Origin of the sequence: Microbacterium paludicola, from assembly GCF_039529675.1 — a bacterium.
GTDB lineage: Bacteria > Actinomycetota > Actinomycetes > Actinomycetales > Microbacteriaceae > Microbacterium > Microbacterium paludicola.
Genome location: NZ_BAAANG010000004.1, coordinates 56,059 through 108,183 on the forward strand (window position 1 = coordinate 56,059; position 52,125 = coordinate 108,183).

52 protein-coding genes and 1 pseudogene (1 of these 53 only partly in view) are annotated in these 52,125 nt (G+C 72.2%); 27 read left to right on the top strand and 26 right to left on the bottom strand.

Features of this window, described 5'->3' with window-relative positions; all coding sequences use genetic code 11:
- Window positions 1–180, bottom strand: partial view of a lipoyl(octanoyl) transferase LipB gene (lipB, locus tag ABD161_RS04860; protein WP_344000208.1) — the 5' portion only. Its footprint begins 570 nt before the window's first position; 180 of the gene's 750 nt are visible here — the first part of the coding sequence; it begins with the start codon at window positions 178–180; its stop codon lies beyond the left edge, outside the window.
- On the opposite strand from lipB, the gene ffh reads away from it, so the two are divergent.
- Complete coding sequence (gene ffh / locus ABD161_RS04865; RefSeq protein ID WP_344000210.1) at window positions 179–1,729, top strand: signal recognition particle protein; 1,551 nt, start codon at window positions 179–181, stop codon at window positions 1,727–1,729. The two genes, lipB and ffh, sit on opposite strands and share 2 nt — an antisense overlap.
- Before the next feature lie 21 nt (window positions 1,730–1,750).
- On the opposite strand, the gene ABD161_RS04870 is transcribed toward ffh, so the two are convergent.
- From ABD161_RS04870 to ABD161_RS04880, 3 genes and pseudogenes are all read right to left on the bottom strand, one after another.
- Window positions 1,751–2,803, bottom strand: a complete 1,053-nt coding sequence (locus ABD161_RS04870) for a hypothetical protein (RefSeq protein ID WP_344000212.1) — start codon at window positions 2,801–2,803, stop codon at window positions 1,751–1,753.
- Window positions 2,804–2,826: 23 nt separating this feature from the next.
- On the bottom strand, window positions 2,827–3,273 hold the full coding sequence (locus ABD161_RS04875; protein WP_344000214.1) for a hypothetical protein: 447 nt from the start codon (window positions 3,271–3,273) through the stop codon (window positions 2,827–2,829).
- A gap of 46 nt (window positions 3,274–3,319) precedes the next feature.
- A pseudogene (locus ABD161_RS04880) lies at window positions 3,320–3,619 on the bottom strand (response regulator transcription factor); the annotation flags it as partial.
- A gap of 53 nt (window positions 3,620–3,672) precedes the next feature.
- Here ABD161_RS04880 and ABD161_RS04885 point away from each other — a divergent pair.
- Together ABD161_RS04885 and ABD161_RS04890 are read left to right on the top strand one after the other, a co-directional pair.
- Window positions 3,673–3,837, top strand: coding sequence for a hypothetical protein (locus ABD161_RS04885; RefSeq protein WP_344000216.1), 165 nt, complete (start codon window positions 3,673–3,675; stop codon window positions 3,835–3,837).
- Window position 3,838: 1 nt separating this feature from the next.
- Window positions 3,839–4,114, top strand: a complete 276-nt coding sequence (locus ABD161_RS04890; RefSeq protein WP_344000218.1) for a hypothetical protein — start codon at window positions 3,839–3,841, stop codon at window positions 4,112–4,114.
- Window positions 4,115–4,158: 44 nt separating this feature from the next.
- Here ABD161_RS04890 and fabG read toward each other — a convergent pair whose 3' ends face one another.
- Together fabG and kduI (ABD161_RS04900) are read right to left on the bottom strand one after the other, a co-directional pair.
- A complete protein-coding gene (fabG, locus tag ABD161_RS04895; RefSeq protein ID WP_344000220.1) occupies window positions 4,159–4,920 on the bottom strand; it encodes a 3-oxoacyl-ACP reductase FabG in 762 nt (253 codons plus the stop codon).
- Window positions 4,917–5,735 carry a 5-dehydro-4-deoxy-D-glucuronate isomerase gene (gene kduI, locus ABD161_RS04900; RefSeq protein WP_344000222.1) on the bottom strand — a complete coding sequence of 273 codons (819 nt, stop codon included), beginning with the start codon at window positions 5,733–5,735 and terminating at the stop codon, window positions 4,917–4,919. Before kduI (ABD161_RS04900) ends, fabG begins: the two co-directional genes overlap by 4 nt.
- 131 nt (window positions 5,736–5,866) lie before the next feature.
- Between kduI (ABD161_RS04900) and ABD161_RS04905 the strand changes: the two genes are divergently transcribed.
- The 9 genes from ABD161_RS04905 to ABD161_RS04945 all read left to right on the top strand — a co-directional run bounded on the left by ABD161_RS04905 (window position 5,867) and on the right by ABD161_RS04945 (window position 16,052).
- Entirely contained in the window at window positions 5,867–7,180 is a 1,314-nt protein-coding gene (locus ABD161_RS04905) for an ABC transporter substrate-binding protein (RefSeq protein WP_344000224.1), read from the top strand.
- Window positions 7,177–8,097: a carbohydrate ABC transporter permease gene (locus ABD161_RS04910; protein WP_344000226.1), complete on the top strand. Its 921-nt coding sequence runs from the start codon at window positions 7,177–7,179 to the stop codon at window positions 8,095–8,097. The genes ABD161_RS04905 and ABD161_RS04910 overlap by 4 nt, the downstream gene beginning before the upstream one ends.
- Window positions 8,094–8,978 (top strand): carbohydrate ABC transporter permease, encoded by an 885-nt coding sequence (locus tag ABD161_RS04915; RefSeq protein WP_344000228.1) that lies wholly within the window; start codon window positions 8,094–8,096, stop codon window positions 8,976–8,978. The genes ABD161_RS04910 and ABD161_RS04915 overlap by 4 nt, the downstream gene beginning before the upstream one ends.
- A 31-nt stretch (window positions 8,979–9,009) precedes the next feature.
- Window positions 9,010–11,778, top strand: coding sequence for a hypothetical protein (locus tag ABD161_RS04920; protein ID WP_344000229.1), 2,769 nt, complete (start codon window positions 9,010–9,012; stop codon window positions 11,776–11,778).
- Window positions 11,768–12,853, top strand: a complete 1,086-nt coding sequence (locus ABD161_RS04925) for a glycoside hydrolase family 88 protein (protein ID WP_344000231.1) — start codon at window positions 11,768–11,770, stop codon at window positions 12,851–12,853. Before ABD161_RS04920 ends, ABD161_RS04925 begins: the two co-directional genes overlap by 11 nt.
- Complete coding sequence (gene kduI, locus ABD161_RS04930; RefSeq protein WP_344000233.1) at window positions 12,853–13,689, top strand: 5-dehydro-4-deoxy-D-glucuronate isomerase; 837 nt, start codon at window positions 12,853–12,855, stop codon at window positions 13,687–13,689. Before ABD161_RS04925 ends, kduI (ABD161_RS04930) begins: the two co-directional genes overlap by 1 nt.
- Window positions 13,690–13,757: 68 nt before the next feature.
- A complete protein-coding gene (locus ABD161_RS04935) occupies window positions 13,758–14,537 on the top strand; it encodes an IclR family transcriptional regulator (RefSeq protein WP_344000235.1) in 780 nt (259 codons plus the stop codon).
- Complete coding sequence (locus ABD161_RS04940; RefSeq protein ID WP_344000237.1) at window positions 14,527–15,402, top strand: sugar kinase; 876 nt, start codon at window positions 14,527–14,529, stop codon at window positions 15,400–15,402. Before ABD161_RS04935 ends, ABD161_RS04940 begins: the two co-directional genes overlap by 11 nt.
- A gap of 8 nt (window positions 15,403–15,410) precedes the next feature.
- Entirely contained in the window at window positions 15,411–16,052 is a 642-nt protein-coding gene (locus tag ABD161_RS04945; protein ID WP_344000239.1) for a bifunctional 4-hydroxy-2-oxoglutarate aldolase/2-dehydro-3-deoxy-phosphogluconate aldolase, read from the top strand.
- Window positions 16,053–16,107: 55 nt separating this feature from the next.
- Here the strand turns inward: ABD161_RS04945 and ABD161_RS04950 are convergent, their stop codons facing one another.
- Both ABD161_RS04950 and ABD161_RS04955 read right to left on the bottom strand, forming a co-directional pair.
- The gene (locus ABD161_RS04950; RefSeq protein ID WP_344000241.1) at window positions 16,108–17,952 is read right to left on the bottom strand and encodes an alpha/beta hydrolase family protein; all 1,845 of its coding nucleotides are present in this window, start codon (window positions 17,950–17,952) and stop codon (window positions 16,108–16,110) included.
- A 94-nt stretch (window positions 17,953–18,046) separates the two neighbouring features.
- Window positions 18,047–19,750 carry a glycerol-3-phosphate dehydrogenase/oxidase gene (locus ABD161_RS04955; protein WP_344000243.1) on the bottom strand — a complete coding sequence of 568 codons (1,704 nt, stop codon included), beginning with the start codon at window positions 19,748–19,750 and terminating at the stop codon, window positions 18,047–18,049.
- A gap of 116 nt (window positions 19,751–19,866) precedes the next feature.
- Between ABD161_RS04955 and ABD161_RS04960 the strand changes: the two genes are divergently transcribed.
- The gene (locus tag ABD161_RS04960; RefSeq protein ID WP_344000245.1) at window positions 19,867–20,529 is read left to right on the top strand and encodes an ABC transporter permease subunit; all 663 of its coding nucleotides are present in this window, start codon (window positions 19,867–19,869) and stop codon (window positions 20,527–20,529) included.
- Between the two features lie 70 nt (window positions 20,530–20,599).
- Here ABD161_RS04960 and glpK read toward each other — a convergent pair whose 3' ends face one another.
- The 3 genes from glpK to ABD161_RS04975 all read right to left on the bottom strand — a co-directional run bounded on the left by glpK (window position 20,600) and on the right by ABD161_RS04975 (window position 24,698).
- Window positions 20,600–22,114 (bottom strand): glycerol kinase GlpK, encoded by a 1,515-nt coding sequence (gene glpK / locus ABD161_RS04965; protein ID WP_344000246.1) that lies wholly within the window; start codon window positions 22,112–22,114, stop codon window positions 20,600–20,602.
- A gap of 25 nt (window positions 22,115–22,139) precedes the next feature.
- Window positions 22,140–22,895, bottom strand: coding sequence for an MIP/aquaporin family protein (locus ABD161_RS04970; protein WP_344000248.1), 756 nt, complete (start codon window positions 22,893–22,895; stop codon window positions 22,140–22,142).
- Window positions 22,896–22,973: 78 nt separating this feature from the next.
- Entirely contained in the window at window positions 22,974–24,698 is a 1,725-nt protein-coding gene (locus ABD161_RS04975) for a glycerol-3-phosphate dehydrogenase/oxidase (RefSeq protein WP_344000250.1), read from the bottom strand.
- 86 nt (window positions 24,699–24,784) lie between these two features.
- On the opposite strand from ABD161_RS04975, the gene ABD161_RS04980 reads away from it, so the two are divergent.
- Entirely contained in the window at window positions 24,785–25,771 is a 987-nt protein-coding gene (locus tag ABD161_RS04980; protein ID WP_344000252.1) for a sugar-binding transcriptional regulator, read from the top strand.
- Between the two features lie 6 nt (window positions 25,772–25,777).
- Here ABD161_RS04980 and ABD161_RS04985 read toward each other — a convergent pair whose 3' ends face one another.
- Complete coding sequence (locus ABD161_RS04985; RefSeq protein ID WP_344000254.1) at window positions 25,778–26,959, bottom strand: glutamate--cysteine ligase; 1,182 nt, start codon at window positions 26,957–26,959, stop codon at window positions 25,778–25,780.
- Window positions 26,960–27,154: 195 nt separating this feature from the next.
- On the opposite strand from ABD161_RS04985, the gene rpsP reads away from it, so the two are divergent.
- The 4 genes from rpsP to trmD are packed head-to-tail and all read left to right on the top strand — an operon-like array spanning window position 27,155 to window position 29,091.
- On the top strand, window positions 27,155–27,580 hold the full coding sequence (rpsP, locus tag ABD161_RS04990; protein ID WP_135112012.1) for a 30S ribosomal protein S16: 426 nt from the start codon (window positions 27,155–27,157) through the stop codon (window positions 27,578–27,580).
- 2 nt (window positions 27,581–27,582) lie between these two features.
- Window positions 27,583–27,813 carry an RNA-binding protein gene (locus ABD161_RS04995; RefSeq protein ID WP_135112014.1) on the top strand — a complete coding sequence of 77 codons (231 nt, stop codon included), beginning with the start codon at window positions 27,583–27,585 and terminating at the stop codon, window positions 27,811–27,813.
- Window position 27,814: 1 nt separating this feature from the next.
- The gene (rimM, locus tag ABD161_RS05000; protein WP_344000257.1) at window positions 27,815–28,405 is read left to right on the top strand and encodes a ribosome maturation factor RimM; all 591 of its coding nucleotides are present in this window, start codon (window positions 27,815–27,817) and stop codon (window positions 28,403–28,405) included.
- Between the two features lie 5 nt (window positions 28,406–28,410).
- Window positions 28,411–29,091 (top strand): tRNA (guanosine(37)-N1)-methyltransferase TrmD, encoded by a 681-nt coding sequence (gene trmD, locus ABD161_RS05005; protein ID WP_344000259.1) that lies wholly within the window; start codon window positions 28,411–28,413, stop codon window positions 29,089–29,091.
- Between the two features lie 103 nt (window positions 29,092–29,194).
- On the opposite strand, the gene ABD161_RS05010 is transcribed toward trmD, so the two are convergent.
- Genes ABD161_RS05010 through ABD161_RS05020 form a run of 3 tightly spaced genes read right to left on the bottom strand, consistent with a single transcriptional unit; the run spans window position 29,195 to window position 34,261 of the window.
- Window positions 29,195–31,222, bottom strand: coding sequence for a molybdopterin oxidoreductase family protein (locus ABD161_RS05010; RefSeq protein ID WP_425560791.1), 2,028 nt, complete (start codon window positions 31,220–31,222; stop codon window positions 29,195–29,197).
- 50 nt (window positions 31,223–31,272) lie between these two features.
- Entirely contained in the window at window positions 31,273–32,832 is a 1,560-nt protein-coding gene (locus ABD161_RS05015; protein ID WP_344000263.1) for an FAD-dependent oxidoreductase, read from the bottom strand.
- Between the two features lie 10 nt (window positions 32,833–32,842).
- Window positions 32,843–34,261: an MFS transporter gene (locus ABD161_RS05020; protein WP_344000265.1), complete on the bottom strand. Its 1,419-nt coding sequence runs from the start codon at window positions 34,259–34,261 to the stop codon at window positions 32,843–32,845.
- A gap of 197 nt (window positions 34,262–34,458) precedes the next feature.
- Between ABD161_RS05020 and ABD161_RS05025 the strand changes: the two genes are divergently transcribed.
- From ABD161_RS05025 to ABD161_RS05035, 3 genes are all read left to right on the top strand, one after another.
- Entirely contained in the window at window positions 34,459–34,953 is a 495-nt protein-coding gene (locus ABD161_RS05025; RefSeq protein WP_344000267.1) for a MogA/MoaB family molybdenum cofactor biosynthesis protein, read from the top strand.
- Window positions 34,950–35,384, top strand: coding sequence for a molybdenum cofactor biosynthesis protein MoaE (locus tag ABD161_RS05030; RefSeq protein ID WP_344000269.1), 435 nt, complete (start codon window positions 34,950–34,952; stop codon window positions 35,382–35,384). The genes ABD161_RS05025 and ABD161_RS05030 overlap by 4 nt, the downstream gene beginning before the upstream one ends.
- A 149-nt stretch (window positions 35,385–35,533) precedes the next feature.
- Window positions 35,534–36,394, top strand: a complete 861-nt coding sequence (locus ABD161_RS05035) for an NmrA family NAD(P)-binding protein (protein WP_344000271.1) — start codon at window positions 35,534–35,536, stop codon at window positions 36,392–36,394.
- 6 nt (window positions 36,395–36,400) lie between these two features.
- Here the strand turns inward: ABD161_RS05035 and ABD161_RS05040 are convergent, their stop codons facing one another.
- The 5 genes from ABD161_RS05040 to ABD161_RS05060 form a co-directional block, all read right to left on the bottom strand.
- A complete protein-coding gene (locus ABD161_RS05040; protein ID WP_135112030.1) occupies window positions 36,401–36,634 on the bottom strand; it encodes a MoaD/ThiS family protein in 234 nt (77 codons plus the stop codon).
- On the bottom strand, window positions 36,631–36,930 hold the full coding sequence (locus ABD161_RS05045) for a DUF6457 domain-containing protein (RefSeq protein WP_344000274.1): 300 nt from the start codon (window positions 36,928–36,930) through the stop codon (window positions 36,631–36,633). Before ABD161_RS05045 ends, ABD161_RS05040 begins: the two co-directional genes overlap by 4 nt.
- 1 nt (window position 36,931) lies before the next feature.
- On the bottom strand, window positions 36,932–37,402 hold the full coding sequence (gene moaC, locus ABD161_RS05050) for a cyclic pyranopterin monophosphate synthase MoaC (RefSeq protein WP_344000276.1): 471 nt from the start codon (window positions 37,400–37,402) through the stop codon (window positions 36,932–36,934).
- Between the two features lie 67 nt (window positions 37,403–37,469).
- Complete coding sequence (locus ABD161_RS05055) at window positions 37,470–38,717, bottom strand: molybdopterin molybdotransferase MoeA (protein ID WP_344000278.1); 1,248 nt, start codon at window positions 38,715–38,717, stop codon at window positions 37,470–37,472.
- Window positions 38,714–39,832 (bottom strand): ThiF family adenylyltransferase, encoded by a 1,119-nt coding sequence (locus ABD161_RS05060; RefSeq protein WP_344000280.1) that lies wholly within the window; start codon window positions 39,830–39,832, stop codon window positions 38,714–38,716. Before ABD161_RS05060 ends, ABD161_RS05055 begins: the two co-directional genes overlap by 4 nt.
- 71 nt (window positions 39,833–39,903) lie before the next feature.
- Here ABD161_RS05060 and modA point away from each other — a divergent pair, with 71 nt between their 5' ends.
- From modA to moaA, 4 genes are all read left to right on the top strand, one after another.
- Window positions 39,904–40,665 (top strand): molybdate ABC transporter substrate-binding protein, encoded by a 762-nt coding sequence (modA, locus tag ABD161_RS05065; protein WP_344000282.1) that lies wholly within the window; start codon window positions 39,904–39,906, stop codon window positions 40,663–40,665.
- Window positions 40,666–40,770: 105 nt separating this feature from the next.
- Entirely contained in the window at window positions 40,771–41,589 is an 819-nt protein-coding gene (locus ABD161_RS05070) for an ABC transporter permease (protein WP_344000284.1), read from the top strand.
- The gene (locus ABD161_RS05075; protein WP_344000286.1) at window positions 41,586–42,770 is read left to right on the top strand and encodes a sulfate/molybdate ABC transporter ATP-binding protein; all 1,185 of its coding nucleotides are present in this window, start codon (window positions 41,586–41,588) and stop codon (window positions 42,768–42,770) included. The genes ABD161_RS05070 and ABD161_RS05075 overlap by 4 nt, the downstream gene beginning before the upstream one ends.
- Window positions 42,771–42,838: 68 nt before the next feature.
- Window positions 42,839–43,903 (top strand): GTP 3',8-cyclase MoaA, encoded by a 1,065-nt coding sequence (gene moaA / locus ABD161_RS05080; protein ID WP_135112044.1) that lies wholly within the window; start codon window positions 42,839–42,841, stop codon window positions 43,901–43,903.
- 35 nt (window positions 43,904–43,938) lie between these two features.
- Here the strand turns inward: moaA and ABD161_RS05085 are convergent, their stop codons facing one another.
- The 6 genes from ABD161_RS05085 to map form a co-directional block, all read right to left on the bottom strand.
- On the bottom strand, window positions 43,939–44,610 hold the full coding sequence (locus ABD161_RS05085) for a sirohydrochlorin chelatase (RefSeq protein WP_344000288.1): 672 nt from the start codon (window positions 44,608–44,610) through the stop codon (window positions 43,939–43,941).
- A complete protein-coding gene (locus ABD161_RS05090; protein ID WP_344000352.1) occupies window positions 44,607–45,758 on the bottom strand; it encodes a uroporphyrinogen-III synthase in 1,152 nt (383 codons plus the stop codon). The genes ABD161_RS05085 and ABD161_RS05090 overlap by 4 nt, the downstream gene beginning before the upstream one ends.
- 70 nt (window positions 45,759–45,828) lie before the next feature.
- Window positions 45,829–47,061, bottom strand: coding sequence for a uroporphyrinogen-III C-methyltransferase (gene cobA / locus ABD161_RS05095; protein ID WP_344000290.1), 1,233 nt, complete (start codon window positions 47,059–47,061; stop codon window positions 45,829–45,831).
- A complete protein-coding gene (locus tag ABD161_RS05100) occupies window positions 47,058–47,522 on the bottom strand; it encodes a nitrite reductase (NAD(P)H) small subunit (RefSeq protein WP_135112051.1) in 465 nt (154 codons plus the stop codon). Before ABD161_RS05100 ends, cobA begins: the two co-directional genes overlap by 4 nt.
- Window positions 47,519–50,095, bottom strand: a complete 2,577-nt coding sequence (nirB, locus tag ABD161_RS05105) for a nitrite reductase large subunit NirB (protein WP_344000292.1) — start codon at window positions 50,093–50,095, stop codon at window positions 47,519–47,521. Before nirB ends, ABD161_RS05100 begins: the two co-directional genes overlap by 4 nt.
- 140 nt (window positions 50,096–50,235) lie before the next feature.
- The gene (gene map / locus ABD161_RS05110) at window positions 50,236–51,009 is read right to left on the bottom strand and encodes a type I methionyl aminopeptidase (RefSeq protein ID WP_135112053.1); all 774 of its coding nucleotides are present in this window, start codon (window positions 51,007–51,009) and stop codon (window positions 50,236–50,238) included.
- 108 nt (window positions 51,010–51,117) lie between these two features.
- On the opposite strand from map, the gene ABD161_RS05115 reads away from it, so the two are divergent.
- Window positions 51,118–51,546, top strand: coding sequence for an MFS transporter permease (locus ABD161_RS05115; RefSeq protein ID WP_135112055.1), 429 nt, complete (start codon window positions 51,118–51,120; stop codon window positions 51,544–51,546).
- A 207-nt stretch (window positions 51,547–51,753) separates the two neighbouring features.
- Complete coding sequence (gene rplS / locus ABD161_RS05120; RefSeq protein ID WP_135112056.1) at window positions 51,754–52,098, top strand: 50S ribosomal protein L19; 345 nt, start codon at window positions 51,754–51,756, stop codon at window positions 52,096–52,098.
- Window positions 52,099–52,125 lie beyond the last annotated feature (27 nt).

Sequence of the window (52,125 nt, forward strand, 5' to 3'; positions counted from 1 at the left end):
CCGGCGCTGCAGCTCCCACGCCTCGAGATAGGGGACGTAGGCCGGCGCGAGGCCGACCCGGACGATGTCGAGCATGTGGATCCCTTCGCGGATTTCTGGATCGCGTCCAACAATACGCCGGAACCGATCCGGCGGGCGCAGGGGATCCGCTGAGTCGCGCCGGTAGAATCGGAGGATCATGGCTACCTTCGGCACGCTCTCCGACCGGCTCACAGAGACCTTCCGCAATCTCCGCACCAAGGGAAAGCTCTCCCCGGCCGACGTCGACGGCACCGTCCGCGAGATCCGCCGCGCCCTGCTCGACGCGGATGTCGCCCTCACCGTCGTCAAGGACTTCACCGCCAAGGTGCGCGAGCGCGCGCTCGGCGACGAGGTCAACCGCGCCCTGAACCCCGCGCAGCAGGTCGTGCAGATCGTCAACGAGGAGCTCGTGGGCATCCTCGGCGGCCAGCAGCGCCGTCTGCAGTTCGCGAAGAACCCGCCGACCGTGATCATGCTCGCGGGCCTGCAGGGATCCGGTAAGACGACCTTCGCCGGCAAGCTCGCGCGTCAGCTCGAGAAGGACGGCCACACGCCGCTGCTCGTCGCCGCCGACCTCCAGCGCCCGAACGCCGTGAACCAGCTGCAGGTCGTCGCCCAGCGTGCGGGAGCGGCGATCTACGCACCCGAACCCGGCAACGGCGTCGGCGACCCGGTGCGCGTCTCGCGCGACGGCGTCGAGTACGCGAAGCAGAAGCTTCACGACGTGGTCATCATCGACACGGCAGGACGCCTCGGCGTCGACGCCGAGCTGATGAAGCAGGCCGCCGACATCCGCAAGGCGACGAGCCCCGACGAGGTGCTGTTCGTCATCGACGCGATGATCGGTCAGGACGCGGTCAACACGGCCAAGGCGTTCCAGGAGGGCGTCGACTTCACGGGCGTCGTGCTGTCGAAGCTCGACGGCGATGCCCGCGGTGGCGCCGCGCTCTCGGTCGCCTCGGTCACGGGCCGTCCGATCATCTTCGCCTCCACGGGTGAGGGACTCGAGGATCTCGAGCCGTTCCACCCCGACCGCATGGCGAGCCGTATCCTCGACCTCGGCGACATCCTGACCCTCATCGAGCAGGCCCAGCAGGCCTTCGACGAGGAGGAGGCCGCGAAGGTCGCCGAGAAGTTCGCGAAGGACCAGTTCACGCTCGAGGACTTCCTCGAGCAGATGCAGCAGCTCAAGAAGATGGGCTCGATGAAGAAGATGCTCGGCATGCTGCCGGGCATGGGCCAGATGAAGCAGCAGCTGGACGACTTCGATGAGCGAGAGATCGACCGCACGGAGGCGATCATCCGCTCGATGACGCCCGCGGAGCGTCAGAACACGAAGCTGCTGAACGGCTCGCGTCGCGTGCGCATCGCGCGCGGCTCCGGCATGACCGTCACCGACGTGAACCAGCTCGTGAACCGGTTCGAGCAGGCCGCGAAGATGATGAAGACCGTCGCGCGCGGGGGAACCCCGAACATCCCCGGCATGGGTCCTGTGCCCGGGATGGGGCGCACCGGCGCGTCGGCCAAGCGCGGCAAGCAGGCGAAGAAGAAGGGCGGATCGCGCTCGGGCAACCCCGCCAAGCGCGCCGCCGAGAACGCCGGCATGATCACGCAGCAGCCCACGGGCTCGGGCTTCGGCCTTGGCGCGCAGCAGGCCCCGTCTGAGGCCGACCTGGCGGAGATCCAGAAGCTCTTCGGCGGCCGTTGATCCGGCTGCGCCCGGCCGCGCTCAGGACCCGGCTCGCCGCCAGGTGCTGTCGCGGCGCTCCTGCCGCCACGTGACCGGATCGCCCGTGACGCGCGCCGCGTCGGTCAGCCAGTACGTCGTGTCGGGCGACCACCCGGCGATCACGCTCGAGTGCTCGTCGTCGACCCGGATCGCGCGGCCCGCGCAGGCGAGGTAGCCCTCGACGGGCAGATGCACGGCGTCCCACTCGCGGGCGACGAGCAACCAGTCGGGGATGACCCACCTCCCGTCGCGCCCGGTCGCCTGGTACCAGTCGTGGCGCCGCGAGGCGGTGACGTCCAGCGGGTGGCGCCGGCACAGCTCGGCCCACTCGTCAATGCCCCGGATCTCGAGCACGCGGCCGGTGCCGCGCACGGGGATCGCGCGCACCTCCCGCCAGCCCAGGCTGTCCTCGACGAGCCGCACCCCGGCGGGCGTGCCGTCGCCCATCTCGCCCGTCGTGGCGAGAACGCCGGAGGGCGTCGACCACCACGTGTTGCTCCACGACGCCGAGACATCCCGCGGGGACTCGCGCTCCGCCCATGCCTCGCCCTGTGCCGCCGCCGCCCGCCACGCCTCCGGAGCGGCGCGCGCGTCGCGCGGATCGGGCACCGCGGCATCGCCGCGATCGATCGCCCACTGCTGCGGGCTCAGGCCGGCCGACCACCAGCCGGTCGCGGGCTGATCCGCCACCCGCCGTGCGATCTCCGTCAGCGCGTCGCGCAGCTCGGGGAGGGACGCGACGGCGTCCTCGCCGTCCGGGGGCTGCCAGTAGCGGGCGGCGTCGACCGCGGCGACGAGAGCCGCCGTGACGGCGACGTCGGTGACGCTGCGGAGATCGCGCGCGAGCACGAGCCGCGCGAGCTCGGCCGCGTCCGGCGGCGGCGGGTCGGCCGCGCCCTGCCCGAAGATCACCACGGTCTCGCCCGCCGCCCGATGCTCCCGCGCGAGGTGGGACAGCCCGATCGAGACCTCGTCGTCCGGCTCGCCGGTGCGGAGCAGCTCATAGCAGAGGCGCCGGCCGCGCGGTCCCGCCATGATCGCCTCCGCCCGCATGCGACGAGCGTATCGGGTGGGCGTCAGACGTGCGTGAGCTCGGCGGCGCCGAAGGGGAACGGGAAGAACCACGTGCCCGGGCGGGGCCATCCCTCGATCGGACAGTAGGCGATCCACAGCCCGATCGCGACGATCGACACGACGACGATCGCGAGGATGAGCCGCAGACGCCGCGTGAGCATGCGGGCGGCGTCGTGCGCGTCGACGGCGCGCCGGTCCACCGCGCGGAACGCGCCGATGGCGATGAAGGCGATGGCCAGGTACAAGATCGGGCTCGGCCCGATCTCGACCCGGATGCACGTCTCGTCGGCCTCGCCGAAGCACTGGCTCTTGCTGCCGACCGCGAGGAACGAGTACAGCACCGCCGCGGCGAGCGCGCGGATGAGGAACGAGCGGAACATCAGCAGCACCGGGCGTGCCGGCTCCAGGCGCGCATCGTGCGGCGCCGGCGCCTCGCGGGTCTCGCTCACCCCCGTACTCTGGCAGGCGCCGCCGTCCGGAGGCAAGCCGGATCGGTCAGAGCAGGCGTCGGGCGGACGCCCAGGCGGTGAGCTCGTGGCGGGACGACAGCTGCAGCTTGCGGAGCACGGCCGACACGTGCGACTCCACCGTCTTGATCGAGATGAACAGCTCGCCGGCGACCTCCTTGTACGCGTAGCCGCGGGCGATGAGGCGCATCACCTCCTGCTCGCGGGCCGAGAGCCGGTCGAGCTCGTCGTCGGCCTGCGCGGTCTCGCCCGCCGCGGCACCGAACGCGTCGATGACGAAGCCGGCCAGGCGCGGCGAGAAGACCGCATCGCTTTCGGCGACCGTGCGCGCCGCGCAACGCCGACACGCGGGTCGAGATCGCCCCCGGCTTCGCCGGCACGGTGCGGCTCATCGACCGCGCGCATCCGAGCGGCCGCGAGGTCGCGCCGCGCACGAACGGCACGTGGCTGTTCGCCTACGACGGCGGGGCAGGCGCCCCCGAGCGCGTGCTGCGCCTGGATCAGCAGGACGGCATCATCGACATCTACCGCACCTACGAGGACTGACATGACCGAGAACATCGACACGCGCACCACTCCCGCCGTCCGCTGGGCGGCGATCGTGTGGGGCGCACTCCTCGCCGCCGTCGCGGTCGCCGGCATCGCGATCCTCGCGGCGCCCGAGCTGGCGATGGCGCTCAACGAATCGGTCAGCGCGCTGCTCCTGGAGGCCGAGGCCGGCTGGATCCTCGCGCTCGCCCTCATGGCGCTGGGCATCGCGATCGCGATCGGCGGTCTCGTCCTCGCCCTGCGCCGTTCCGCGAAGGCTCCCTCCGCGACCTGAGGCGCCGCCACCGGGGGAGGCCGGCGGCGGCGCGACGACCGTCGTCAGCGGGCGAGCCAGCCGCCGTCCACGACGAGCACGTGGCCGTTGACGTAGGCGGCGTCCGGCCCGGCGAGGAAGGCGACCGCGCCGGCGATGTCGCTCGGCTCGCCCCAGCGCCCCGCGGGGATGCGCTCGCGGATCTCGCGCCCCCGCTTCCCGTCTGCCCGCAGCGCGGCGGTGTTGTCGGTGGCGATGTAGCCCGGCGCGACGCAGTTGACGGTGACCCCCGCGGCCGACCACTCGTTCGCGAGCGTCTTCGTCATGCCGACGACGGCGTGCTTGCTCGCCGCGTACGAGACGACGTTGATGCCGCCCTGGAACGACAGCAGCGACGCGATCGTCACGATGCGGCCGTCGCCGCGCTCGACCATGCCGCGGCCGAGCGCCTGTGTGAGGGTCCACACCGCGTCGAGGTTGACGTCGAGCACCCGCCGCCAGCCCTCTCGGGAGTGGTCGACGGCGGGCTCGCGGTGGATGATCCCCGCGTTGTTCACGAGGATGTCCACCCGCTCGCCCGCGGCGAGCTCGTCGGCGACCCGGCGCGTCTCGTCGGGGTCCGACAGGTCGCAGCGGACCGTGCCGACGGCGTGGCCCTCGGCCCGCAGCGACTCCGCGCCGGCCTCGACGGAAGCCCGCCCCAGGAGCACCACCTCGGCCCCGCGCTCGGCGAGCAGCCGCGCGCACGCGAAGCCGATGCCGGCGCCGCCGCCCGTGACGACGGCGCGGCGGCCGGCCAGCGGGCGGGCCGCGTCGACGGCGCTCACCTCAGGTCCTTCGGCTCGACGGCCTCGACGTCGCTGTAGTCGACGTTCTCGCCCGCCATCGCCCACACGAACGAGTACGCGCCGGTGGCGACGCCGGTGTGGATCGACCACGGCGGCGACACCACGGCATCGCGGTCGTGGAGCATGAGGTGGCGCGTCGCGCCCGGCTCGCCCATCAGATGCACGAGCACGTTGTCGCCGAGCCCGTCGTAGAGGTAGATCTCCGTGCGCCGCGCGTGCAGGTGGGACGGCATCGTGTTCCACACCGAGCCGGCGGCCAGCGTCGTGATGCCGAGCACGAGCTGGTTCGCGGCGATGCCGTCCGCGTGGATGTACTTGCGGATCGTGCGCTCGTTCGCCTGCTCCGCCGATCCGAGGTGCAGCGCCTCGACGTGGTCGCGCGCCGCGAGGGCAGCGGTGCCGGCGCGGTGGGCGGGCGCCGAGACGAGGTAGAGGGTGCCGTCGCCGCGGAACGCGACCCGGCGCGTGCCCATCGGCAGGTAGAGCACGTCGTGCCCGCCCATCGAGAAGCTCTCGTCGTCGGCCGTCACCTCCACGGATCCGTCCAGGCACACGACGCCCAGCTCGCGCCGCTCGAGGAAGTGCTCCGCGCGCAGCGCGTCCGGCGCCTCGAGCGGCACCTCCTCGCCCTGCACGCGCACGCCGCCGATGAGCAGGCGATCATCGTGCGCGTACGCGAAGGACAGCTCTCCGGGGCGGAAGAGGTCGCGCACGACGAAGCGGTCGCGCAGGTGCTGCTCGTCCAGGAATCCGAGGTCGTTCGGATGCGTGCTCCACAGCTCTGTGAAGGTCATATCAGGCGTCTCTCCCTGCCGCTAATTCCGCCACGCGGAAAACGTTTCCTATCTACGGGAATTCTATTGATTATGGTGGGACATGTCATCGACCAGTTCTCGAAGACCGAGAACCCGATCAAGGAGGATCCGTGGCACGGAAACGAATGCGGGCGCTGCCGGCGCTCGCGCTGGCGTCGGTCGCCGCCATTGCGGTCGGCTGCGCGCCGGGGCAGCTCGAGGGCGAGGGGGACGAGCCGCAGGACGTGCAGACGCTCGCGCCCGAGGACTTCGCCGGCCTCGCGCTCGAGTACATGTACTTCACCGACGGGCCGGACGAGGAGGGCACGCGCCAGCTCATCGCCGAGTTCGAGGAGGAGTACGACGTCACCGTCGAGCTCGAGATCCTGCCGTACGCGGACCTCGTCACCTCGACCCTGAACCGCCTCTCGGGCGGCAACCCGCCCGACGTGGTGCGCCTCACGGGCCTGACCGACTTCCGCGACGACCTGCTCGTGCTCGACCCGTACCTCGGCGAGGACTACCGCGAGCAGTTCCTGCCGGGCCCGACGAGTGCCGTCCTCAACGACGACGACGAGATGATCGCCGTGCCGAGCGACCTGACGATGAACGGCCCGTTCATCAACGTCGACCTGTTCGAGCAGGCCGGCGTGGAGGTCCCGACCGAGTGGACGTGGGACGAGATGCTCTCGGCGGCCCAGGAGGTCAAGGAGGCCACGGGCGTGCCCTACGCCTTCGCGATGGACAAGTCGGGCCACCGCCTCTCCACCATCCTGAGCGAGTACGGCACCTACCTGCTGCACGACGACGGTAACGCCCTCGACATCGACAGGGCGGAGGCCGCGCTGCAGCCGATCGTCGACATGATGGCGAACGGCGAGATGCCGGCAGACTTCTGGCTGGGATCGGGATCGCGCTACCAGGGCGCCAACGAGATCTTCCTCGCGGGCGAGACGCCGATCTACCTCTCCGGCAACTGGCAGGTCGCCCAGTTCGTCGAGAACGCCCAGTTCGACTGGACCGTCGTGCCCAACCCGTGCGAGACCGAGTGCGGCGGGTTCCCCGGCGGCAAGTTCATGGCGGCGTTCGAGCAGTCGGAGAACCCCGCCCTCGCGGCCGAGTTCATCCGCTTCATGAACGACGCCGAGCAGCAGGAGACGTTCGTGACGGTGGGTGGGCAGCTGCCGACCCGCGTCGACCTCTCCGAGAGCGGCGTCACCTACCCGGACGAGGCCGCCCAGGAGGCGATGGACGTCTTCCTCGCCGACCTCGTCGACACGCCCGAGGAGGGCTTCGAGTCCAACGGGCACCCGGCGTTCAGCGCGTCGGCGACCGCGCTCGTCGACGAGCTCTCGACCGTCGTGGCCGGCCAGAAGGACCTGCGCACCGCGCTGACCGACCTGAGCGCCGAGATCGACGCGCTCGTGGAGGAAACCACGTCGTGACCACTGCCGCACTGGTCACCTCCCGGCCGCCGCGCACGCGGCGGCCGGGAGGGTGGGGCATCCGCATCGCCCCGTACCTGTTCCTCATCCCGAACATGGCGATCTTCGCCATCTTCACGATCTACCCGGCGCTCAACGGCTTCAACATGTCGCTGTACTCGTCGAGCAACGGGCGCACGTTCCGCTGGGAGGGCCTCGGCAACTACGAGCAGATCCTCACCTCGGCCGAGTTCTGGACCGTGGCGCGCAACACGGCGGTGTTCGCGGTGGCCTACGTGCTGCTGGCGACCGCCGCCGCGATCGCGATCGCCGTGCTCGTCAACGCGCAGGGGCGCGGCAAGACGTTCTTCCGCGCCGTCTTCTTCATCCCCGTGCTCGTCTCGCCCGTGGTCGTCGGCCTCATCTGGAACTGGATGCTCGAGCGCGAGAACGGCCTCGTGAACACCGCGCTCGGCGCGATCGGCGTGCCCGGAGTGCCGTGGCTCGTCGACGGGTTCTGGGCCATGGTCGCCGTCGTGCTCGTGGGCGTGTGGATGCAGGTCGGCTTCTACATGCTGATCCTGCTCGCCGGCCTGCAGTCCATCGATCCCGCCCTGTACGAGGCGGCGAAGATGGACGGCGCCACCAGCTGGGACCAGTTCCGCGTGATCACGCTGCCGCTGCTGCAGCCGAGCATCGTCGTCGTGGTCGTGCTCGCCACGATCCACGGCTTCCAGTCCTTCGACTTCATCTGGACCCTCACGGGCGGCGGGCCGGTCGGCGCGACCATGCTCATGGTCCAGTACATCTACGAGAACGGCTTCCAGTCGCCGATCCGGTTCGGCATCGCGACCGCGGGCGGCGTGCTGCTGTTCCTCGTCGTGTTCGCGCTGACGATCGTCAACTGGATCGTGAGCCGCAGGAGGGAAGCGGTATGAGCGAGACGCGTCTCATCACCACCGGCACGGCGCCCAAGCGCACCTGGACATCGATCAGCCGCAAGCCGGTGAGGCTCTCGGACGCCCTGCGGGTGGTCGTGCTCACCGCGGGCGCGCTGGCCTGCCTCATCCCGCTGCTGTGGATGTTCCTCGGCTCGTTCAAGACGCCCACGGAGCTCGCGCAGCGGCCGCCGGCGCTGCTGCCGGAGTCGTGGGGGCTCGGCAACTACACCGAGGCGCTCAGCCGCTTCAACTTCGTGCAGTACCTCGGCAACAGCGTGATCGTCACGATCGCGGCCACCGTGCTGACGCTCGCCATCAACTCGATGGCGGCCTACGCGCTGGCGAAGTACAACTTCCGCGGCAAGAACCTGCTGTTCCTGCTCACGCTCGCGACGATCATGATCCCGCTGCAGGTGATCCTCATCCCCGTCTACCAGGTGGTGGCCTCGCTGGGCCTCGTGAACACCCTGTGGGGCATGATCATCCCGGCGGCCGCCACGCCGACGGGCGTGTTCCTGCTGCGCCAGTACATGCTCTCCATCCCGGACGAGCTGATCGAGGCCGCCCGTGTGGACGGATCGGGGGAGTTCCGCACCTTCGTGCAGATCGTGCTGCCCCTGTGCACGCCCGCGCTGGCCGTCGTGGCGATCTTCTCCGTCATGTGGCGCTGGAGCGACTTCCTGTGGCCCCTCGTCGTGGCGCAGAGCGAGGCCGTGTACACCCTCCCGGTCGCGCTGGCCCGCTTCAACGCCGAGCTGACGGTGCCCTTCAACCTCATCCTCGCGATGGGCGTCGTCTCCACCATCCCGGTGCTGATCATCTTCCTCATCTTCCAGAGGCAGATCGCCACCGGCATCGCCAACACCGGCATCAAGTGATCCCCTCCCACCGCTCCACCCTCGAGGACCTATGACATCCCTTCCCGCCCGCACCGGCCGCACGGTGCACGTCACCGACGCCGACGGCACCGTCCGCGACTGGCTCGTGTCGCCCGCCTGGGCGCTGCCGTGCGACGACCTCGCCGACTTCCTCCCCTCCGACGGCTCGCCGTGGCGCGACGAGCGCTTCTCGGACGGCCTGCCGTCCGCGGACGAGGGGCGCTGGGTGCTCACGCAGGGCCCCGACGTGGGGCCGCTGAAGGAGCGCATCCTGGCGGCGCACGCGATCGACACCGATCAGCCGCTGCCCGCGATCGGCGAGGGCCGGCCCATCGCCTGGCGGTCGTTCGGTGCCACGCACGAGGGCGCGTGGCGCCGCGTGCGGACCGGATGGGACGGGCTGCTCGACTGGTCGGCGTTCTGCTTCACGCCCGAGTACCGCGCCGCGATCGCCGCGACGGTGCTCGAGGTCGACCAGGCGGAGTGGCGCACGCTCGAGCTGCACACGACGGGGCCGTTCGTGCTGTGGGTCGACGGCGAGGTCGTGTTGCGGGGCGGCACGGTGTCGTACATGGAGCCCGAGGTGCACAGCGTGCGCGTGCGCCTGCACTCGCGCGCCACGACCGTGCACCTGGCCACCTGGCAGGTCGCGTTCCGCGAGGTGAGGCACGTGGCGCGCCTGCGCGTGGTCGGGCTCCCGGTGCGCGTCGTGATCCCCTCCGAGGGCGCCGACGAGACGGCGGCGCGGCTGGCCGAGACGGTGCTCTCGCGCGTCGCGTCGACGAGCTGGGCGCAGGAGGGCGACGCGGGCGTGCTGAGCGCGCCCCCGGGGGTGGCCCTGCGGGTGCGCGTGGGCGACGGCGCCTGGCAGCGGGTGACGACCGACGCCGACGGGCACGCGCGGTACTCGCTGGTGGGCGCCGAGGAGGAGGAGGACGAGGGCGCGGACGTCGCGCGCTCGGCCGGCGCCTCGATGCTCAGCACGGGCGAGTCCATCGTCGAGGTGGGGCTGGACGACGACCGCTGCCCGCAGACGGTGCGGCTGCGCGTGGCGCACCTGCCGCGCGACAGCCGCGAGGCCAGCACGGGCACGCCCGAGCAGTGGCGCCGCGAGGTGCTCACGCACGTGAGCGGCGGCGGCGACGACGTCCGCGAGGCGGGCGTGGCGGGCGTGCTTGCGCGCCACGCGCTCGACCCGGGCACGCGCGTGACGGCGGCCGACCTCGCCTCCGCGCGCCACCGCGTCGTCACGCGCGGGGACTGCGCCGACTTCGAGGTCATCGCGCTGCTGTTCGCGTGGCACTGGATCCCCGCCGAGGCGTGGGACGGCGACCTGCGCACGCAGGTGCGGGCCGAGCTGACGGGCATGAAGTACTGGATCACCCAGCCCGGCCTCGACGCCATGTGCTACTTCACCGAGAACCACCAGTTCGTGTGGCACACGGCGCAGACGCTCGCGGGCGAGGCGTTCCCGGACGACGTCTTCCCGGTCGACGGCCGGACCGGCGCCGAGCACGCCCGCGAGGGCAGGGCGCGCGCGGCGGCGTGGATCGCGCGCAAGCTCGAGGGCGGCTTCAGCGAGTTCGACTCGAACGCGTATCTCGCGATCGACTCGTACGCGCTGGCCGCGCTCATCGAGCTCGGCGCGGATGCCGCGCTGGCCTCGGCGGCGCGCACGCTGCTCGACAAGGTGCTCGTCACGCTCACGAGCAACTCGTGGCGCGGGGTGCACGGCGCGGCGCACGGCCGCTCGTACGTGCACACGCTGCGCAGCAGCCGGTACGAGGAGACCTCGCCGCTGCTGCGGCTGATCGGCGGCGTCGGCACGCTCAACGACGCCGTGCTGCCCGTCACGGCGCTCGCGCTCGCGCGCCGCTACGAGGTGCCCGCCGTCGTGCGGGAGCTCGCCGCCCGCGAGCCGGAGGAATGGGACGGGCGGCAGGTGTACCGCGGTGCGCTGGCGTTCGAGCGCGACCTGCTGGATCGCCCGTACCGCTCGGACCTGCGCGTCTTCCGCACCCCGGACGTCATGCTCGCGAGCGTGCAGGACTACCGCTCGGGGCTGCCGGGCCTGCAGGAGCACCTGTGGGGCGCGACGCTCGGCCGCGAGCTGCAGGTCTTCGTCACGCATCCCGCCAACGCCGACACCGGCTCGGCGGCGCGTCCGAACGGGTGGGCGGGGCACCGGGTGCTCGGCCGCGTGCACCAGCACCGCGAGGCGCTCGTGCACGTGCAGCGCTTCACGACCACCGATCCGCGCCCGCAGACCCACCTGTGGTTCCCCGTCGCGCAGTTCGACGAGGTGCTCGTGGGCGACGAGTGGCTCTTCGGCCGGCGCGGCGACGGGTACGTCGCGGTCGCGACCGAGGGCGGCGTGCGGGTGATGTCGCACGGCGACACGGCGGAGCAGGAGTGGCTGCCGATGGCGGGCGGCTCGGCGTGGGTCGCCGTGGTCGGGCGCGCCGCGAAGGACGGGCCGTTCGAGGAGTGGGCGTCGCGCCTGGAGGACGGCGAGCTCGTGTGGAACCCCGAGGGCGACCACGACCCGGGCGTCAGCTGGCGCCGCGTCGACGCGCCGGCGCTCGAGCTGACCTTCGACGGTCCCTTCCTCGTCGACGACGCGCCCGCCGGCTTCGCCGGCGGCGTGCCGGAGACCGAGCCGCACCTCGACAATCCGGCCGTGACCCTCGGCTTCGGGCAGGACAGGGCGACGGTGTCGTGGGGCGGTGCCGAGCTGGAGCTCGACATCGCCGGCGCCCTCGCCGCCACGCGGGAGGTGATCGCGCGCGATGGCCGGTGAAGACCTCTCCTCCGCCGAGCTCGCGGCCGCGCCGCGGACGCCGCTGACCCCGGCCGCGTTCCTCGCCTCGCGGGAGGGCATCGAGGACGCCCTCCAGCGCGAGACCGCGGCGTGGGGCATGACCCGCTGGTTCTGGGGCGAGGGCGTGTGCCTGCTCGCCGCGCTCCGGCTCGCCGACGCCCGCGGGGAGCGGGCGCCGGAGTGGGTGCGCTCCTTCATGGATCCGTACCTCGCCGCGCCTCCCGTCCTCGAGCACGTCAACAACCTCGCGCCCGGCGCCGCGCTCGCGGAGCTGCACGCGCGCGATCCGCGGCCCGAGACGGCGGCGCTGCTGGAGGCCTGCCTGACCTGGTACGAGCGGGCGCCCGAGGCCACCCGCGCCCCCAACGGCGCACTCGAGCACTGGCCGGGCGGCGTGTGGGCCGACACGGTGTACATGGCGGGCCAGTTCCTGCTGCGCGCCGGCCGCGCGCTGGCGCGGCCCGAGCTCGTGAGCGAGGCCGAGGAGCAGTGGCTGCGTCACGCCGACCTGCTGCAGCACCCGGACAGCGCCCTGCTCGTGCACGGTACGAATCAGGGCGTGCGGATCGACTGCCACTGGGGCCGCGCCAACGCGTGGTTCGCGCTGGCGGGCGCCGACCTGCTCGCCGCGACGGGCAGCGCCGCCGTGGCCGAGCGCCTCGTGCCGCTGCTCGAGGCGGTCGCCGCGCTGCAGCCGGATCACGGGGTGTGGGACGTGCTCGTCGACTCGCCCGTCGAGGTGCGCGGCATCCTCGAGACGTCCGCCGCCGCCGGGCTCGGCGCGGCGCTGCTGCGCGCCGCGGCGGCGCTCGGACCCGAGCGGCTGGGGGCCGAGCGCCACGCCCGCCTGCGCTCGGCGGGCGAGCGCGCCGTGCTCGGCGCCGTCGCGTACGTCGACGACGGCGTGCTGACGCGCGTGAGCGCCGGCACGATCCTGCAGCTGATCCCGTTCGGCTACTCGGTCATCCGCGACGATCGGCCGCAGCCATGGGGCCAGGGCCTCGCCATGGAGGCGCTGGCCGCCTGGCGCGAGACCCACGAGGGAGGGAACTGATGGACATCCGCACGCTCTACGCGCACAGCCCCGAGGCGACCGCCGCGATGAACACGGCGCAGCTGCGGCGCGCGTTCCTCGCCGAGGGGCTGTTCGTCCCCGGCGAGGCCCACGGCGTCTACACGCACCACGACCGCATCGCCGCCTTCGGCATCGTGCCCGAGCGCGAGCCGATCGCCCTGCCGCTGCCCGACCAGGTGCGCGCCGAGCACCTGCTGCAGCGCCGCGAGGCGGGCATCCTCAACGTGGGCGGTCCCGGCACCGTCACCGCCGACGGCGAGACGTACGCGCTGGCCCACACGACGGCGCTGTACCTGGGGCGCGGCACGCGCGACGTAACGTTCGCGTCGGACGATCCGTCCGATCCCGCCGCGTTCTACGTGTTCACGGCCGCCGCGCACGCCGCGCACCCGAACACCCTCATCACGCGGGAGCGCATGAACATCGTCGAGCTCGGCGACGCGGCCTCGGGCAATCGCCGCACGCTGCACCAGTGCGTCATCGAGGGGCGCACCGCCAGCGCGAACATCGCCTTCGGGTTCACCACGGTGCATGCCGGGAGCGTCTGGAACACGATGCCCCCGCACACGCACGACCGCCGCACGGAGTGCTATCTCTACTTCGACCTGGAGCCCGATGACCGCGTGTTCCACGTGATGGGCGAGCCCGACGAGAGCCGCCATCTCGTCGTCGCGGATCGCGAGCTCGTCGTCTCGCCCAGCTGGTCGATGCACTTCGGCGCCGGGACGGGCTCCTACAGCTTCGTGTGGGCGACGTCCGGTGAGAACGCGACGTACGACGACGCAGAGGGCATCCCCGTCGCCGGCATCCGCTGATGGCCGCACGCGACGGCATCGCCGCACGCGGCGCCGCGGAGAGGGAGCCCGGCACGAGAATGGTGGGGATGAGCGATCAGACCGGGCCGGCGTCCGCCCTCGCGAAGGGGCTGGCGGTGCTCGAGGCCGTGCTCTCGAACGACCGGCTGTCCGACCTCGCGAAGGCGACGGGCCTGTCCAACAGCACCGTCCACCGCATCCTCTCGGAGCTCGTGGCGAACGGCTGGGTGTACCAGGACGACGCGAAGCGCTACCGGCCGGGGCGCCGCATGCTGGCGCTGGCGGGGCTGCTGAGCGACGACGCCGAGATCAACAGGCAGGCCAGGCCGCACCTCGAGGCGCTGCGCGAGGCGACCGGGGCGACCGTGCACTTCGGGCTCGTCAAGCACGACGCCGTCATGTACGCCGCCAAGCTCGACGGCCGCGGCTCGTACCGCATGGTCTCGCGCGTGGGAGGCCTCGTGCCGCTGCACTCGACCTCGATCGGCAAATCCGTGCTGGCCGCGCGGTCGGATCAGGAGGTCGCCGAGATCATGCACCGCACGGGCATGCGCGGCGTGACCGAGGCCACCCACACGACGGTCGCGTCGCTGCTCGACGATCTGCGGGCCACGCGGCAGCGGGGCTGGGCGATCGACAACGGCGAGAACGAGGCGAACCTGCGCTGCATCGGCGCGGCGGTGCTCGACTCGTCCGGCAGGGCGATCGGCGGCGTGAGCATCTCGGCGCTCGAGTTCGAGCTGCCCATCTCCCGGCTGCGCGAGGTGTCGGAGCAGGTGATGCGCGCCGCGCGCGGCATCAGCGCGAGCCTGGGCTACACGGGCGAGGCGCGGGACGATGCCCGCTGACCGCCGGCCCGTGCTGTGCATCGGCGAGACGATGGCCGTGATCGCGCCGGTCGCCAGCGAGCCCGTCGTCGACGCCGACCTGTTCCGGATGGAGCCCGGCGGCGCGGAGTCGAACGTCGCGGCGCGGCTGGCGGCGCTCGGGCACGACGCCGTCTGGCTCGGTCGGCTTGGCCGGGACCCGATAGGGGAGCGCATCGCGCGATCGCTGCGCGCCGTCGGCGTGACGACGCGCATCGAGTGGGACGACGCCCACCCGACGGGCCTGTACGTGAAGGACCCCGGCGGCGGGGTGCACTACTACCGTGCCGGGTCGGCCGGGTCGCACGCCGACGCGCGCCTGCTCGCCGGCGTGGACTGGGGCGAGGTCGCGCTGCTGCAGGTGACCGGCATCACCGCCGCGCTCTCGCCCGGCTGCCGCGCGCTGCTGTCGGCCGCGTTCGACGCCGCGCGCGATGCGGGCGTTCCCGTGAGCTTCGACGTCAACCACCGCGCGCCGCTGTGGGACGCCGCGGGCGCGGCCCCCGTGCTGCGCGACCTGGCCCGCCGCGCCGACATCGCGTTCGTCGGGCTCGACGAGGCCGAGGGGCTGTGGGGCACGCGGGACGCCGACGACGTGCGCGCGCTGCTCGACACCCCGGCGACGCTCGTCGTGAAGGACGGCGCAGTGGGTGCCACGGCCTACGCGCGCGGCGCGCGCATCTTCGAGGCCGCGCCGCGCGTCGACGTCGTCGAGCCGGTGGGGGCCGGCGACGCGTTCGCGGCGGGCTTCCTCTCCGGCGTGCTGGACGACGCGCCGACGGGAGAGAGCCTGCGACGAGGGCACGAGTGCGCCGCCATCGCGCTGTCGAGCACACGGGACATGTAGGGGAGACCATGGCAGAGGATCGACTGATCCGGGCACGCGACGCCGGGGTGTTCGCGGTGCTGCGCGCGCCCGCCGCCGCCGCGGCCCTCGACGCGATCGACGCGCTCGTGCGCGGCGGCATCATCGGGATCGAGGTGACGTACTCCACGCCCGACGCCGCGGCCGTGATCGCGGAGGCGATCCGGCGCCACGGCGACGTCGCGTACGTGGGCGCGGGGACCGTGACGACGGCGGCGCAGGCGCGCGAGGCGGCGGACGCCGGCGCGGCGTTCCTCGTCAGCCCCGGCACCGTCCCGGCGCTCGCCGCGCAGATGCGCGCCACGGGCGCCGTCGCCATGACCGGCGCGCTCACGCCCACGGAGGTGATGACGGCCACGGCGGCGGGCGTCGACGTCGTGAAGATCTTCCCGGCCTCGGCGGTGGGCCCGTCGTTCCTCCGGGCGCTGCGAGGGCCGTTCCCCGACGTGCCGCTCATGCCCACGGGCGGCGTGACGCCCGAGAACCTGGCGGAGTGGTTCGCGGCGGGCGCCGTGGCCGTCGGCGCGGGAGGCGACCTCGTCCCCGCCTCGGCGCTGGCCGCCGGCGACACCCACGAGGTCACCCGCCGCGCGCGCCTCTTCCGCGACGCGCTGGAGCGCGCCCGCCCCTGAACCGGTGCGCGAACGGCCCCGGAGCCGAGACTCCGGGGCCGTTCGCTGGGGCGGATCAGTAGGTCATGACGAGCGAGTTCGACACGGAGACGATCGACACGACGACGGCGTTGAGGATGCCGGCGATGTACGGGTTGTTCGTCTCGCGGTAGATCTTGCGCGTGACGACGGCCGTGAACGCCAGGATCACGACCACCGGGAACAGCCAGATGCTGTAGATGCCGCCGAAGCCGGGCACGAGGTCGCCCGTCACCCAGAAGGTGAGGTACTGCAGCAGCACGAGCACGATCGGGCCGAGGGAGTTGAACAGCGCCAGCACGGCGGTGTTCACCCACTCGCGGCCGGCCAGCGTGAACCGGTTGAACACGTTGATCGACACGGAGTTCGCGACGAAGTAGATCAGGAACAGCGGCACCAGGAACAGGCCGTACCAGATCTTGTCCTGCGGGAACACCTTCACGGCCAGCACCCAGAGGCGGAAGTCGGTCTTGAAGAAGTAGTCCGCGAGGAACACGAGCAGGAAGGTCGCCGTCGTCGCCACGGCCACGAGGCCCACGCTCTGCAGCAGGCGCTTCCAGCCCGGCCAGATGCCGAGCGCGCGCGGGCTCTGGCCCGCCTTGCGGCCGTAGAGGAAGTACGACAGCAGCATGATGGCGATCGCCGCCACGCCGTTGACCGCGGCCCACACGGCGATGAAGAACACCGAGCCGGTGGGCACCGGGTTGGGCACGGCGTTGTGGACGATGCCCGTCAGCCAGGACTGCTGGCTCAGCCACACGTACGACAGCGCCGAGATCGCGGCCGACACGACGAGGCCGCCCCAGAACCAGGCGAGGCCCTTCGCGGTCGTCTTCTCGGCCGGGGCCACCTCGTCGCGCAGGCCCGCGAAGGCGCGCGTGAACAGCAGCTCGCGTGTGAACACGACGAGGAACATGCCGAAGCCGATCAGGCCGAGCGCCGTGAACAGCTCCTTCCACTGCCACACCTGCGAGGTGGGCTCGATGGGGTTGGGGGCGCCCAGCGTGGTGTCGAAGAAGCCCACGACATCCGCGGTGGTGTACTTCGACTGCGTGCTCCACGGGTGGGTCTGCGCCGGCGTGCTGAGGAAGCGCACGGCCTCCTCGCCGTCGATCGTCTCGGTGTAGTACTCGTCGGGCACGCGCTCGTCGAGCCCCTCGGGGTCCTCGCCGAAGTGCAGGAACGACTGCGCGTTGGGCGTGCCCGCGAACTCGCGCGGCGTGGTCGCGACGGCGCCCTCGGCAGTGTACGAGCGGAAGAAGAACTCGTCGTACTGGTCGGCGACGAGCCCGACGTCGCGCGAGCCGTAGATGTTCGTGTACGCGCCGTCCTCGTCCGTGTACAACGCCTCGTTGTCGACGAGCATGACCGACGAGATGAGCTGCTCGTCCGCCTCGTTGTCGAGCTGAACGGAGAAGTTCGCGGCGCGCGCGCCGTTCGAGTGCCCCTCGACGCCGATGCGGTCGACGTCGACATAGGGCAGGTCGGCGAGCAGCTTCACGGCGTCGTACATGCCGGTGCCGCCCACGGCCAGCTCATCGGCCGGCAGCGGGTCGGAGTTGCCGTGGCCGTACATGTCGATCGACAGCACCACGAATCCGCGGCGCGCGAGCTCCACGTAGTTCGCGGTCTGCATCTCGCGGTTGTTCCACCAGCCGTGGCTCACCACGACGGCCGGCGCGGGCTCATCGGCCGTCGCGTTCTCGGGGACGAACAGGAGCGCGTTCATGGCGCGGCCCGAGCTCGTCTCCCATTTCAGGTCCTTGACCTCGGTCGAACCGCCGCCGGTCTGCACGATCGCGGCACCGACGGCCGAGATCAGACAGAGCAGGAGCGACAGGATCACGAGCGCGCTGTTGCGACGGCGTGACATCGTTGTCATGGGGTGGGGACTCCTTCATCGGGTGTAAGGGATGCGAGCGGCAGCGCTCGCGAGAAACCCGACCGCATGGAGCGGGCGGGTCACGTCACGGGCGTCAGCGCGTGGCGTAGTCGGGGAGATCGACGCCGTGCTCCTCGCGCAGCAGGCCGATCGTGTCCGCGAGCTCCTGAGCGCGCGTGTCCTCGTCCCACCCGAGGATGGGGGAGAGGGCGTCGGCGATCACGGTGAGCGAGGCGACGTCGGCCCGGCCGGTGAACGCGAGCGACGTGCGGCGCAGCACGACATCGGCCAGGTGCACCACGTGCTCCTCGCGCACCATCCAGTCGAGCTCGCGCGTCGACAGCTCGCCGCCGAGCAGCGTCTCGTCCTCGCCCGCGGTCAGGTGCGCCCACACGTCGGCGGCCCTGGTGCCGTAGCGCTCCAGCAGCAGGCGGGTGCGGTCGTCCTCGCCGCCGAGGTGACGGCGCAGCCACACGGCGCGGTCGCCGAGCGTGCGCGGGTAGTCGCGGCCGCCGCCGATCGCCAGCCCCCTCGTGCTCACGCGGCGCGGCGCTCCGAGCCGCTCGAGCACGCGCGTCGAGAGCGTCTCGCCGAGCGCGCGGAACGTGGTCCACTTGCCGCCCACCAGGCTCAGCACGGGAAGACCACCGAGCTCCGTGGCCTCCACGCGGTAGTCGCGCGAGATCTGCCCGGCGACGGTGGCGTCGCTCTTCGGGAGGGGGCGGATGCCGCTGAACTTGTACACGATCTCGTCGCGCGAGACGGGCACATCGGGGAAGACGTGGGCGATGAGGTCGAGGAAGTACGACACCTCCTCGTCCGTGCAGCGGGCGGGCTCGCGCGGGTCGGCGGGGATGTCGGTGGTGCCGACCATCGCCATGCCCTTGATCGGGTAGATGAGCACGATGCGGCCGTCCTCGTGCTCGAAGAAGATCTCGCGTCCGCCCGTCGCCTTCACGAGCTCCGGGTTGTCGAGCACGATGTGCGAGCCCTTCGTGCCGCCCATGTACGTCGTCGCGTCGCCGAGCGCCTCGTTCGTGAGGTCGGTCCAGGGGCCGGACGCATTGACGACGACGTCGGGGGAGACGGTGAACTCCTCGCCCGTGACGTGGTCGCGCAGCACGATCGACCGGCCGTCGCGGCCGACGGCCTCGACGTAGTTGAGCGCGCGGCCGCCGGCGCGCACGCCGTCGCCGAGCACGTCGAGCGCGAGCCGCTCGGGGTCGTGCATGGAGGCGTCGTAGTAGGTCGCCGTGTACTTCACGCCGGGGTTCAGGCGGGGCAGCTCGCGCAGCGAGCGCGAGCGGCCGCGGAACGCGTGCCAGGGCGTGGCCCGGCCCGAGTTGGCGAACAGGTCGTACATCACGAGGCCGGCCTTGATGATGAGCGCGCCGCGCTCGGAGGGCTTGCCCGAGCGGTTGAAGAGGAACTTCATGGGCGCGTTCAGCAGGCCGGAGAAGAACGAGTAGATCGGGATGGTCGTCTTCAGCGGCTTGACGTAGTGGGGAGCCGTGGCGAGCAGGCCGTTGCGCTCCTGCACCGACTCGTGCACGAGTCGGAACTCGCCGTTCTCGAGGTAGCGGATGCCGCCGTGGATCATGTGGCTGGAGGCCGCCGAGGCGCCCGAGGCGAAGTCGCCGCGCTCGACGAGCACCACGTCGACGCCCTGCAGCGCCAGGTCGCGGAACGTCGCGATGCCGTTGATGCCGCCGCCGATGACGAGCACCTGGGCCCGGCCCGATTCGCGGATCGCGGCGATCGTCTCCTCGCGGCGGTGCGTGGCTGCAGGCGTGCTCATCGGGCTCCTTCGGCTCGGGGGAAGCGCGCGGCCGACTCACCGCGCTCAGGACTAGGCTGGGCGGGCCGGGGAGGATGCGCAAGGCGAGTGCACGAATGTGCAGGAGGGTGCGAGGCATGACGGACGTGATCGACGGCGCGGGAAGCGGATCGCCGGCGCGCGCGGGCGACCCGAAGCTCCTCCGCGCCCTCACGGCGGCGCAGCTGTACTACCTGCAGGACCTCACGATGGATGCCATCGCCCGCGAGCTGCGCACGTCGCGCTCCTCGGTGTCGCGCCTCATCAGCCACGCGCGCGAGACCGGGCTGGTCGACATCCGCATCCACTCGCCGGTCGAGAAGGGCGCCGCCCTGGAGCGGCAGATCCGCGACCGCTTCGGCATCATCCCCGCGGCCGCGACCCCGACGGGCGTCTTCCTGCTGCGGCAGTACATGCTGTCGATCCCGGATGAGCTCATCGAGGCCGCGCGGGTCGACGGCGCGGGGGAGTTCCGCATCTTCGCCCGGATCGTGCTGCCGCTGTGCACCCCGGCGCTCGCGGTGGTCGCGATCTTCTCGGTGATGTGGCGATGGAGCGACTTCCTCTGGCCGCTCGTGGTGGCGCAGAGCGAGGAGGTCTACACGCTGCCGGTCGCGCTCGCGCGGTTCAACGCCGAGCTGACCGTCCCGTTCAACCTCATCCTCGCGATGGGTGTCGTCTCCACCGTCCCGGTCGTCATCATCTTCGTGCTCTTCCAACGGCAGATCGCGACCGGGATCGCCGGCACCGGGATCAAGTGAGGGGGCGGGGTAGGACGCGAAACGGCCCCGGGAGCGTGCGCTCCCGGGGCCGTTCCGTGTCAGGCGCGACTCACTTCACGTCGTCGTCGACCCAGTCCATCGACTTCTGCACGGCCTTGCGCCACAGTCGCAGCTGGCGGTCGCGCTCGGCGTCGTCCATCGACGACTCCCAGCGGCGGTCCTCCTGCCAGTTGGCCGCCAGGTCGTCGAGGCCCGCCCAGAAGCCGACGGCGAGACCGGCGGCGTAGGCCGCGCCCAGGGCCGTGGTCTCGGCGACGACCGGACGGACGACCGGCACGCCCAGCACATCGGCCTGGAACTGCATGAGCGCGTCGTTCGCGACCATGCCGCCGTCGACCTTGAGCTCGGTGAGGTCGACACCGGCGTCGGCGTTGACCGCGTCGATGACGTCGCGGGTCTGGAAGGCGACGGCCTCGAGCGCGGCGCGGGCGATGTGGCCCTTGTTCGCGTAGCGGGTGAGGCCGACGATCGCGCCGCGCGCATCCGGACGCCAGTACGGGGCGTACAGGCCGGAGAACGCCGGCACGAAGTACACTCCGCCGTTGTCCTCGACCGTGGTGGCGAGCTTCTCCACCTCGGGCGCCGACGAGATGATCCCGAGCTGGTCACGCAGCCACTGGATCAGCGATCCGGTCACCGCGATCGAGCCCTCGAGCGCATAGTGCGTCGGCTGGTCGCCGAGCTTGTACCCGACGGTGGTGAGCAGCCCGTTCTTCGAGTGGACGATCTCCTCGCCCGTGTTGAAGATCAGGAAGTTTCCGGTGCCGTAGGTGTTCTTGCTCTCACCGGTCTGGAACGCCGCCTGGCCGAAGGTGGCGGCCTGCTGGTCGCCGAGGATGCCCGCGATGGGCGTCTCGCGCAGCAGCGAGGAGCTCTCCGTTGCGCCGTACACCTCGGAGGACGAGCGGATCTCCGGCATCATCGAGCGCGGCACGCCGAACGTCTCGAGGATGTCGTCGCGCCACTCGAGGGTCTCGAGGTCCATGAACAGCGTGCGCGAGGCGTTCGTGACGTCGGTCGCGTGGACGCCGCCGTCCGTGCCGCCCGTGAGGTTCCAGAGCACCCAGCTGTCGGTCGTGCCGAACATCAGGTCGCCGGCCTCGGCCTTCTCGCGCGCGCCCTCGACGTTCTCGAGGATCCACACGATCTTCGTGCCCGAGAAGTACGTCGCCAGCGGGAGGCCGACGATCGGCTTGAACCGCTCGACGCCGCCGTCCTGGGCGAGGCGGTCGACGATGCTCTGCGTGCGGGTGTCCTGCCACACGATCGCGTTGTAGACGGGCTTGCCGGTCGTGCGATCCCATACCACGGCGGTCTCGCGCTGGTTGGTGATGCCCACCGCGGCGATGTCGTGGCGGGTGAGATCGGCGGTCGCGAGCGCGATGCCGATCACCTCCTGGACGTTGCGCCAGATCTCCAGCGGGTCGTGCTCGACCCAGCCCGGCTTGGGGAAGATCTGCTCGTGCTCTTTCTGCCCCGTCGAGACGATGGAGCCCTTCTTGTCGAAGATGATGGCGCGGCTGGATGTCGTGCCCTGGTCGATTGCGATGACGTAGTCAGTCATGGGGATTCTCCTTTGAATTCGGACTTCAGGACGCGAGGCTCAGCAGGACGGGAGCCGCGAGAGCGGCGAGGGCGCCGCCGATCAGGGGGCCGACGACCGGCACCCACGCGTAGGACCAGTCGCTCGATCCCTTGCCCTTGATCGGCAGGATCGCGTGCGCGATGCGGGGGCCGAGGTCACGGGCGGGGTTGATCGCGTAGCCGGTGGGGCCACCGAGCGAGGCGCCGATGCCGACCACGAGGAGCGCGACGGGAAGTGCGGTCAGGGGGCCGAGGCCTCCGGGCACGCCGACCTCGACGTCGCCGTAGTCGGCGAAGGCGAAGATGACGAACACCAGCACGAACGTGCCGATGATCTCGGTCACGAGGTTCCAGCCGTACGAGCGGATCGCAGGGCCCGTCGAGAAGACGCCGAGCTTGGCGCCCGGGTCCTCCTCCTCATCGAGGTGCTGCTTGTAGGCAGCCCACGCGAGGATCGCGCCGACGATCGCGCCGACGAGCTCGGCCGCGGTCGCGACGAGGAACATGGGGAAGTCGATCGTGCCGCGGATCAGCAGACCGATGCCGACGGCGGGGTTGAGGATCGCGCCGGAGTATGCGGAGACCAGGACACCCGCGAAGACCGCGAGACCCCATCCCCAGTTGATCATCAGGAACCCGGTGCCGAAGCCCTTGGCCTTGACGAGGATCGCATTCGCCACGACGCCCGCACCGAGCAGGATCAGCATGGCTGTGCCCACGAGCTCGGACAGGAAGTAGAGCCCGAGATTCACATCTTGCATGTCTTCATCGACCTTTCATGCGCGCGCTTCTTTGCGCGATCTGGGGGTACTCGCTGCCGCCTGTGCGGCATCGAGGGTTCAGGTTCCGGCGGGGGTCAGCTCCACGCCGTGCTGCTCGCGCAGCAGGGTCGCCGTCTCGGCGATCTCGGCGTCGCGGCGTCGGTCGTCCCAGCCGAGCAGCGGGGCGAGCGCCGAGGCGATGTCGTCGAGCGCCTTCGCCGAGGCGTCGCCGGTGAAGGCGATCGACGTGCGGCGCAGGATGACGTCGGCGAGGTGGACGACGTGCTCGCGCTCGACCATCCACGCGAGCTCTCCGGTGGAGAGTCCGCCGTGGCCGAGCGGCCGGTCGTCGTGCTCCCGGGTGAATGCCCACACGTCGGCGGCGCGCGTTCCATAGCGCTCGAACAGCACCGCAGCGCGCTCGCCCGCTCCGGGGAGGCGGGTCGTCAGCCAGGCGGCGCGATCCGACTCGCTGCGCGGGAAGTCGCGGCCGCCGCCGATCGTGCGTCCGGCGGTGCGGACGCGCCGCGGCCGGCCGAGAAGCTCGAGCACCGTGCTGCTGAGCGACTCGCCGAGCGCGCGGAACGTCGTCCACTTGCCCCCGACGAGGCTCACCAGCGGGGTGCCGCCGTCGCTCGCGGCGAGCGCCGTGCGGTTCACCTCGATGCCGTAGTCGCGCGAGACGAAGCCCGGCGCGGTGTCCTCGTGACGGGGAAGGGGGCGGATGCCCGAGAAGTGGTACACGATCTGGCTGCGGTCGACGGCCACGTTCGGGAAGACGTGGTGGACGAGGTCGAAGAAGTAGTCGATCTCCTCGTCGGTGCAGACGACCGGCTGGCTGGGATCGGCGTCGATGTCGGTCGTCCCGACCATGACCCGGCCCTTGAGCGGGTAGATGAGCACGATGCGCCCGTCCGAGTGCTCGAAGAAGATCTCGCGGCCGCCCGTCGCCTCGCTCAGCTCGGGGTTGTCCAGCACGATGTGCGAGCCCTTGGTACCGCCCATGAACCGGGTCTCGGTGCCGAGCGCGTCGTTTGTGAGGTCGGTCCACGGACCCGAGGCGTTGACGACGACATCCGCCGCGACGGAGAACTCGGTCCCGGTCTCGAGGTCGCGCAGCACGACGCCGCGGGAGTCGTGACCCACGGCCTCGACGTAGTTGAGGGCGATCGCACCGCCGGGGTGGGCCTCGAGTCCGTCCTGCAGCACGTCGAGCGCGAGTCGCTCGGGATCGTGCATCGAGGCGTCGAAGTAGGTCGCGGTGTACTTCACGCGCGGGTCGAGGTGCGGCAGCTCCTGCAGCGAGCGCTTGCGCCCGAGGAAGCGGTGACGGGGCACCGTGCCTCCGGCGCGCGAGAACGTGTCGTAGATCGTGAGGCCGATCTTGATCAGGAACGCGCCGCGCTCGGTGGGCTTGCCGCTGCGGTGGGTCAGGAAGCGCAGGGGCGCGGCGAGGATGCCCGAGAAGGTCGAGTAGATCGGGATCGTCGTGCGCAGCGGCTTGACGTAGTGCGGGGCGATCTGCAGAAGCCCGTTGCGCTCCTGCACCGACTCCTTCACCAGCCGGAACTCGCCGTTCTCGAGGTACCGGATGCCGCCGTGGATCATGTGGCTCGAGGCGGAGGATGCGCCGGAGGCGAAGTCGCCGCGCTCCACGAGCACCACGTCGACCCCCTGCAGGGCGAGGTCTCGGAATGTCGAGATGCCGTTGATGCCGCCGCCGATGATCAGCACCGAGGTCCTCGCGCTCTCGCGCACGGTGCTCACGTCGGCCCGTTCGGCCTGGGGCAGGGGATCCGTCATCAGCGCCGTCCTCTCATGTCGCCTCCCAGCGTGCGCTCATGAGCACATCGTGGCAACGTCAGTGCACAAACGTGCAGAATGAGAGGATGACCGATATCGCCCGCGAGCGGCGCCCCTCCCGCGGTCGGCGGCGCGGTCGCTCCGGCGACGCCCTCGCCGCCGCGCAGATGTACTACATGCAGGACCGGACGATGGAGGCGATCGCCAGCGACCTCGGCGTCTCGCGGTCATCGGTGTCCCGGCTCCTCGCGTACGCCCGCGACACCGGGATCGTCGACATCCGGATCACGCCCGTGGCCGGCGGCAGCGCCCTCGAGCGGCAGATCCGCGACCGCTACCTCGTCGCGGCGCACGTGGTGCCGATGCCGAGCACCGTCAGCGAGGTCGACCGCCTCGAACGCGTCGCGATGACGGCGGCGCGCCTGGTGCCGCAGTTCGTCGACTCGCACATGACCGTCGGGGTGGCGTGGGGATCGACGCTCAGCGCGCTCAGCCGCCACCTTCCCTCGAAGGAGCTGCACAACGTGACGGTCGTGCAGCTGAACGGCGCGGGGAACATGCAGACCACCGGCATCGAGTACGCGAGCGAGATCCTGCAGCGCTTCGGCGAGGCCTTCGGGGCGCGGGTACAGCAGTTCCCGGTGCCGGCCTTCTTCGACGATCCGGCGACCCGCGCGGCGATGTGGCGGGAGCGCAGCATCCGGCGCGTCCTGGGGATCCAGGCGCGGATGGATCTGGCGGTCTTCGGCGTCGGCTCTCCCGCCGCCGACGTGCCGAGCCGGGTGTACGCCGGTGGCTACCTCGAGCGGGAGGACTTCCGGAGCCTCGCCGAGGACAAGGCGATCGGCGACGTCGCCACGGTGTTCTACCGGGCGGACGGCACCTGGCGTGACATCCGCGTGAACGCACGCGCGACGGGTCCCGACCTCGAGCGGTTCCGCCGCGTGCCGAGGCGGGTGTGCGTCGCCGCCGGGGTGCACAAGAGCGCGAGCCTGCGCAGCGCGATGCTGGCGGGCCTCGTCACCGACGTCGTCGTCGACGAGGCCCTCGCCCGGGACCTCGTCTCGGACTGACCCGGCTCAGCCCTCCGGGGGCACGTCGATCCGGCCGAGCCCGACCCGCTCGCGCAGGGTCGGGCCGTTGCGGAACTCCCGGATGAGTGAACGTGCGACCTCGCGCAGGTCGCCGTCCGCGGCCTCCGCGACCGCCACCTGTCGCTGGTAGCTGGCGCCGCGATCGAGGATCGCCCCGATCTCGGCGAGCTCGCGCGCGCACTTCAGCTCGACGGCGATCGGCTCGAGGCGCTCGATGGTCTCGCGGATGTGCTCGCGCACCGGCACCTGTGTGCCCTCGCGGTCGACGATGACGTCGGCGTCGAGCCCGTAGCGCGCCGCGCGCCACTTGTTCTCGCGGGTGTACCAGGGCTGCAGGCTCGGCAGCTCCCGCCCCTCGTCGAGGTCGCGCGAGAACGACTCGACGAGCGTCTGCACCATCGCGGCCATGGCGGCGAGCTCCGGCAGGGTCGACATGCCGTCGCACGCGCGGATCTCGATCGTCCCCCAGTGCGCGGCGGGGCGCACATCCCAGCGCACCTCCGTGGCGTCGGCGATGACGCCGGTGCGAACGAGGTCGTCGATGTAGTTCTCGTACTGACCCCAGGTGTCGAGCTGCCAGGGCAGGCCGGTGGTCGGCAGCTGCTGGAACACCAGCGCGCGGTTCGAGGCGTATCCGGTGCGCTCGCCCGCCCAGAACGGGCTCGACGCCGACAGCGCCTGCAGGTGGGGGATGTAGCCCGTCAGGGCGTGGATGATCGGGAAGACCTTGTCGACGTGGTCGATGCCCACGTGCACGTGGATGCCCCAGATCATCATGTTGCGGCCCCACCACTGGGTGCGCTCGATGAGCTTCTCGTAGCGCGTCTTCTCGGTGACCTTCTGGTCGAACCAGCGGGCGAAGGGGTGGCTGCCGGCGCACATCAACTCGATGCCGAGGGGATCGGTCTGCGTGCGCACCGCGTCGATCGCATCCGAGATGTCGTCCACCGCGGCCGCGACGGTGTCGCCCACGCCGCTCGTGACCTCGATCGTGTTCGTCAGCAGCTCGGCCGTCACCGTGTGCCGCTCGAGGGCCGTCGACTCCTCCAGCGCGGGCATGATCTCAGGGGCGCGGCCCACGAGGTCGCCGGTCGCCTCGTCGGCGAGCATGAGCTCCCACTCGATGCCGACGGTGGATCTGGCGGAGGTGGAGAATGCGATCGTCATCCGCTCAGTGTGAGTGCCCGGGACCTCGGCCGGCAACCTGTACGCGACGTCCTCCGTCATCTGGCAGAATGGAGGGTCGGACCGGGTGCTCGACCCTCTATCCAGCGCCCTGAGTCCTCCTCTGAGCTTCCGCCGGTGTGCACCCCACTACCTGGCGACTGGTTCGTCTCGCTTTACACACCACACAGGAGAATCGTGGCTGTCAAGATCCGTCTGAAGCGCCTGGGCAAGATCCGCGCGCCGTACTACCGCATCGTCGTCGCCGACTCGCGCACCAAGCGCGACGGCCGTGTGATCGAGGAGATCGGCAAGTACCACCCGACCGAGGAGCCCTCGTTCATCGAGGTCGACTCGGAGCGTGCGCAGTACTGGCTGTCCGTCGGCGCCCAGCCGACCGAGCAGGTGCGCGCCATCCTCAAGATCACGGGCGACTGGGGCACCTTCAAGGGCGACAAGGATGCGAAGAGCACCCTGAAGACCCGCGAGGAGAAGTCGGAGTACGTCGCCGACTCCTCGAAGAAGTCGGTCGTCAAGCCCAAGGTCGAGAAGAAGGCCGAGGAGCCCGCGGCTCCCGCCGAGGCCCCGGCCGATGAGGCCGCCGAGGCCGAGGCCGCCGAGTAATCGTGCTGGCCGCCGCGCTCGAGCACCTCGTCAAGGGGATCGTCGATCACCCGGATGACGTGCGCATCGACTCGACCACCTCGTCTCGCGGGGATGTGCTGGAAGTGCACGTCCACGCCGACGACCGTGGCCGGGTGATCGGGCGCGGCGGCCGTACCGCGAAGGCACTGCGCACGCTCGTCGCCGCTCTGGCGGACGGCAAGCGCGTGCGCGTCGACGTCGCGGACGACTGACGTGGCAGCCGCGAAGCCCGCGAAGAACCAGTTGCGTGTCGGCCGCCTCGTCAAGGCCCACGGGCTCAAGGGCGCCCTCAAGCTCGAGCTGTACACCGACGACCCCGACGGCCGTTTTGTGCCCGGGGCGTCGTTCACCCTGCAGGTGCCTGAGCACTCGCAGTGGCACGGCGAGTCCATCACGGTGCGCGAGTTCCGCTGGATGAACCAGAGCCCCGTCGTCTTCTTCGAGGGCGTGGACGACCGCAACGCGGCCGATACCCTGGTCCGCGCGATCCTGTGGGTCGACGAGGACGAGGACGCGCCCGCCGAGCCCGATGCCTGGTACGACCACCAGCTCGTCGGCCTTGACGTCGTGCGTGACGGCGCCGTCGTGGGCAAGGTCGCCCGCGTCGAGCACTTCCCGGCCCAGGATCTTCTCGTCGTCGAGACCGGTGCGGGCGAGGTGCTCGTGCCCTTCGTCGCCGCGATCGTCCCCGAGGTCGACATCGAGGCCGGCAGGGTCGTCGTGACGCCGCCCGCCGGTCTGTTCGAAGAGCTCCCCGAGCCCGAGCCGGCCGCCGAGGCGGAGACGCCCGCTTCCGAGGACTGATCCGGATGCGGATCGACATCGTCACGATCTTCCCCTCGTTCTTCGACGTGCTCGACGTCTCACTGATCGGCAAGGCCCGCGAGAAGGGCCTCCTCGACCTGCGCGTGCACGACCTGCGCGACTGGACGCACGACCGCCACCGCACGGTCGACGACACTCCCTACGGGGGCGGCGCCGGCATGGTGATGAAGCCCGAGCCGTGGGGCGAGGCGCTCGACGAGATCCTCGGCGACGACGCCGTGCTCGTCGTGCCGACGCCCTCGGGTGAGGTGTTCCGGCAGCCGATGGCGCGAGAACTCGCCCAGGAGCAGCAGCTCGTGTTCGCCTGCGGGCGGTACGAGGGAATCGACCAGCGCGTGATCGACCACTACGCCGCTGTCGGCCGTGTGCGGCTCGTGAGCATCGGCGACTACGTGCTCAACGGCGGCGAGGTCGCGTCGATGGCAATGATCGAGGCCGTCACGCGCCTCATCCCCGGATTCATGGGAAACCCCGAGAGCCTCGTCGAGGAGTCGCACGAGGACGGCCTGCTCGAGTACCCGATCTACACCAAGCCCGCCGTCTGGCGCGGCCTGGAGGTGCCGCCGGTGCTGCTGAGCGGCAACCACGGCGCCGTCGCGGCCTGGCGCCGCGAGCAGAGCATCGAGCGCACGCGCGAGCGGCGCCCCGACCTGCTGTCGGATTGATAGCTCGCTTCGCTCGCGCCTCGCCCGGCGTCGAGCAGGCATCCGCGCCGCGAGCGGGCATGCGCGCACATGCCTGATCGCGCGGGGATGCCTGCTCGGCGCCTTACGGGACCCGGGTGGCGGTGACGACGGCGTTCTTGAACTCCGGCATCGAGGAGATCGGGTCGAGGCGGCTGCTCGTCAGGAGGTTGGCGCTGGACGCATCGGGGAAGTGGAACGGCAGGAAGACCGTGTCGGGCCGGATGTCGCCGCTGACGCCGACACGGGCCTCGATCGCGCCGCGGGCGTTCTCGAGGCGCACCCGGCCGCCCTCGACGAGGCCGCGATCCCGCGCGGTGGCGGGGTGGAGCTGGGCGACGAGCTCGGGTTGGGCGGCCTCCAGCTCGGCCACCCGGCGGGTCTGCGTTCCCGACTGGTAGTGCTCGAGAAGGCGACCCGTGATCAGGCTCAGCTCGCCGCCCCGCGGTGTCTCCGGCGCACGGGAGCGCACGGCGACGAGGCGGGCGCTCCCGTCGGCGTGGGCGAAGCGGTCGGCGAACAGCCGCGGCGTGCCGGTGCTGCCCGCCGGATACGGCCAGTGGGCGGCCGCTCCCTCGTCGAGCAGCGCGTGGCTCAGGCCCGAGTAGTCGGCGAGGCCCCCGGCGGAGGCGCGCGCGAGCTCGTCGAACACGACGGCGGGATCCAGGTCCCACGCTCCGGGCGCCTCGAGCCGGCGCGCGAGCTCGGCCATGATCCACAGCTCGCTGCGGGCGCCCGCGGGCGGCTGGAGGGCACGGCGCCGACGCAGGACGCGGCCCTCGAGGTTCGTCATCGTGCCCTCTTCCTCGGCCCACTGCAGGACGGGGAGGACGACATCCGCGAGCCGAGCCGTCTCCGACAGGAAGAAGTCGCTGACGACAAGCAGATCGAGGCGGCCCAGGGCGTCGCGGATGGACTGGACGTCGGGGGAGGAGACGACGACGTTCGATCCGTGCACGAGCAGGGCGCGGATCCCGCCGGGGCGCCCGCTCGACTGCAGCAGCTGCACGGCGGGGATGCCGGGACCGGGGATGATCGACGGATCGACGCCCCACACCGCCGCGACGTGGGCGCGCGCATCCGGGTCGTCGATCCTGCGGTAGCCGGGAAGCTGATCCGATTTCTGACCGTGCTCGCGCCCGCCCTGCCCGTTCCCCTGTCCCGTGAGCGTGCCGTATCCGCTGCCCGGCCGGCCCGGCAGCCCCAGCAGCAGGGCGAGGTTGATCGCCGCCGTCGCGGTGTCGGTGCCGTCGGCGTGCTGCTCGACGCCGCGCCCGGTGAGGATGTAGGTCGATGCGGATTCGGCGAGCCGGCGCGCGAGTGATCGGATGTCCGTCGCGGGCACGCCCGTGACCTGCTCGGCGCGCTCGGGCCACCACATCGAGACCGAACGGCGCAGCGCCTCGAACCCGCTCGTGCGGCGTGTGACGTAGTCGGCGTCGTAGAGCGCCTCGGCGATCACCACGTGGATGAGCCCGAGCAGCAGCGCGAGGTCGCTGCCCGGCACCGGCTGCACATGCAGGCCCCCGCCGTCGGCGGTGAGGCGCGCGGTCGTGCTGCGCCGAGGATCGACCACGACCAGTCCGCCACGCGCGCGGGCCCCCTGCAGGTGCGAGACGAACGGCGGCATCGTGTCGCCGACGTTCGATCCGAGCATCAGGATGGTGTGCGCCGTGTCGAGGTCCTCGAGCAGGAACGGCAGCCCGCGATCGATGCCGAAGGCGCGGTTGGCGGCGGCCGCGGCGGACGACATGCAGAACCGGCCGTTGTAGTCGATGCGCGAGGTGCGCAGCGCGATCCGGGCGAACTTGCCGAGCTGGTACGCCTTCTCGTTCGTGAGGCCGCCGCCGCCGAACACGCCGATCGCGTCGCGTCCGCTCTGGTCCTGGATCTCGCGGATCCGGTCGGCGATCAGGTCGAGAGCGGCGTCCCACGAGGCCGGGTGCAGTTCCCCGTCGGCGCCCCGGAGCAGGGGAGAGACGAGCCGGTCGGGGGCGGTCAGGAGCTCGGCGGACGACCATCCCTTGCGGCAGAGCCCGCCGCGGTTGGTCGGGAAGTCGCGCCCCTCCACCGACACGGGGAGCCCGTCGGCGGGGGTCGGCGTGAGCGTCATGGCGCACTGCAGCGCGCAGTACGGGCAGTGCGTGTCCGCCGGGGACGCCGTCACAGGGCGGCCGCCTCTCGCGCGCCGATCATCTCGGCGATGCGGGCGCGGCAGCCGCCGCATCCGGTGCCGGCGCGGGTGCAGCGCCCGACGTCGGCGACGGTCTCGCAGCCGTCGTCGATCGCGTCCTCGACCGTCCCCTCGGTGACGCCGTTGCAGACGCAGAGGGTCGCCTCGCGGCCGGTGGCCCGCGGGCCCGCGTCCTCGACCGTGTCGAGGCGCAGCAGCAGGGATCGGTCGGACGGCAGCTCGCCGCGCCGCGAGTACAGCACGCTGAGCTCCGCGCCCGCGCGGGGCATGCCCACGGCGACGAAGCCGGTGAGCGCCCCGTCGCGGGTGACCATCTTCACGTACGTGCCGTGCTGGAGATCCGCCCACATCGCCACCCCGGGGGCGTCCTCGCCGGCGGGGACGGGGGCGAACGGGTCGGCGGACACGTCGCCCGCCGACACCAGGTCGACCTGCGCGGCCTTGAGCGCGACGACGCCGGGGACGTCCTCCGCGAAGGGCGCCGTCTCGATCCCGTCGAGCTCGTCGCAGAGCGCCCGCGCGAGCCACTCGGCCTGGCGCCACCCCGGGCCGACGAGCCCGCTCGGGCCGCCCGGCACGTGGGCGTCGTGAAGGTGCACCGGATCGCCGATGTGGGCGCAGTCGCCGATCGCGTGGATCGCGGGGTCGGTCCACGACCGCAGCCGGTCGTCGACGAGCACCCCGCGATCGACGCGGAGGCCGGCGGCCTCGGCCAGCTCGGTGCGGGCGCGCACCCCGCACGAGAGCACCAGCAGGTCGCCCTCGATGCGCCGGCCATCCGAGCTCACGAGGGCGTGGAACCGTCGGACGCCGCTCTCATCGGCCCGCGCGATGATCGCCTCGGCGCGCGTGTGCGGCACGACGTGGACGCCTGCCGTCTCGAGCGCCGCGGCGAGGACGGACGCCGAGCCCCGGTCGAGCTGGCGCGGCATGGGCATGGGGCCGAAGTGCGCGACGCTCGGCACGGCGCCGGCGTGTGCCAGCAGCAGCGCGAGCTCGATTCCCAGCACACCGGCGCCCAGCACGACGACGCGGCCGCCCGTGGCGACCACCGACCGGACACGCTCGGCGTCCTCGGGCGTGCGCAGGACGCACACGCCCTCGGTCAGCGCGTCGTCCAGGCCCGACGCATCCGGCCCGACATGCTCGAGCCCGTCGAGGGGCGGAACCGTCGCCCGGGCTCCGGTGGCGAGCACCACGCGGTCGTACGGCACCCGCCGGCCGTCGCCCAGGACGACCTCGTGCGCGTCGCGGTCGATGGCCGTGGCGCGCACTCCCGTGAGGACGTCGGCTCCCGCCGCGCGCAGCTCGGCGGGATCGGCGATCGCGAGATCCTCGCGCTCGAGCTCGCCCGTGGCGTACTCGGCGACGAGCACACGGTTGTATGGATCGTCCGCCTCCGCTCCCAGGACCGTCAGCCGGATGCGCCCCGAGGCGATCTCGGGAAGCAGCTCCTCGGCGTAGCGCACCCCGACGGGGCCGAAGCCGATGAGGACGACGCGGAGGGGAGTGGAGGGGACGATCGTCATGAGGAGCGCCTCAGATCCGGTGTCCGGCGAGCGAGGCGCGCGGCACGAGGTACACCAGGGCGGTGATGGTGAGCATCACGGCGTAGGCGGCGATGAAGCCCCAGAACGCAGCCGTGTACCCACCCGTCGCCGCCTGCGAGGCACCGAGCACCTGAGGGATCACGAACCCGCCGTAGGCGCCGATCGCCGAGATCAGCCCGAGCGCGGCGGCGCCCTTGCGCTGCGTGCTCACCGCGTGCGGGTCGCCGGCCGTCGCTGCCCCGCGGGCCGCGAAGATGCTCGGGATCATCCGGTACGTCGCGCCGTTGCCCATGCCGGTCGCGACGAACAGCACGAGGAAGCAGCCGAGGAACGTCCAGAAGCTCGCGAGCGGCAGGGTCAGGATGAGCGCGAGTGTGGCGAGGATCATCGCCGAGAACGCGACGATCGTCATCCGGGCGCCGCCGAAGCGGTCGGCGAGCCTGCCGCCGTACGGGCGCGAGAGCGAGCCCACCAGCGCGCCGAGGAAGGCGAGTGTGAGGGAGGTGGCTCCCACCTGGAACGTCGAGAACTCGGGGAACTGGTCGGCGATCAGCTTCGGGAAGACGCCGGCGAAACCGATGAAGGAGCCGAAGGTGCCGATGTAGAGCAGCGCCATGACCCACAGGTGCGGCTCGCGCAGCGCCGACGCGGCGCCGGCGAAGTCGGCCTTCGCCGAGGAGAGGTTGTCCATGAAGCGGAACGCGCCCCACATCGCCAGCAGGATCAGCGGGATCCACATCCAGCCGGCGAGCTGGATGTTGAACGTCCCCGCGGCCCCCAGTGTGACGACGATCGGCACCGCGAGCTGTGCCACGGCCGTTCCGATGTTGCCGCCGGCGGCGTTGAGGCCGAGGGCCCAGCCCTTCTCCCGCTGCGGGAAGAAGTACGTGATGTTCGCCATCGAGCTGGCGAAGTTGCCGCCGCCGACGCCGCCGAGGGCCGCGATCAGCAGCAGCACGCCGAAGGGCGTCTCGGGGTTCTGCACCGCGAAGCCCAGCAGGGTGGCGGGGATGAGCAGGAGGGCCGCCGAGACGATGGTCCAGTTGCGGCCGCCGAAGATCGCGACGGCGAACGTGTAGGGGAAGCGCAGCGTCGCCCCGACGAGGCTCGGCAGCGAGATGAGCCAGAACGACTCGGAGGTGGAGAGCGTGAAGCCGGCACCCGGCAGCATCACGACGACGATGCTCCACAGCTGCCAGATGATGAAGCCGAGGAACTCGGCGAAGATCGACCAGCGCAGGTTCCGCTTCGCGATGGCGCGGCCCTGGGAGGCCCAGAACGTCGTGTCCTCCGGGTTCCAGCCGTCGATCCAGCGGCCGGGGCGGAACGTCAGAGACGTCGTCGACGCGGCGGTCGTGTCGGGCGCGGAGGTGGTGCTCGTGGGGGTGGTGCTCAGGGTGGTGGCCATGGCGACTCCTCGGACGGGCAGTGATGGTGCTCTGAAAGCTATGCCGCGCGTGTTTCCGTGCCGGGTGCTCGGCCGTTTCCTCTCGATCACCTTTCGATCACCGCGGGCGGTGCGGCCCGTTGAGTCGTTCTTTACACGCCGGAAACATGGCCGCATGCGCCTGCGCAGGCCGGGCGCGACGTCCTTAGAATCGGGCCATGGATGAACGAGACATCCCCCTGCGCGCGGCCGTCATCACGGTGAGCGACCGATCGGCGCGAGGTGAGCGGGAGGACCTCTCGGGTCCCGAGGCCGTCGCGGCGCTGCGCGTCGCGGGCTTCGACTGCGACGACGCGGTGGTCGTGCCGGACGGCGCGGAGAGCGTCGAGCGCGCGCTGATCGCCATGATCACGGCCGGCGCCGACGTCATCGTGACCACCGGCGGCACGGGCCTCGGTCCACGGGACGAGACGCCCGAGGGCACGCGTGCGGTGCTCGAGCGCGAGATCCCGGGCATCGCCGAGGAGCTGCGCCGCATCGGCGCGGCCGAGAAGCCCGCGGGGCTGCTGTCGCGGGGGCTCGCCGGCGTCGCGCGCGGTGCGCTCATCGTGAACCTCCCCGGATCCCCGGCCGCGGTGCGCAGCGGCATGCCCGTCGTGCTCTCGGTGGCGAGGCATGTCTCTTCGCAGCTCGCGGGCGGTGACCACGCGTGACCGACCGCGCTGTCCGGATCGCGCGGATCTCGTCCGATCCGATCCGCCTCGAGGATCACCTCGCCGCCATCGACGACCCGCGGATGGGTGCGGAGACGTCGTTCGTGGGGCGCGTGCGCGATCACGATCCGGATGCGCGCGGCCCCGTGGCGGCGCTGGAGTACACGGCTCACCCCGACGCAGAGGCGGCGCTGGAGGCGCTCGCGTCCCGTGCGGCGGACGCGCACGGGGCGATCGTCGCGGTGAGTCACCGGATCGGGCGGCTCGAGGTGGGGGAGGCCGCGGTCGTCATCGCGGTCGCCGCCGCGCATCGGGGCGAGGCGTTCGCGGCGTGCCGCGACGTGATCGAGGACATCAAGCGCGAGCTGCCCGTCTGGAAGCGGCAACTCGAGGCCGACGGCACGGCCGAGTGGAAGGGCCTCGGCGGCTAGAGTCGCCGGCCCCGAGCGGGCGGTTCCTTCCGGATGCGAAAGAACCCCGGATCCTCACGCTCTAAGGTCGTTGCAAAGGGGGCCCCGGCGGCGCATTCTCGGAAGAAACCGGCTCTCATCGGAGAGAGCCGGACGACGGGAGGACCATCATGTCCATCGCAGTCACCGGAGCAAGCGGACGACTCGGCTCATTCGTAATCGACGCGCTCGTCGAGCGGGGCGTCTCGCCCACCGACATCGTCGCCATCACCCGCACGCCCGAGGGCGTGCGGTTCCGGGATCGGGCCGTCACGGTCCGTCAGGCCGATTACGACGACCCCGAGTCGCTGGATCTCGCGTTCCGCGGCGTCGAGCGCCTGCTGCTCGTCGCCGGCACCGAGATCGGGCGGCGCCTCCGGCAGCACCGCAACGTCATCGCCGCCGCGAAGCGCGCCTGGGTCGGCTGCATGGTCTACACGAGCATGCTCGGCGCGGAGACCGAGGATCTCGCGATCGCGCGCGAGCATCGCGAGACGGAGCGCGAGCTCGACCGCGCCGGGATCCCGACGACCATCCTGCGCAATGGCCCGTACCTCGACACGTACATGGAGCGGGCAGCGGACGACGTCGCGCGCGGTGAGGTCATCGGCGGCTCAGGACGTGTCTCTGCCGCTCATCGCCGCGACTACGCGGAGGCCGCCGCCGCCGCGATCCTGACGCCGTGGGCCGGGCGCGTGTACGAGCTCGGCGGCGAGCCGTTCGGCCTCGTCGAGTACGCGCGGGAGCTGTCGCGCGTCTCGGGGCGGCAGGTCGCGTTCCGCGCGCTGGAGGGCGAGGCGCTGCGCTCGGCACTCGTGGCCGAGGGACTCCCGGCCGACGAGGCGGCTCAGGCGGTCGAGCTGGATGCCGCGATCGCGCGGGGTGCCCTCGAGACCGGGTCGTCGGCGCTGGCCGAGCTCAGCGGCCGTCGGCCGACGACGCTCGCCGAGGCGGTCGATGAGGCCCTGGTGACAAGGGTCGCCGCGGCCTGACCTTGCTCAGCCGCCCGCGAAGGGCGGAAGGACGTCGACGGTCTCGGCGTCCGCAAGCGTCGCCTCGTCGTCGCGTCGTTCGCCGTCGACCAGCACCGCGCAGCGGGGCAGGATGCCACCGAGGCCGGGGTACTCGGCCGCGAGCGCGGCGCGAAGCTCGCCGAGGGTGGCCTCGGAGCGCTGCTCCTCGGCCCGGCCGGCGGCCTCCTCGGCGGCGGCGAAGTAGCGCACGCGCGTCATCTCGGCTCGCTTCGCTCGCTCGATACATCGCGCTTCTCGCCCCACGTCTTCGCGAGCGTCACGACCTCCGCGACGGCGCTCTCCACGTCCGCCGGCGATCCGCCCGCGCGTCCCGCGGCGAGGCCGGCGAGGAAGGCCGTCAGCGGCGCCGCCGGGCGCGCGACGCCGTGGGCGACATCGCGTGCGAGATCGAGGATCAGCGTGATCGGCACGTCGTCGGGGTCAAGGCCGAGTCGTTCGGCCGCGGCGCGGGCCCAGTCGTCGAGCGCCTCCGGCGGCAGGGTGCGGTCGGACATGTCAGGCCTCCCGTGTCCAGGATCCGCTGCGCCCGCCCGTCTTCGCGACGATGCGGGCGTTCTCGATGAGCGCCGAACGGTCGATCCCCTTGACCATGTCGACGATCGAGAGGGCGGCGATCGTGACCGCCGTGAGGGCCTCCATCTCGACGCCCGTGCGGTCGGCGGTGCGCACGGTCGCCTCGATCGCGACGCCGTCGTCCTCGATCGCCAGGTCGACCGTCGCGCCGTGCACGCCGATCATGTGCGCGAGCGGCAGCAGGTCGGCGCACTTCTTGGCGCCCTGGATGCCCGCGATGCGCGCGACGGCCAGCACGTCGCCCTTGGGAACCGCGCCGTCGCGCAGTGCCGCCACGGTCTCCGGTGCGACGCGGACGAAGCCGCGGGCGGTCGCCGAGCGGACCGTCGGCTGCTTCTCGGTCACGTCGACCATGCGCGCGTGACCGCGGGAATCGAGATGGGTGAAGCTCACGTGGATGCGCTCCCTTCGTGGATCGGGCAACTCCCGGCGGGACGGATCGCCATGTCAGGGGATCCCATCAGATCAGCATGACATCGACGAGGTCGCCCTCGGCGACGGCCTCCGTCTCGGCGGGGACGACCGCGTACGCCTCGGCATGTGCGAGGCCCGCGGCGAGATGCGATCCGGATCCGCCGGAGGTCGCGGGGCGCACCGTCCACCGCGCGGGGTCGCTGCGGTCGATCACCGCCGGCAGGTACTGGCGCCGTCCGACGGGCGTGCGCCACGCGGCCGCGGCGGGGAGGCGGATGACGGGCCGCTGCAGCTGCGCGCGGCCCTGCATGGCGAGGAGCACCGGACGGACAAACGCCTCGAAGGAGACCGCGACGCTCACCGGGTTCCCCGGCAGGCCGAACAGGAGCGCACCGGTCGAGAGCCGCCCGAACGCCTGCGGCTTGCCGGGCTGCATCGCGACCTTGGCGAAGACGATCTCGGCCCCGTCGTCGGACGAGCCGAGCACCTGCTTGACCACCTCGTACGCGCCGGCGCTCACCCCGCCCGAGGTGATGACGAGGTCGGCATCCGTTCCGCTCGCGAGCAGCGCGCGGAACTCATCCGGATCATCCGAGACGCACGTCGCGCGCATCAGCTCGGCGCCCGTCGCCCGCACGAGGCCCGCGAGCAGCGTCGAGTTCGACTCGGGGATCTGCCCGCGCTCGAGCTGCGCGCCGGGCTCGACGAGCTCGCTGCCGGTGGAGATCACGATCACGCGCGGCGGCCGCGCGACGATCACGCGATCGACGCCCGCCGCCGCGGCGGCGGAGAGCTGCAGCGGGCCCAGCTCGGTGCCCGCGGGAAGCACGACGTCGCCCGAGCGGAGGTCCTCGCCGCGGCGCCGGATGTGCGCGCCGGCCGCGCGGGGAGCGCGGCGCACCGAGATGGCGCCGAGCGAATCCGCGAGGCCGCCCGAGGTGTCCTCGAACGGGACGATCGCGTCGGCGGCCGAGGGGACGGGCGACCCGGTCATGATGCGGACGGCCTCGCCCGCGGCGATCGCCGGGTCGTCGCCTGAGCCGGCGGGAAGGTCGGCGACGACCCGCAGCTCGACCGGCGCGTCGGACGAGGCGCTCGCGACGTCGGCGAAGCGGACCGCGAAGCCGTCCATGCCCGAGTTGTCGAACACGGGAACATCCACGCGCGCGTGAACGGGCTCGGTGAGCGTGAGGCCGGCGGCGCCCGCGAGGGAGAGCGTGATCGTGCCGGTGGGGACGACCGCCGCAAGGATGCGCTCGAGGTGCTGCTCGATCGTCAGCAGGTCGTGCGTCATGCCGTCACCGGCTGCGCGAGCGGTCCCGTCCAGGCGAGCATGCCGCCGTCGACCGAGACCGCGTCGAGTCCCGCGGCGGCGAGGAGGGCGACCGCCTCGGCGGAGCGCACGCCGCCCTTGCACACCACCGCGACCCGGCGACCGCCGGCGGTAGCGGCGACGCGACGGGCGACCGCATCCGGCGCCGTGCGGATCTCGCCGAGCGGCACGTGAAGCGCGCCGGCGATCATCCCCTCGCGCACCTCCACGTCCTCGCGCACGTCGACGACGAGGGGCGCATCGCCCTCGCTGAGCGCGGCGGCGAGGTCGGAGGCGCGGAAGCGCGGGCGCGAGGCGGCGGCGGCGCGCGACGCCCGCAGCGGCACCTCGCGCTGCCGCGTGTGCAGGCCGTCGATCACCAGGACGCGGCCGAGCAGGGGATCGCCGATGCCGGCGATCAGCTGGATCGCCTGGGTCGCCATGAGGGCGCCGACCTGCAGGCACAGCGAGCCGAGCACGCCCACCTCGGCACACGTCGGCACGTCGCCGGCGCTGCCGGTGGGGTAGAGGTCGGCGAGCCGGACGGGTCCCGCCCCGACGGGCGGTGCCGACCAGAACACCGTGACCTGCGCGTCGAACCCCTGCACGGTCCCCCACACCAGCGGCAGGCCGAGCCGCTCGGTCGCGGCGGCGACGGCCTCGCGCGTGTCGAAGGTGTCGCTGCCGTCGAGGACGATGTCCGCCCCGGACAGGAGGCGCTCGGCGTTGCCGGGGGTGAGGCGCTCGCGCACGGTGTGCACGCGCGCCTCGGGGGCGAGGTCGCGGGCGGCGCGCGCGGCACTGTCGACCTTGGCGGCCCCGACATCGGCGACGCGGTGCATCAGCTGGCGCTGGAGGTTGGAGAGCTCGACGACGTCGTCGTCGATCACGGTCAGGGTCCCGACGCCGGCCGCGGCGAGTGCGAGCACCGCGGGGGAGCCGAGCCCTCCGGCGCCGACGATCGCCACGTGCGCCGCGGCGAGGCGTCGCTGACCGAGCTCGCCGAGCGGGACGAGCACGTGGTGGCGCGCGGTGCGCGCGCGCTCGTCGGGGGTGAGCGCCGCGACCGGCTCCACGAGAGGGGGAAGGGGGGACATGCGCACAGCCTACGGGGGCCGCCCCGCCCTGGCACGGGGGTGGGGTGCCCGCGACGTGTCAGGATCGGAGGATGCGAGCTGCGCGCGTGACGGCGATCCTGGCAGGTGTCGTGGCGGTGGCTCTCGGTCTCTCCGGATGCGCCCGCGATGCCGGAGAGTCGGACGGCATCGGCGGCGAGCTGACGGTCTACGCCGCGGCCTCGCTCGGGCCCGCCTTCGAGGAGCTCGCGGCCGAGTTCGAGGCGGCGCATCCCGGCGTGGACGTGCGTCCTCCGGTGCTCGACGGCTCGCAGGTGCTCGCCACGCAGATCGCCGAGGGGGCGCCCGCCGACGTCTTCGCGAGCGCCGACGAGTCAACGATGGAGCGCGTCGCGGACCTCGTGCGCGATCCCGCGGTGTTCGCCACGAACACGCTGGTGATCGCGGTGCCGCGGGGCAATCCTGCGGGGATCGGAGGGCTCGCGGATCTCGCCGATCCGTCCGTCACCGTCGTCCTGTGCGCCCGTGAGGTGCCCTGCGGCGCGGCGAGCGGCGCGCTGCTGGAGCGCGCGGGCGTCACCGTCGACCCGGCGAGCGAGGAGCAGAACGTCGGCGCCGTGCTGGCGAAGGTCGCGGCGGGCGAGGCGGACGCCGGGCTCGTCTACCGCACGGACGTCGCGCGCGCCGCGGTCGACGCGGTCCCCGCGGAAGGAGCGGAGGACGTCGTGAACCGCTACCCGGTGGCCGCGCTCCGCGACGCGCGCAATCCCGCGGCGGCCGAGGCATTCGTCGCGCTGGTCCGCGGCGAGGTGGGGCGCCGGGTCCTCGCCGAGCACGGCTTCGGTGGGCCGTGAGCGCGCAGCCGATGGACACGACTCCCCGGATCCGGCCCGATGGCTGTGCACCCGGCGGCATCCGCGCCAAGATCGGAGGGTGTGCATGCGCCTGGGATTCCGTCGATGACCGCACGCAGTGACGATCGCGCGCCCGCGGGGAACCTGCCCCGCATCCTGGCGCTGCCGGCGATCCTTGCCCTCGCTCTGCTCGTCGTCCCGCTCGGCGGGCTCATCGTGCGTGCCGAATGGGGAACGCTCTGGGCGGATGTCACGGCCCCCGAGTCGCTGAGCGCGCTCACCCTGTCGCTGGTGACGGGTGCCATCGCCACGGTCATCTGCCTGATCCTGGGTCTTCCGCTCGCCATCCTGATCGCGCGCGCCCGGCCGTGGCTCGCGGCCATCCTGCGCGTGCTCGTGACCGTCCCGCTCGTGCTTCCCCCGATGGTGGGCGGCGTCGCGCTGCTGTTCCTGTTCGGGCGGTCGGGCCCGGTCGGCCGCTGGCTCGAGGGGATCGGCCTCGGACTCCCCTTCACGACCGCCGCCGTGGTGGTCGCCCAGGTGTTCGTCGCGCTGCCCTTCCTGGTGCTGGCCGTCGAGGGCGCGGTGCGCGCGGTGGGCGTGGAGTACGAGCGCACGGCCGCGGCTCTCGGCGCCGGCCGCTGGGCGACGCTGCGGCGCATCACGCTCCCGCTCGCGGCGCCCGGGCTGGTGGCGGGCCTTGTGCTCTGCTTCGCGCGCGCGATCGGCGAGTTCGGCGCGACGGCGCTGTTCGCCGGCAACAACCCGGGCGTGACGCAGACGATGCCGCTCGCCATCTACACCGCGTTCAACGGCTCGGGCGTCGGGCAGGGGCCGGCGGTGGCGCTGTCGCTCCTGCTGCTCGTCACCGCGATCGCGGTGCTCCTTCTCGTGCGCGCGTGGCGGCCGGGGAGCGTGCGGTGAGCGCGCCGACGCGCCGCGTGGCGCTGAGGGGTCGCCGGCGCACGAGCGAGGGGACGGAGAGCGCTCTCGGCCCCGGCGTCGCGCTGATCGCGGACCTGGCGGTGCAGCGCGGGGACTTCCGGCTCGAGGCCGAACTGACCGTCTCGCAGGGCGAGGTGACGGCCGTGATGGGGCCGAGCGGGGCGGGGAAGTCGACGCTGCTGGCGGCCATCGCCGGCGCGGTGCGCCTGACGGAGGGAAGCATCCGGCTCGCGGACGGCACCCTCGTCACACGTCGCCGCCACCCGTCCGCCGCGACCCGCGGCGTCGTGATGCTCGGTCAGGACGCCCGGCTGTTCCCGCACCTGTCGGTGCGCGACAACGTCGCATTCGGTCTCGCGGTGCGCGGCCTTGCCAAGGACCGGGCCCGCCAGGTCGCCGACGAGTGGCTCTGGCGCGTCGGGCTCTCCGGGTCCGGCTCCCATCGCCCCCGCGAGCTCTCGGGCGGTCAGCAGCAGCGCGTCGCACTCGCGAGGGCCCTCGCCGTCTCCCCGCGGCTGCTGCTGCTCGACGAGCCGCTCACGGGCCTCGACGCCGAGACGGCCGCCGAGACCCGGGCCGTGGTGCACGATCAGCTCTCCTCGACGCGCACCACCACCCTCGTGGTCACGCACGACGCATTCGACGCGGCCGCCCTCGCGCGCCAGGTCGTGGTGATCGAAGGAGGCCGCGTGATGCAGCGCGGGCTCGTGAGCCGCGTGCTCGCCGCTCCCGCGACGCGCTTCGTCGCCGCGGCCGCCGGGCTCAACCGCGTGACCGGTGCCGCCGACGGCGGGCTCTGGCGCGCCCCCGGGATCGACGGCGACATCCGGCTCGCGTCCGCCGAACCCGCCGCGGAGCAGGACGGCGCGGCTCTCGTGGCGGTCTTCCGTCCGGCGGACGTCCGCCTCGCGCGCGCGGCGGAGAGCACCTGGACCGGGGCCGTGCGCGTCGCTCGCGACCAGCCGAGCGCGGTCGGCGAGTGGCTGGCTCGGGTGACGCGGCTCGAGCCGACCCCCGGGGGCGCGCGAGTGCACACCGCCAAGCCCGACGTCGTGGTCGACGTCCCGGCCGCCCAGCTCGCGGCGCTGGGGCTCGGGCCCGGCGATCCCGTGCGTCTTTCCGTCGATCGCTCGGATGTGCGCCTTCTCGCGGACGGGTGACGCGCGCCGCCGGGCCCGGGTGGCCGCGGACGACCGTAGGCTGAGCAGATGAAGAAGGGGCGCGTCTCGTGAGCGCGGTGCCGGTCGCCATCGGCCTGCGCGCGCCCGTCGTCGCGCCCACAGCGGGCCAGGGTGGCCCGCTCGTCGACACGTTCGGCCGTGTTCACCGCGACCTGCGCATCTCGCTGACGGATCGCTGCTCGCTGCGGTGCACCTACTGCATGCCCGAGCAGGGGAACGAGTGGCTCGCGCGCACGAGCATCCTGTCCCTCGAGGAGATCGAGCGGATCGCACGCGTCGCCGCGGCCGCCGGGATCACGACGTTCCGCCTCACCGGCGGCGAACCTCTGCTGCGCAACGACATCGTCGAGGTGGTGAGGCGCCTCGCGCGGATCGAGGGCCCCGCCGGACCCGTCCAGGTGGCGATGACGACCAACGGGATCCGGCTGCGCGAGTTCCTTCCCGACCTGATCGACGCGGGCCTGTCGCGCCTCAACATCTCGATCGACACGCTCCGCCGCGACCGCTTCCGCGACCTCACCCGCCGCGACCGGCTCGACGACGTGCTCGACGGGATCGCCGCCGCGGCGGAGTCGGGTCTCACGCCCCTCAAGCTCAACGCCGTCGCCATGCGCGACGTGAACGACGACGAGCTCGTCGAGCTCGTGGAGTTCGCCGTGGCGCACGACGCGCAGCTGCGCTTCATCGAGCAGATGCCGCTGGATGCCGGGCACACCTGGTCGCGGGAGCGGATGGTCACCCGCGAGGAGATCCTGCAGGCGCTGTCGGCGCGCTGGCGGCTCACACCGGTGGCGGGGCGCGGGGGAGCGCCGGCCGAGACCTGGATCCTCGACGACGGACCGCACAAGGTGGGCGTCATCGCGTCGGTCACCGCGCCCTTCTGCGGGGACTGCGACCGGCTGCGCCTGACCGCCGACGGGCAGCTGCGCAACTGCCTGTTCTCCACCACCGAGTTCGACCTGCTGCCGATCCTGCGCAGCGACGCGGACGATCTCGACGCGCGCCTCGACGCGATGCTGCGCGGCTGCATCCTCCGGAAGCTTCCCGGGCACGCGATCGACGATCCGTCGTTCCTGCAGCCGGCGCGCGGGATGAACGCGATCGGCGGCTGACCGGCGCTATCCGGGCCGATCTGTCGGGCGGGGCGTCAAAGCGCGTCGAGGCCCTCGCGGTACCGCTCGGCGATGACCTGGGCGATCCGCTCATCCGGACCGATTGGCGCGGTCACGACATCCGCGCCGGCGGCGGCGACCTCGTTCGCGAAGTACCCGGGAGCGAGCACGTAGCTCGCCGCCACGACGCGCTCCGCGCCGGCGGCGCGCGCGGATGCGACGGCCGTGGCGATGCGCGGGTCGGCCCCCGCCGCGTAGCCGACCGTGACCGGGTTCGGGATCAGCGGGGCGAGCAGGTCGCGCATCCGCTCGACGTGCACGGCCGCTTCGGGCCGGGACGACCCCGCGGCAGCGAGCACAACGTGGTCTCCGGCGCGCAGTCCGGCCTCCTCCAGTCGCGCGACGAGCGTCTCGGCGAGCAGCGGATGCGGCCCGAGCGGCGCCGCGGCAACCACGTCCTCGCGGGTGCGGGCGGCGCGGGCGATGTCGATGCCGGTGTGGAACCCCGCGGAGAGCAGCAGAGGCACGATCACTGCCGGCCCGTCGACCGAGGCGACGACGTCGTCGATCGACGGCTCCTGCACATCCACGAAGGCCTCGGCGATCGGCGTCTCGGGGAGAAGCTGCTGCACCTGCGCGATGAGCGCGTGGATCGCGTCGCGCCCCTCCTGGAACCGGGTCCCGTGCGAGCAGGCGACGAGCGTCATTGATCCTCCACGTTCAGCCGGTAGCCGCGCTTCACGACGGTCTTGATCACGTCGGGGGCGCCGAGCGCCTCGCGCAGCCGCGCGACGGCCATCTCCACGGCGTGCGGGCTCTGGCCCGATCGCGGCAGCACCCGCTGCAGATCGGCGCGGGAGACGACGCCGCCTCCCGCCTCGAACAGCGCCGCGACAACGTCGACGCCGGTCGGCGACAGCGGGATGTAGCGACCGTCGAGCACCGCGCCGCCGCTGCGCAGCTCGAACCTGCCGGCGGGCGTCACGTGGTGAGGCGCGTGGCCGCCGCCGAAGTGCATCACGACCGCGCGCACGAGCGACCCGAGCCGCCCCCGCTCCGCGATCAGCGTCTCGATGTCCGCCTCGATCAGCGGCTCGGCGGTGATGGGGCCGACGGCAGTCATCAGCAGCCGCCGCTTCCGGGCGCGGAGCCGGATCCCGTCGAGCGCGTCGGCGCGCCGCGCCTCGGCGAGCCACTCGGCGGCGCCCGGTGCGGAGGTGAACAGCACGGCGTCGTAGTCGCCGCGCGCGGCGGCGAGCACCGACCGGCGCACGACGCCCGTGTCCGGGGGAGGGCCCCAGCGGTACACCGTCAGGCTCACGACCTCGGCGCCGTGTGCGGTGAACAGCTCGTCGAGCCCGTCCGCACCGGAGCCGTGATGCTGCACGGCGATCCGCTTGCCCGACACGCCCTCGGCGACGAGGTACTGGCCGAGCTCCGCGGCCGTCTCGGATTCGGCGACCCAGTCGGCGGTGAAGCCGGCCTGCTGGATCGCGCCGCGCGCCTTCGGCCCGCGGGCGACGATCTGCGCGCCGCGGAACGCGACCTCCAGGTCTTCGGCGAGCCCCGCCTCATCCGCCGCCTCGACCCAGCCGCGGAATCCGACGCCCGTCGTCGCGACGACGATGTCCGGCGGATCGGCGATGAGCTCCCGGGTCCGCGAGATCAGGCTCGGGTCGTCGATGTGGGATTCGATCGTGAGGGCCGCGGCCTGCTGGACCGTCGCGCCGTGCCGCTCGAGGGCCGCCGTCAGCTCGCTCGAGCGCCGATCCACGGCGATGAGCACCGAGCAACCGGCCAGGGCGGTCGAGAGCAGGCGCGGCGCCGCGCTGGAGTCGGGGATGAGGTCCGGCACGGGGGTCACGTCTTCCAGGGGGAGGTCGGAGAAGGCGGGCGCGGATCGCGACGGCGGCGGGCGGACAGGATCAGCCCGCGGCGGCGGCTTCGGCCGCGGGGACGGGCAGGAGCAGGTCGAGGCGGGCCACCTCGCCGATCACGATGACGGCGGGGTTGCGGATGCCGACCGACCGGGCATCGGCGACGGCCGTGGCGAGCGTCGCGTGCGTCGTCCGCTGCTGCGACGTATGACCGCTCTCGACGATGGCGACGGGACGGGATTCGGGCGCGCCCGCTGCCAGCGCCGCGTCGACGATCCGTGCGAGGCCTGCGACGCCCATCAGCACCACGGTCGTCACCGCGTCGTCCGCGAGCGCCGCGAGCGTGGCGGGGGTGAGGTCCCCCTGGCCGTTGACCATGTGCATCGCGCCGGACACGCCGCGGTGCGTGACCGGGATTCCCGCGGCCTGCGGCACGGACACGGCAGATGTCGGGCCGGGCACGACCTCGACGGGCACGCCGGCCTCGAGGCACGCGGTGACCTCCTCGCCGCCGCGGCCGAAGACGAACGGGTCGCCGCCCTTCAGCCGGACGACACGTCGGCCGGCCCGGGCATGGGCGACGATGAGCGCGTTGATCTCGTGCTGCGGCACCGGGTGATGGCCGGGGCGCTTGCCGACGTCGACGACCTCGACGTCGGGATCCAGCTCGGTGAGGACGTCGACGGGACCGAGCCGGTCGGCGATGACGACATCCGCCTCCGCGATCAGTCGCCGGGCCCGCACGGTCATCAGGTCGACGGGGCCGGGGCCGCCGCCGACGAGGGCGACGCGCCCGCGGGCCGACTCCCTGACGCGGCGGACGGGGAGGGCGCCGCGATCGAGCAGGGCGGCGATGGCGTTGCGGACTCGTGCCGCGCGCCGGGGGTCGACGCCCGCGTCGGACGACACGGCGACGACGACGTCGCCCGAACGCGTCTCGGCCGTCAGTCGCGCGGAACCGTGGGCGCCGTCGGACGCGTTCACGCAGAAGGTGCGGGCGCTCTCGCACCACGCGGCGACGTCCGCGTCGATGCGCGGATCACCGGTGGCAGTGTGCACGAGCCAGGCCGCGGAGACGTCCTCCTCCCGCACCGTGCGGGCGATCCAGGTCAGACCGTGCTGCTCGACGAGCTCCGTCGTCTCCGCGCCCAGAACGGGAGCGACGATCCGGATGGCGGCGCCCTCCTCGATCAGGCGCGGGATGCGGCGCGCGGCAACGGACCCGCCGCCGACGAAGAGCACATCGCGGCCGGCGAGCGAAACACCGAGCATCGTCGTCATCGCCTCTCCTCCCATTTGACGAGCACATCGCCGTCGCGAACCGCGACCGGCCAGACGGGGATGTCGAGCGGATCCTTGCCCTGGGTCTCCACCACCATTCCGGTGCGGAGGTCCCACGCCTGCTTGTGCAGGGGTGAGGCGATCGTGGGCACTTCCTCGCGCGACTCTTCGTTGCCAGAGTCTGACAGCGCCGTGTTTCCTGACGGTTGTGGCGTGTTACCAAGTGATTTCGTCCCGACGATGCCACGAGAGAGGACGTTCGCGTGCCCGTAGGGGTCATAATTCGACACGGCGCGCACCGTGCCGTCCGCGAGCAGGAACAGCGCGATCTGCGTGTCGCGGCCCAGCAGGGCCGCGCGGCCGCGCTCCACCTCCAGGTCGGTGACGCGGCACACGCGCACCCATCCGCGCGGCGCCGCCGTGGTCTCCGCGGCGGGCGCGGTCTGCTCGGCGATGGTCATCGGCGCACCTCCAGGGTCGTTCCGGCGATCAGGACGGCGCCGCTCTCGCGCTCCTCGGGGAACGCGGGTCGCACCTGGCCGCGCTCGGCGACGTAGGCGAGCGACGGATCCGGGGTGTCGGGGGCGTTCACGAACGACGCGAAGCGCTTGAGCTTCTCCGGGTCGCGCAGCGTCGCCGCCCACTCGTCCTCGTAGTCCTCGACGTGGCGCGCCATCTGGGTGTCCAGGTCGGCGCAGATCCCGAGGCTGTCTTCGAAGATCACGCGGCGCAGCTCTTCGATGCCGCCCTCGAGCTCCTCGAACCACGGGGCCGTGCGCTGCAGGCGGTCGGCCGTGCGGATGTAGTACATGAAGAACCGGTCGATCGCGGTGATGAGCGCGTCGTCGTCGAGCCCCTCGGCCAGCAGCTGTGCGTGGCGGGGTGTGAACCCGCCGTTGCCGCCGACGTACATGTTCCAGCCGTTCTCGGTGGCGATGACGCCGACGTCCTTGCCGCGGGCCTCGGCGCACTCGCGCGCGCAGCCCGAGACGCCGAGCTTGAACTTGTGCGGGGCCCGCAGGCCGCGGTAGCGCAGTTCGAGCTTCACGGCCATGCCGACCGAGTCGAGCACGCCGTACCGGCACCACGTCGAGCCCACGCACGACTTCACCGTGCGCAGCGACTTGCCGTACGCGTGTCCCGACTCGAAGCCGGCATCCACCAGGCGCTGCCAGATGAGCGGCAGCTGCTCGAGCCGCGCGCCGAACATGTCGACGCGCTGTCCGCCCGTGATCTTCGTGTAGAGGCCGAAGTCCTTCGCGATCTGGCCGACGGCGATCAGCCCCTCCGGCGTGACCTCGCCGCCGGGCATGCGCGGCACGACCGAGTACGAGCCGTCCTTCTGCAGGTTGGCCATGACGTGGTCGTTCGTGTCCTGCAGCGTGGCGTTCTCGCCCTCGAGCACGTGGGATCCGACCAGGCCCGACAGGATGCTCGCGATCGCCGGCTTGCAGATGTCGCAGCCGCGGCCGTGGCCGAAGCGCTCGATGATCGCGCTGAAGGTCGTGAGCTCCGACACGCGGATGGCGTCGAACAGCTGCCGGCGCGACATGTCGAAGTGCTCGCACATCGCGTTGCTGACCGTCTGCCCGAGCTTCGTCAGCTCCTTGCCGACGATCTTCTTCACCATGGTGAAGCACGAGCCGCAGGTCGCCCCGGCCTTCGTGCACGCCTTGACCGCGGTGGCGTCGGCGCAGCCGTCCTCGTGGACCGCGCCGCGGATCCGGCCCGCCGTGACGGAGGAGCAGGAGCAGACGATCGCCTCGTCCGGCAGGTCTCCCGTGGGCGCCTCGACGCCATCGGCGGGCATCAGGTACGCGGCAGGGTCGGCGCCGAGGACGCTTCCGACGAGCGGACGCAGCGAGCCGTAGGCGGAGGCGTCGCCGACCAGGATGCCGCCGAGCAGCGTCTTCGCGTCATCCGACAGCACGAGCTTCTTGTAGACCCCGGACACCGGATCCGCGTAGACGACGTCGAGCGCGCCGGGCGTCGTGGCGAACGCGTCGCCGAAGCTCGCGACGTCGACGCCGGAGAGCTTCAGCTTCGTCGAGTCGTCGTACCCGGGGAACGCGGCGGCACCGCCCACCAGACGATCGGCGGCCACCTCGGCCATCGCGTAGCCCGGCGCGACGAGACCGACCGTGCGGCCCTCGTAGGCGGCGACCTCGCCGATCGCCAGGATGTGCGGGTCGCTGGTCGCGCAGCCCCCGTCGATCTCTACGCCGCCGTGCGGACCGATCGCGAGACCCGCCTCGCGGCCGATCTCGTCGCGGGGCCGCACGCCGACCGTGAACACCACGACGTCGGTGCGGGCGTACGAGCCGTCGCGGAACTCCAGCCCGGTGACGTGGCCCGACCGATCCTGATCCAGGCGCGTCGTGCGGCTCTCGGTGCGCACGGCGATGCCCTTCGCCTCGATGAGCCGGCGCAGGGTGCTGCCTCCGGCGAGGTCGAGCTGGGCCGACATCAGCCGGTCGGACGACTGCACGACGGTCGCGTCGACGCCGAGCCCCTGTAGCGCTCCCGCGGCCTCGAGGCCCAGCAGGCCGCCGCCGATCACGGTGCCGACGAGCGGGCGCCCGAGCTGCGCGGAACGGGCCGACACGAACTCGCGCAGCCCGGCGACGTCATCCAGCGTGCGGTAGACGAACGTGCCGGGCAGGTCGGCGCCATCCACCCCGGGACGCGCCGCATACGACCCCGTGGCGAGCACGAGCGTGTCGTACGGGATGACGTTGCGCGAGCGCGTCGTGACAGTTCGGGCCCCGCGGTCGATCCGGATGACCGGGTCGCCCCCGACGAACGAGACGCGCTCATCCTGCAGCGGTGCCGGCCCGAGTGTGAGGTCGTCGGGGGAGGAGCCGGAGAAGAACGCGGTGAGCCCGACGCGGTCGTACGGCCGGCGGCCCTCCTCGCCGAGCACCGTGATGTCGACGTCGCCGGCCCGGCTCAGCAGGCTCTCGACGAAGCGGTGCGCCACCATGCCGGCGCCCACGACGACGATGCGACGGGGTGAATCAGTCGAGGCGGTCATCTCGCTCCTGCCGGTGGGGGATCACGGGTGGTGATGGATTCCCACGGTAGGAACGGCGTGTTTCGCGGCGGCGCGGCGTTCGATTACCCCGATCGAACGATTCCCTCACGACCGGCACGGGGCCGGTGTGAGGTCGTCGGTCAGAGGCCGGTGCGGTCGGTCAGGACGATCGGGCCGTCGGCCGTGATCGCGATGGTGTGCTCGGAGTGCGCACCGCGCGAGCCGTCGGCGCTGCGCAGCGTCCAGCCATCCGGGTCCGTGACGAGCTCGTCGGTGGTCTGCAGGAACCACGGCTCGATGGCGACCACGAGGCCCGGCTTCAGCGGGAATCCGCGCCCCGGACGCCCATTGTTGGCGATGTGCGGGTCGCCGTGCATCTCGCGGCCGACGCCGTGACCGCCGAAATCGGTGTTGATGCTGAGTCCCTCGGCGTGGGCGACCGCCGCGATGGCCGCGGAGATGTCGCCCGTGCGGTTGCCCACGGTCGCCGCCTCGATCGCCGCCGCGAGCGCGCGCTCGGTCGTGTCGATCAGCGCGAGGTCCTCGTCGCGCGGCGTGCCGACCACGAAGGACACCGCCGAGTCGGCGACCCAGCCGTTCAGGGAGACCGCGAAGTCAAGCGTCACGAGATCGCCGTCGCGCAGGTCGTAGTCGTGGGGGAGACCGTGCAGGACGGCGTCGTTCACCGAGGTGCAGATCACCTTGCCGAACGGGCTGGCGCCGAAGGACGGGTGGTAGTCGATGTAGCACGACTCGGCGCCGGCCTTGCGGATCATGTCGTGCGCGCGACGGTCGATGGCCAGCAGGTTCGTGCCGACCTTGGTGTCCTCGCGCAGCGTCGCGAGGGTTTCCGCGACGAACCGGCCGACGGGCCGCATCTGCTCGATCTCGGCCGGGGTGCGCAGTTCGATCATGAGAGTCCTCTCGCTCGAGAACCATTCTCGCCGATAGGCGGCTGTGTCTTCCCTATGGGGCGACCTGCACGCAGCGGTGACGACGGGCCGGCGCCGTACCATCGCGGTATGGCGCTTCGACGCATCTTCTCCCGCTGGCTCTGGCCCGCCGCCTTCGTGCTGCCCCTGTGGGTGCTCGTCGGCTGGGGGATCTCGGGCGCCGGCGGGTGGGCGTTCCTCTGGGTGCTGTTCATCGCGCTGCCCTCGGTGTTCTTCGCCCAGATCGCCCTGACGCTGCTGAACCGCGCGCGGCCGTCGGTGCGCCGCACCGGCGCGGTGTCCTGGCTCGACGTCGCGGGGTTCGGGGTGTGGCACATCCTGACGATCGCCGTCGGCCTGTTCAACCCGACGTGGTTCGGGCTGACCCTCGCTCTCGCGATCGTCGCCGTGCTCGGCCTGCTGTGGCTCCAGCTCTGGCAGCTGCGCCGCGAGGCGGCCCTCACGCGGACCGCACCCGCGACCGGCGTGATCATCGTGAACGAGCGCGGATCGCTCTGACCCCGGGACCCCGGGCTCACTGGTTTGGCCGCGGCTTCCGCGCGTGCCATAATGGATCCTTGTGCCGTGACCGGTGCAGCTGTTGCTGCGCCCGTTTCGCCGCTCTGCCCCAGGGGAGCCGAGGGTCGTCAGACCTCACAAGCACACGCAGACCAATCCTTGACTCAAACGCGGCCGACCTGTGGCGGCCGCAGGAAGTGATCCGACATGCACATCCTCGATGCCGTCGACGCCGCCTCGCTGCGCTCCGACATCCCCGCCTTCGCCCCCGGTGACACCGTCAAGGTGCACGTGAACATCATCGAGGGCAACCGCTCGCGTATCCAGGTGTTCCAGGGCGTCGTCATCGCCCGCCAGGGCGACGGCGTGCGCGAGACCTTCACGGTCCGCAAGATCAGCTTCCAGGTCGGCGTGGAGCGCACCTTCCCGGTGCACTCGCCGGTCATCGACCACATCGAGGTCGTGACCCGCGGTGACGTCCGCCGCGCCAAGCTGTACTACCTGCGCAACCTGCGCGGCAAGAAGGCGAAGATCAAGGAGAAGCGCGGCTGAGCCCAGCGCCTCTTCGAACGAAGCCCC

What these genes read in the sequence shown, in the direction of transcription:
- ABD161_RS05115 (WP_135112055.1), top strand. Translation starts at nt 51,118, where the DNA reads ATGGCGCTTCGACGCATCTTCTCCCGCTGGCTCTGGCCCGCCGCCTTC.
- ABD161_RS04920 (WP_344000229.1), top strand. Translation starts at nt 9,010, where the DNA reads ATGACATCCCTTCCCGCCCGCACCGGCCGCACGGTGCACGTCACCGAC.
- ABD161_RS04980 (WP_344000252.1), top strand. Translation starts at nt 24,785, where the DNA reads ATGACCGATATCGCCCGCGAGCGGCGCCCCTCCCGCGGTCGGCGGCGC.
- nirB (WP_344000292.1), bottom strand. Translation starts at nt 50,095, where the DNA reads ATGACCGCCTCGACTGATTCACCCCGTCGCATCGTCGTCGTGGGCGCC.
- ABD161_RS04955 (WP_344000243.1), bottom strand. Translation starts at nt 19,750, where the DNA reads ATGAGCACGCCTGCAGCCACGCACCGCCGCGAGGAGACGATCGCCGCG.
- ABD161_RS04950 (WP_344000241.1), bottom strand. Translation starts at nt 17,952, where the DNA reads ATGACAACGATGTCACGCCGTCGCAACAGCGCGCTCGTGATCCTGTCG.
- modA (WP_344000282.1), top strand. Translation starts at nt 39,904, where the DNA reads ATGCGAGCTGCGCGCGTGACGGCGATCCTGGCAGGTGTCGTGGCGGTG.
- map (WP_135112053.1), bottom strand. Translation starts at nt 51,009, where the DNA reads ATGATCGAACTGCGCACCCCGGCCGAGATCGAGCAGATGCGGCCCGTC.
- ffh (WP_344000210.1), top strand. Translation starts at nt 179, where the DNA reads ATGGCTACCTTCGGCACGCTCTCCGACCGGCTCACAGAGACCTTCCGC.
- kduI (WP_344000222.1), bottom strand. Translation starts at nt 5,735, where the DNA reads ATGACCTTCACAGAGCTGTGGAGCACGCATCCGAACGACCTCGGATTC.
- ABD161_RS04985 (WP_344000254.1), bottom strand. Translation starts at nt 26,959, where the DNA reads ATGACGATCGCATTCTCCACCTCCGCCAGATCCACCGTCGGCATCGAG.
- ABD161_RS05035 (WP_344000271.1), top strand. Translation starts at nt 35,534, where the DNA reads ATGTCCATCGCAGTCACCGGAGCAAGCGGACGACTCGGCTCATTCGTA.
- ABD161_RS05085 (WP_344000288.1), bottom strand. Translation starts at nt 44,610, where the DNA reads ATGACGCTCGTCGCCTGCTCGCACGGGACCCGGTTCCAGGAGGGGCGC.
- ABD161_RS04925 (WP_344000231.1), top strand. Translation starts at nt 11,768, where the DNA reads ATGGCCGGTGAAGACCTCTCCTCCGCCGAGCTCGCGGCCGCGCCGCGG.
- ABD161_RS04940 (WP_344000237.1), top strand. Translation starts at nt 14,527, where the DNA reads ATGCCCGCTGACCGCCGGCCCGTGCTGTGCATCGGCGAGACGATGGCC.
- ABD161_RS05015 (WP_344000263.1), bottom strand. Translation starts at nt 32,832, where the DNA reads ATGACGATCGTCCCCTCCACTCCCCTCCGCGTCGTCCTCATCGGCTTC.
- ABD161_RS04970 (WP_344000248.1), bottom strand. Translation starts at nt 22,895, where the DNA reads ATGCAAGATGTGAATCTCGGGCTCTACTTCCTGTCCGAGCTCGTGGGC.
- ABD161_RS05040 (WP_135112030.1), bottom strand. Translation starts at nt 36,634, where the DNA reads ATGACGCGCGTGCGCTACTTCGCCGCCGCCGAGGAGGCCGCCGGCCGG.
- ABD161_RS05045 (WP_344000274.1), bottom strand. Translation starts at nt 36,930, where the DNA reads ATGTCCGACCGCACCCTGCCGCCGGAGGCGCTCGACGACTGGGCCCGC.
- cobA (WP_344000290.1), bottom strand. Translation starts at nt 47,061, where the DNA reads ATGACGACGATGCTCGGTGTTTCGCTCGCCGGCCGCGATGTGCTCTTC.
- ABD161_RS05100 (WP_135112051.1), bottom strand. Translation starts at nt 47,522, where the DNA reads ATGACCATCGCCGAGCAGACCGCGCCCGCCGCGGAGACCACGGCGGCG.
- ABD161_RS04945 (WP_344000239.1), top strand. Translation starts at nt 15,411, where the DNA reads ATGGCAGAGGATCGACTGATCCGGGCACGCGACGCCGGGGTGTTCGCG.
- ABD161_RS04960 (WP_344000245.1), top strand. Translation starts at nt 19,867, where the DNA reads ATGACGGACGTGATCGACGGCGCGGGAAGCGGATCGCCGGCGCGCGCG.
- ABD161_RS05025 (WP_344000267.1), top strand. Translation starts at nt 34,459, where the DNA reads ATGGATGAACGAGACATCCCCCTGCGCGCGGCCGTCATCACGGTGAGC.
- rplS (WP_135112056.1), top strand. Translation starts at nt 51,754, where the DNA reads ATGCACATCCTCGATGCCGTCGACGCCGCCTCGCTGCGCTCCGACATC.
- ABD161_RS04935 (WP_344000235.1), top strand. Translation starts at nt 13,758, where the DNA reads ATGAGCGATCAGACCGGGCCGGCGTCCGCCCTCGCGAAGGGGCTGGCG.
- ABD161_RS04870 (WP_344000212.1), bottom strand. Translation starts at nt 2,803, where the DNA reads ATGCGGGCGGAGGCGATCATGGCGGGACCGCGCGGCCGGCGCCTCTGC.
- ABD161_RS05070 (WP_344000284.1), top strand. Translation starts at nt 40,771, where the DNA reads ATGACCGCACGCAGTGACGATCGCGCGCCCGCGGGGAACCTGCCCCGC.
- ABD161_RS04975 (WP_344000250.1), bottom strand. Translation starts at nt 24,698, where the DNA reads ATGACGGATCCCCTGCCCCAGGCCGAACGGGCCGACGTGAGCACCGTG.
- ABD161_RS05020 (WP_344000265.1), bottom strand. Translation starts at nt 34,261, where the DNA reads ATGGCCACCACCCTGAGCACCACCCCCACGAGCACCACCTCCGCGCCC.
- ABD161_RS04890 (WP_344000218.1), top strand. Translation starts at nt 3,839, where the DNA reads ATGACCGAGAACATCGACACGCGCACCACTCCCGCCGTCCGCTGGGCG.
- ABD161_RS05055 (WP_344000278.1), bottom strand. Translation starts at nt 38,717, where the DNA reads ATGACGCACGACCTGCTGACGATCGAGCAGCACCTCGAGCGCATCCTT.
- trmD (WP_344000259.1), top strand. Translation starts at nt 28,411, where the DNA reads ATGCGGATCGACATCGTCACGATCTTCCCCTCGTTCTTCGACGTGCTC.
- glpK (WP_344000246.1), bottom strand. Translation starts at nt 22,114, where the DNA reads ATGACTGACTACGTCATCGCAATCGACCAGGGCACGACATCCAGCCGC.
- ABD161_RS04915 (WP_344000228.1), top strand. Translation starts at nt 8,094, where the DNA reads ATGAGCGAGACGCGTCTCATCACCACCGGCACGGCGCCCAAGCGCACC.
- ABD161_RS05010 (WP_425560791.1), bottom strand. Translation starts at nt 31,222, where the DNA reads ATGACGCTCACGCCGACCCCCGCCGACGGGCTCCCCGTGTCGGTGGAG.
- kduI (WP_344000233.1), top strand. Translation starts at nt 12,853, where the DNA reads ATGGACATCCGCACGCTCTACGCGCACAGCCCCGAGGCGACCGCCGCG.
- ABD161_RS05060 (WP_344000280.1), bottom strand. Translation starts at nt 39,832, where the DNA reads ATGTCCCCCCTTCCCCCTCTCGTGGAGCCGGTCGCGGCGCTCACCCCC.